Source organism: Pseudomonadota bacterium (assembly GCA_030859565.1).
Classification (GTDB): Bacteria; Pseudomonadota; Gammaproteobacteria; order JACCXJ01; family JACCXJ01; genus USCg-Taylor.
The window spans coordinates 1-56,453 of sequence record JALZJW010000005.1 but is presented as its reverse complement, the minus strand read 5'-3'; the positions used below and the strand labels follow the sequence as shown (position 1 = coordinate 56,453).

50 protein-coding genes and 3 pseudogenes are annotated in these 56,453 nt (G+C 60.8%); 34 read left to right on the top strand and 19 right to left on the bottom strand.

Annotated features, from left to right (window positions below; all coding sequences use genetic code 11):
* The first annotated feature begins 143 nt into the window (after window positions 1-143).
* The 13 genes and pseudogenes from M3436_01820 (at window position 144) to M3436_01760 (ending at window position 10,805) form a co-directional block, all read left to right on the top strand.
* A complete protein-coding gene (locus M3436_01820; GenBank protein MDQ3562912.1) occupies window positions 144-833 on the top strand; it encodes a hypothetical protein in 690 nt (229 codons plus the stop codon).
* A 128-nt stretch (window positions 834-961) separates the two neighbouring features.
* A complete protein-coding gene (locus tag M3436_01815; GenBank protein ID MDQ3562911.1) occupies window positions 962-1,363 on the top strand; it encodes a GFA family protein in 402 nt (133 codons plus the stop codon).
* 175 nt (window positions 1,364-1,538) lie between these two features.
* Window positions 1,539-2,463, top strand: a pseudogene (locus M3436_01810) (alpha/beta hydrolase).
* A 1,267-nt stretch (window positions 2,464-3,730) separates the two neighbouring features.
* A complete protein-coding gene (locus tag M3436_01805) occupies window positions 3,731-4,201 on the top strand; it encodes a VOC family protein (protein MDQ3562910.1) in 471 nt (156 codons plus the stop codon).
* A gap of 112 nt (window positions 4,202-4,313) precedes the next feature.
* Window positions 4,314-5,516: a glycosyl hydrolase gene (locus M3436_01800; GenBank protein MDQ3562909.1), complete on the top strand. Its 1,203-nt coding sequence runs from the start codon at window positions 4,314-4,316 to the stop codon at window positions 5,514-5,516.
* Window positions 5,516-5,776: a MoaD/ThiS family protein gene (locus M3436_01795; GenBank protein ID MDQ3562908.1), complete on the top strand. Its 261-nt coding sequence runs from the start codon at window positions 5,516-5,518 to the stop codon at window positions 5,774-5,776. The genes M3436_01800 and M3436_01795 overlap by 1 nt, the downstream gene beginning before the upstream one ends.
* 101 nt (window positions 5,777-5,877) lie before the next feature.
* The gene (locus M3436_01790; GenBank protein MDQ3562907.1) at window positions 5,878-6,444 is read left to right on the top strand and encodes a hypothetical protein; all 567 of its coding nucleotides are present in this window, start codon (window positions 5,878-5,880) and stop codon (window positions 6,442-6,444) included.
* 128 nt (window positions 6,445-6,572) lie between these two features.
* Window positions 6,573-6,956: a hypothetical protein gene (locus M3436_01785; protein MDQ3562906.1), complete on the top strand. Its 384-nt coding sequence runs from the start codon at window positions 6,573-6,575 to the stop codon at window positions 6,954-6,956.
* A 214-nt stretch (window positions 6,957-7,170) separates the two neighbouring features.
* The gene (locus tag M3436_01780) at window positions 7,171-7,995 is read left to right on the top strand and encodes a lysophospholipase (GenBank protein ID MDQ3562905.1); all 825 of its coding nucleotides are present in this window, start codon (window positions 7,171-7,173) and stop codon (window positions 7,993-7,995) included.
* Between the two features lie 303 nt (window positions 7,996-8,298).
* A pseudogene (locus M3436_01775) lies at window positions 8,299-8,544 on the top strand (hypothetical protein).
* A gap of 54 nt (window positions 8,545-8,598) precedes the next feature.
* Window positions 8,599-8,847 carry a hypothetical protein gene (locus tag M3436_01770; GenBank protein ID MDQ3562904.1) on the top strand — a complete coding sequence of 83 codons (249 nt, stop codon included), beginning with the start codon at window positions 8,599-8,601 and terminating at the stop codon, window positions 8,845-8,847.
* A gap of 117 nt (window positions 8,848-8,964) precedes the next feature.
* Window positions 8,965-9,789: a polyphosphate kinase 2 family protein gene (locus tag M3436_01765; GenBank protein ID MDQ3562903.1), complete on the top strand. Its 825-nt coding sequence runs from the start codon at window positions 8,965-8,967 to the stop codon at window positions 9,787-9,789.
* Window positions 9,790-10,052: 263 nt separating this feature from the next.
* The gene (locus M3436_01760) at window positions 10,053-10,805 is read left to right on the top strand and encodes an OmpA family protein (protein MDQ3562902.1); all 753 of its coding nucleotides are present in this window, start codon (window positions 10,053-10,055) and stop codon (window positions 10,803-10,805) included.
* On the opposite strand, the gene M3436_01755 is transcribed toward M3436_01760, so the two are convergent.
* Entirely contained in the window at window positions 10,797-10,970 is a 174-nt protein-coding gene (locus tag M3436_01755) for a hypothetical protein (GenBank protein ID MDQ3562901.1), read from the bottom strand. The genes M3436_01760 and M3436_01755 overlap by 9 nt on opposite strands.
* A gap of 326 nt (window positions 10,971-11,296) precedes the next feature.
* Here M3436_01755 and M3436_01750 point away from each other — a divergent pair, with 326 nt between their 5' ends.
* The 3 genes from M3436_01750 to M3436_01740 are packed head-to-tail and all read left to right on the top strand — an operon-like array spanning window position 11,297 to window position 19,087.
* A complete protein-coding gene (locus tag M3436_01750; protein MDQ3562900.1) occupies window positions 11,297-12,673 on the top strand; it encodes a YihY/virulence factor BrkB family protein in 1,377 nt (458 codons plus the stop codon).
* On the top strand, window positions 12,673-14,658 hold the full coding sequence (locus tag M3436_01745; protein ID MDQ3562899.1) for an autotransporter assembly complex protein TamA: 1,986 nt from the start codon (window positions 12,673-12,675) through the stop codon (window positions 14,656-14,658). Before M3436_01750 ends, M3436_01745 begins: the two co-directional genes overlap by 1 nt.
* Window positions 14,659-14,710: 52 nt before the next feature.
* Window positions 14,711-19,087, top strand: coding sequence for a translocation/assembly module TamB domain-containing protein (locus M3436_01740; protein ID MDQ3562898.1), 4,377 nt, complete (start codon window positions 14,711-14,713; stop codon window positions 19,085-19,087).
* Window positions 19,088-19,148: 61 nt separating this feature from the next.
* On the opposite strand, the gene M3436_01735 is transcribed toward M3436_01740, so the two are convergent.
* The 3 genes from M3436_01735 to M3436_01725 form a co-directional block, all read right to left on the bottom strand.
* Complete coding sequence (locus tag M3436_01735) at window positions 19,149-20,552, bottom strand: APC family permease (GenBank protein MDQ3562897.1); 1,404 nt, start codon at window positions 20,550-20,552, stop codon at window positions 19,149-19,151.
* Window positions 20,553-20,789: 237 nt separating this feature from the next.
* Window positions 20,790-21,173: a hypothetical protein gene (locus M3436_01730; protein MDQ3562896.1), complete on the bottom strand. Its 384-nt coding sequence runs from the start codon at window positions 21,171-21,173 to the stop codon at window positions 20,790-20,792.
* Window positions 21,174-21,244: 71 nt separating this feature from the next.
* Window positions 21,245-22,603: a hypothetical protein gene (locus M3436_01725; GenBank protein ID MDQ3562895.1), complete on the bottom strand. Its 1,359-nt coding sequence runs from the start codon at window positions 22,601-22,603 to the stop codon at window positions 21,245-21,247.
* Window positions 22,604-22,790: 187 nt separating this feature from the next.
* Between M3436_01725 and M3436_01720 the strand changes: the two genes are divergently transcribed.
* From M3436_01720 to M3436_01705, 4 genes are all read left to right on the top strand, one after another.
* Window positions 22,791-23,261, top strand: coding sequence for an isoprenylcysteine carboxylmethyltransferase family protein (locus M3436_01720; GenBank protein MDQ3562894.1), 471 nt, complete (start codon window positions 22,791-22,793; stop codon window positions 23,259-23,261).
* A 19-nt stretch (window positions 23,262-23,280) separates the two neighbouring features.
* Window positions 23,281-24,063: a ZIP family metal transporter gene (locus tag M3436_01715; GenBank protein MDQ3562893.1), complete on the top strand. Its 783-nt coding sequence runs from the start codon at window positions 23,281-23,283 to the stop codon at window positions 24,061-24,063.
* Window positions 24,064-24,284: 221 nt separating this feature from the next.
* A complete protein-coding gene (gene clpB, locus M3436_01710; protein MDQ3562892.1) occupies window positions 24,285-26,885 on the top strand; it encodes an ATP-dependent chaperone ClpB in 2,601 nt (866 codons plus the stop codon).
* An 89-nt stretch (window positions 26,886-26,974) separates the two neighbouring features.
* The gene (locus tag M3436_01705) at window positions 26,975-27,415 is read left to right on the top strand and encodes a DUF6524 family protein (protein MDQ3562891.1); all 441 of its coding nucleotides are present in this window, start codon (window positions 26,975-26,977) and stop codon (window positions 27,413-27,415) included.
* A gap of 41 nt (window positions 27,416-27,456) precedes the next feature.
* Here the strand turns inward: M3436_01705 and M3436_01700 are convergent, their stop codons facing one another.
* From M3436_01700 to M3436_01690, 3 genes are all read right to left on the bottom strand, one after another.
* Window positions 27,457-27,870 (bottom strand): DUF4124 domain-containing protein, encoded by a 414-nt coding sequence (locus M3436_01700; protein ID MDQ3562890.1) that lies wholly within the window; start codon window positions 27,868-27,870, stop codon window positions 27,457-27,459.
* A gap of 102 nt (window positions 27,871-27,972) precedes the next feature.
* Window positions 27,973-29,172, bottom strand: a complete 1,200-nt coding sequence (locus M3436_01695; GenBank protein ID MDQ3562889.1) for a fatty acid desaturase — start codon at window positions 29,170-29,172, stop codon at window positions 27,973-27,975.
* A 12-nt stretch (window positions 29,173-29,184) separates the two neighbouring features.
* Window positions 29,185-31,695 carry an acyl-CoA dehydrogenase gene (locus M3436_01690; GenBank protein MDQ3562888.1) on the bottom strand — a complete coding sequence of 837 codons (2,511 nt, stop codon included), beginning with the start codon at window positions 31,693-31,695 and terminating at the stop codon, window positions 29,185-29,187.
* A gap of 476 nt (window positions 31,696-32,171) precedes the next feature.
* Between M3436_01690 and M3436_01685 the strand changes: the two genes are divergently transcribed.
* From M3436_01685 to M3436_01650, 8 genes are all read left to right on the top strand, one after another.
* A complete protein-coding gene (locus M3436_01685; GenBank protein ID MDQ3562887.1) occupies window positions 32,172-32,663 on the top strand; it encodes a CreA family protein in 492 nt (163 codons plus the stop codon).
* Window positions 32,664-32,776: 113 nt separating this feature from the next.
* Entirely contained in the window at window positions 32,777-33,211 is a 435-nt protein-coding gene (locus M3436_01680) for a BON domain-containing protein (protein MDQ3562886.1), read from the top strand.
* Window positions 33,212-33,251: 40 nt separating this feature from the next.
* On the top strand, window positions 33,252-33,359 hold the full coding sequence (locus M3436_01675) for a zinc-ribbon domain-containing protein (protein MDQ3562885.1): 108 nt from the start codon (window positions 33,252-33,254) through the stop codon (window positions 33,357-33,359).
* A 96-nt stretch (window positions 33,360-33,455) separates the two neighbouring features.
* A complete protein-coding gene (locus M3436_01670) occupies window positions 33,456-34,367 on the top strand; it encodes a sphingosine kinase (protein ID MDQ3562884.1) in 912 nt (303 codons plus the stop codon).
* A gap of 68 nt (window positions 34,368-34,435) precedes the next feature.
* Entirely contained in the window at window positions 34,436-35,275 is an 840-nt protein-coding gene (locus M3436_01665) for a metallophosphoesterase (GenBank protein MDQ3562883.1), read from the top strand.
* Window positions 35,268-35,825, top strand: a complete 558-nt coding sequence (locus tag M3436_01660) for a phosphatase PAP2 family protein (protein ID MDQ3562882.1) — start codon at window positions 35,268-35,270, stop codon at window positions 35,823-35,825. Before M3436_01665 ends, M3436_01660 begins: the two co-directional genes overlap by 8 nt.
* A gap of 340 nt (window positions 35,826-36,165) precedes the next feature.
* Window positions 36,166-36,483, top strand: a complete 318-nt coding sequence (locus tag M3436_01655) for a type II toxin-antitoxin system RelE/ParE family toxin (GenBank protein MDQ3562881.1) — start codon at window positions 36,166-36,168, stop codon at window positions 36,481-36,483.
* A complete protein-coding gene (locus tag M3436_01650) occupies window positions 36,476-36,775 on the top strand; it encodes a helix-turn-helix domain-containing protein (protein ID MDQ3562880.1) in 300 nt (99 codons plus the stop codon). The genes M3436_01655 and M3436_01650 overlap by 8 nt, the downstream gene beginning before the upstream one ends.
* A gap of 258 nt (window positions 36,776-37,033) precedes the next feature.
* On the opposite strand, the gene dxs is transcribed toward M3436_01650, so the two are convergent.
* Entirely contained in the window at window positions 37,034-38,932 is a 1,899-nt protein-coding gene (gene dxs / locus M3436_01645; protein ID MDQ3562879.1) for a 1-deoxy-D-xylulose-5-phosphate synthase, read from the bottom strand.
* A gap of 180 nt (window positions 38,933-39,112) precedes the next feature.
* On the opposite strand from dxs, the gene hpnH reads away from it, so the two are divergent.
* The 4 genes from hpnH to M3436_01625 all read left to right on the top strand — a co-directional run bounded on the left by hpnH (window position 39,113) and on the right by M3436_01625 (window position 43,034).
* Window positions 39,113-40,240, top strand: a complete 1,128-nt coding sequence (gene hpnH / locus M3436_01640) for an adenosyl-hopene transferase HpnH (GenBank protein MDQ3562878.1) — start codon at window positions 39,113-39,115, stop codon at window positions 40,238-40,240.
* 30 nt (window positions 40,241-40,270) lie between these two features.
* Window positions 40,271-41,386 carry a glycosyltransferase gene (locus M3436_01635; protein ID MDQ3562877.1) on the top strand — a complete coding sequence of 372 codons (1,116 nt, stop codon included), beginning with the start codon at window positions 40,271-40,273 and terminating at the stop codon, window positions 41,384-41,386.
* Between the two features lie 26 nt (window positions 41,387-41,412).
* On the top strand, window positions 41,413-42,045 hold the full coding sequence (locus M3436_01630; protein MDQ3562876.1) for an ABC transporter substrate-binding protein: 633 nt from the start codon (window positions 41,413-41,415) through the stop codon (window positions 42,043-42,045).
* Between the two features lie 233 nt (window positions 42,046-42,278).
* A complete protein-coding gene (locus M3436_01625; protein ID MDQ3562875.1) occupies window positions 42,279-43,034 on the top strand; it encodes a VacJ family lipoprotein in 756 nt (251 codons plus the stop codon).
* A 38-nt stretch (window positions 43,035-43,072) separates the two neighbouring features.
* Here the strand turns inward: M3436_01625 and glcF are convergent, their stop codons facing one another.
* The 10 genes and pseudogenes from glcF to M3436_01575 all read right to left on the bottom strand — a co-directional run bounded on the left by glcF (window position 43,073) and on the right by M3436_01575 (window position 52,247).
* Window positions 43,073-44,302, bottom strand: coding sequence for a glycolate oxidase subunit GlcF (glcF, locus tag M3436_01620; GenBank protein ID MDQ3562874.1), 1,230 nt, complete (start codon window positions 44,300-44,302; stop codon window positions 43,073-43,075).
* A 12-nt stretch (window positions 44,303-44,314) separates the two neighbouring features.
* A complete protein-coding gene (gene glcE, locus M3436_01615; protein MDQ3562873.1) occupies window positions 44,315-45,373 on the bottom strand; it encodes a glycolate oxidase subunit GlcE in 1,059 nt (352 codons plus the stop codon).
* Window positions 45,373-48,411: an L-glutamate gamma-semialdehyde dehydrogenase gene (gene pruA / locus M3436_01610; GenBank protein MDQ3562872.1), complete on the bottom strand. Its 3,039-nt coding sequence runs from the start codon at window positions 48,409-48,411 to the stop codon at window positions 45,373-45,375. Before pruA ends, glcE begins: the two co-directional genes overlap by 1 nt.
* Before the next feature lie 418 nt (window positions 48,412-48,829).
* A pseudogene (locus M3436_01605) lies at window positions 48,830-49,321 on the bottom strand (DUF1579 domain-containing protein).
* A gap of 266 nt (window positions 49,322-49,587) precedes the next feature.
* A complete protein-coding gene (locus M3436_01600; protein ID MDQ3562871.1) occupies window positions 49,588-49,740 on the bottom strand; it encodes a hypothetical protein in 153 nt (50 codons plus the stop codon).
* A 30-nt stretch (window positions 49,741-49,770) separates the two neighbouring features.
* Complete coding sequence (locus M3436_01595) at window positions 49,771-50,124, bottom strand: DUF1428 domain-containing protein (protein ID MDQ3562870.1); 354 nt, start codon at window positions 50,122-50,124, stop codon at window positions 49,771-49,773.
* 300 nt (window positions 50,125-50,424) lie between these two features.
* Window positions 50,425-50,790: a type II toxin-antitoxin system RelE/ParE family toxin gene (locus M3436_01590; protein ID MDQ3562869.1), complete on the bottom strand. Its 366-nt coding sequence runs from the start codon at window positions 50,788-50,790 to the stop codon at window positions 50,425-50,427.
* On the bottom strand, window positions 50,787-51,089 hold the full coding sequence (locus tag M3436_01585) for a type II toxin-antitoxin system ParD family antitoxin (protein MDQ3562868.1): 303 nt from the start codon (window positions 51,087-51,089) through the stop codon (window positions 50,787-50,789). The genes M3436_01590 and M3436_01585 overlap by 4 nt, the downstream gene beginning before the upstream one ends.
* Window positions 51,090-51,471: 382 nt before the next feature.
* A complete protein-coding gene (locus M3436_01580) occupies window positions 51,472-51,969 on the bottom strand; it encodes a GNAT family N-acetyltransferase (GenBank protein MDQ3562867.1) in 498 nt (165 codons plus the stop codon).
* A complete protein-coding gene (locus M3436_01575) occupies window positions 51,966-52,247 on the bottom strand; it encodes a DUF1778 domain-containing protein (protein MDQ3562866.1) in 282 nt (93 codons plus the stop codon). The genes M3436_01580 and M3436_01575 overlap by 4 nt, the downstream gene beginning before the upstream one ends.
* A gap of 214 nt (window positions 52,248-52,461) precedes the next feature.
* Between M3436_01575 and M3436_01570 the strand changes: the two genes are divergently transcribed.
* On the top strand, window positions 52,462-53,934 hold the full coding sequence (locus M3436_01570; protein ID MDQ3562865.1) for a 50S ribosome-binding GTPase: 1,473 nt from the start codon (window positions 52,462-52,464) through the stop codon (window positions 53,932-53,934).
* Window positions 53,876-55,234: a GTP-binding protein gene (locus M3436_01565; protein ID MDQ3562864.1), complete on the top strand. Its 1,359-nt coding sequence runs from the start codon at window positions 53,876-53,878 to the stop codon at window positions 55,232-55,234. The genes M3436_01570 and M3436_01565 overlap by 59 nt, the downstream gene beginning before the upstream one ends.
* Before the next feature lie 81 nt (window positions 55,235-55,315).
* On the opposite strand, the gene M3436_01560 is transcribed toward M3436_01565, so the two are convergent.
* Window positions 55,316-56,335, bottom strand: a complete 1,020-nt coding sequence (locus M3436_01560; GenBank protein MDQ3562863.1) for a zinc-dependent alcohol dehydrogenase family protein — start codon at window positions 56,333-56,335, stop codon at window positions 55,316-55,318.
* Window positions 56,336-56,453: the final 118 nt, after the last annotated feature.

Sequence of the window (56,453 nt, the reverse complement as noted above, 5' to 3'; positions counted from 1 at the left end):
GCGCGATCGAGATCCCTTGGTGTTTAGAGCGAGTAGGCTACTATGCATGAGGTGGAATGGCAGGCCTACGCTCTTCGTAGCGACAACAACACCGTCTCATAAACGGGTTTTTCGACAAACTCGTTAGAGCGCGAGGCCTAGCTATGCCGCCCATCGTAGAGGGAACGATGAACGTAGTCGAGAAGCCTGACGTCTTGGTCGCGACAGGGCGCTCACGAACGAACCTATCGGTACTGCATTTTCTGTCAGCCGCTCGATTCTCGCGCCACGTCAAAGGACTTGAAGAGACGCACCGTGGCCAGGAATTCGGAGCTTTCTGGGAGGAGATCCTTGCCTACTCGACCGCCACCCTGCTCACAACCGTGGCGGCCTTGGAAGCCTTTGCAAACGAACTTTTCGTTGACTACCCAACAGTGTTCCCCGAACTACGTCCGGAGGTCATGGCGAAGCTGTGGGAGCTTTACGAACAGAAGCCGCCGCTTGAGAAGTTCGAGATCGCCCTGCTCCTTAAGCAAGGACAGACTTTTGATCGCGGAACTCGGCCTTATCAGGATGTATACGCCCTTGTTCGCCTGCGGAATGGACTTACCCACTTCAAACCAGAGTGGGACAATGAACAAGAGCATGGAAGGATATCGGCTCTCTTGAGCGGGCGTATTTCGGTTAGCCCATTCTTCTCCAGCCCCGAACCGTTGTTTCCGCGAGGTTGGGCGTCGTATAGTTGCACCGATTGGGCCATGGAGTCGGCGCTCAGGTTCTTGCTGGAGTTCGAGCGCCGTGCCAACCTCCATTCTCGGCTTGCACCGTTCGTGGACCGCATCCGGGCGCCGTGATAGATCGCGCTCTAACATGGCAATCAACCTGACCGTCCAACAGCGGCGCTGCGCTTGCTGTTGTACGGCAGGTTATTGCCGGCGTTGGGCCGCAAAAAGCGGAGTCTCTATTTCGCGAGGGTTAAATCATGCTGAGGACATATCACGGTAGCTGTCACTGCGGTGCCGTCACCTTTGAGGCAGACCTTGATCTGACCCAGACCACATATCGCTGCAACTGCTCCATATGCAGACGGAACCGCCAGTGGGCAGCCGTGGCAAAGCCAGAAGGCTTTCGCTTGCTGACGGGGGAAGCAGAACTAACGCAGTATTTATTCAACACCAAGAAAAACCATCACTACTTTTGCAAGCACTGTGGCGTGCGTGGCTTTGGCGTCGGGAACGAAACTCCCATCGGCAAAATGTATGGCATCAACCTCGGATGCCTCAACGATGTTTCAGACGAGGAGCTTTCAAAAGTTCCTATCACCTACGTTGATGGTCGCAACGATAAATGGCAAAGCGCACCTGAGTACTTTATCCACCTGTGAGGCGTGCGTGTCAGTAGTGTTGCGGCCCAACAAGGCGCTCCAGCCGACCGTTCCGCCTCCGCTTCGCTTCGGCTCCACGGCGGCTGAGCTTGGGCGTTGGGCGGCTATCCTTTAGCGAGTGTGACGATAGGAAACCCGCCAGCTAGAGCACTCATTGAAACATCAGAGATTTACCATGCCACAAGGAAAAAGCGAATCCACAGTAAAACCCGAACAGAACCCACCGTCGCAACTGACAGTCAAGCATCGCACGATTGAAATTGACGGCGTGGAAATCTTTTGCCGGGAGGCTGGGTCGCCGCACGCACCCGTTTTGTTGCTACCGCACGGCTACCCGTCTTCGTCGTTTCAGTTTCGCAATTTTATGGCCGCGCTGGCCGACCGTTGGCGCCTGGTCGCGCCCGACTATCCGGGCTTTGGCTACAGCGGCACGCCCGACCGGACGCGCTTCGCCTACACTTTCGACGGCTACGCCGACTTCCTCGAGCGGTTCACGGTGGCGATGAACCTGACGTGCTACGCGCTCTACCTGCACGACTATGGCTCCCAGATCGGGCTCCGCCTGGCCATGAAAGCGCCGGAGCGGGTCACCGCCCTTATCATCCAGAACGGCGATATCTACGAAGATGAACTCGGGCCCAAGTACAAGGCGCTCAAGGATTACTGGGCGAACCCGACGCCGGAAGGGCGCGAAAAACTCGGTGAGGCCGTGAGTGAGGAGGGCTTTCGCAGCGAATTCGTGGGCGAGATCTCCGAACACCTGATCGAGCGGATCAGCCCCGATCTCTGGAAACTGTCGTGGCCGCTGATGCGGCAGCCGCAACGTCGCGAAATTATGATCGGCTTGATGGAGGGCCTGCGGGAGAATCTCGATTGGTTTCCCAGATACCAAGCCTATCTGCGCGAGCACCGGCCGCCGACGCTGATCGTCTGGGGCCCTCAGGACGGGTACATGCCAGAGGGCGCGGCGCGAGCCTATCTCAGAGATCTGCCTCAGGCCGAATTTCACATTTTGCACGGCGGACATTTGATTATTGGAGACGCACGCGACAGAGGTCATCGCGCTTGTTCGACTTCCTGAGTCGCATTGGCACACGTGAAAACGCCTGAGGACAGAAAGTCGCCGCCCAACAACGGGTTGCAGCGGACGGTCCGCTGCGCGGCCCGCCGCTGAACCGGGGCGTTAGATCTTGGAATGCACACGCTCGGAGCGTTCGCAGTCATCTTTGACCGGGAAGGCCAAGTGCTGCTTTGCCATCGCACGGACCAATACCTGTGGAATCTTCCGGGAGGCCGGGTGGAGACCGGAGAATCGCCATGGCAGGCGGTAGTGCGAGAGGTGATAGAGGAAGTTGGGTTACAAATCCAAGTTGAACGTGTGCTCGGTATCTACTCAGTCCCGGAGCGAGGGGACCTCGTCTTTACCTTTCTTTGCGTACCCGTCGGCGGGGTCATTCTCACAAGTGAAGAGGCCGACGAAGTTCGCTGGTTTACTCGGAACACCATTCCGAGTAACACATCTCGGCGTCAGCTGGAGCGAATTGAAGATGCATATGCCAACTCAAATTCCATTTGCCTCACCAATGCCCAACAAGGCGCTCCAGCCGACCGTTCCGCCTCCGCTTCGCTTCGGCTCCACGGCGGCTGAGCTTGGGCGTTTGGGCGTCAAGCAGCCAAATGCTACACTATCTTCCATGTCGAGAGCGGATTGGCTCAAGGAAGAAATCGGTTGGCTCAAGGTTGCCTTCGGAATCGCTGTGGCACTTGACGCTTCGCTCGTCGCGTGGCTGCCCAGAACTATGCAACGGCGAGCCCTATCATAGTGGGAGCGGGCTTGATTGCTGTATTGGTCATCGCCGTCATGATCGTACTTATCAACCGCGGGCGTACAAACGCATTGAGGAACTGGAGAACGTGTAATGGAGTGGATAGTCGTTATCGCACTGGCCGCGCTCGTAGGAGCACTCTGCTTGGTTGTGCGGGAAATGTCTCTGCACGGTCACGAGTAACGCCCAACAAGGCACGCAAGCCGATGCCCGAGAGCGGTGCTTGCTCTTCCTAGCGTCCCGGCCGGGTGCAGCGGGAGCACGAGACCTCGGCGCTCTAGCATCTTCAATAGCGCAACCCGGAGGGTCCGTTGGAGGCGTTGATGCTTATCCCACGCCGACAAAGCCGCCGCGTTGGGGTTAAGCGCTCGTCCGCGATCACGGTTTCATTGACTGAAACAAGCGTATTGCTCACCCCGCAATGGAAGTGTTTCTAATGGTAAACGGCGTAGAAATCGAGGCGCCCGTAGGCCGAGCCCTTAGCCGTATAGTACATATATGAAAGCCTAGCTCTTGTCGGCATTTTGAAAGGAGAAAGCTCATGGCAGTAAAACCAATTCCAGATGGGTATCACAGCGTGACACCGTACCTAAGCATTAAGGGTGCGGCTGAAGCCATTGAATTTTATAAGCGGGCATTTAGCGCGACTGAGTTGTTTCGCCTGGTTGCGCCAAGTGGTGAAATTGGGCACGCCGAAATCAAAATCGGCGATTCATTCATCATGCTAGCCGACCCTTGTGAAACAGGTGCGTTCCGCAGTCCACAGTCACTGGGTGGTTCGTCGGTTGGCCTTCATGTGTACGTGGAGGATGTGGATGCTCAATTTGCCCAGGCCGTTGATGCGGGCGCGAAGATTACCAAGCCTGTGCAAGATCAATTTTACGGTGACCGCACAGGTACGCTGGAAGATCCTTTTGGGCATGTTTGGTTTCTAGCCACCCACAAGGAGGATCTCACACCCGAGGAAATCAACAGGCGTGCCGAGGCACTTTTCAAGCAAGGTGGCGGCTAACATTGAGGTCGCGAGGGACGCGGAGAAGTAGGGTCTAGGGCCGCTGCGAATGACAACCGCACGCAAGCTCTTCTAAGATGCGAGTTAGCAACTCTGACCGGAAGGAGCAGCCATGACCTCGACATCGCGCCGGCCTACCCGCCGTGCGGCTCTGCCGCGGGCGTCACTGCCTCAAGCTGCGCCGGCCACTGGCTCTCTGGCCCTGCTCGTCGGCACGCGCAAGGGCGCGTTCATCCTGCGTAGCAATGCGAAGCGCCGCGAATGGCGCCTCGCCGGTCCGCACTTCCTCGGGAGTACCGTCCATCACATCGTGCTCGACCCGCACGATCGACGCACAATGCTCTGCGCCGCGCGCGCCGGCCATCTTGGTCCCACCGTGTTTCGCTCCGTGGACATGGGACGAACCTGGAAGGAGGCGGCAAAGCCGCCGGCGTTTCCCAAAGCGAAGAAGGGAGAAAAAGGACTGGCGGTGGACCATGTGTTTTGGCTGACGCCGGGACATCCGAGCGAACCGGGTGTGTGGTTTGCCGGAACCTCACCGCAGGGATTGTTCCGCTCGGCGGACGGCGGCGTGAACTGGGAGGGCGTAGCCGGTTTCAACGCGCACCCGCTGCGCGCGGCCTGGTGCGGCGACGAACAGGCCAGCCCGCCCGACGGCGCCACCTTGCATTCCATCAACATCGACCCGCGCGATGCCAAGCATCTCTATATCGGCATGTCCTGCGGCGGCACCTTCGAAAGCTCCGATGGCGGCAGCAACTGGGCGCCGCTGAACAAGGGCAGCACCGCCGATTTTCTGCCCGATCCGAACCCGGAGTACGGTCAGGACGTGCATTGCTTGCGGATGCATCCGCTCGCCCCCGATCGGCTGTATCAACAGAACCACTGCGGCTTTTACCGCATGGATCGCGCCGAGGGCGAGTGGGTCCGCGCCGGCATGAAGATGCCCAAACGCATCGGCGACATCGGCTTCCCGCTCGCGCTGCATCCGCGCAAGCCCGATGCGCTGTGGGTGTTTCCGATGGACGGCTCGACGGTGTGGCCGCGCGTGAGTCCGGACGGAAAGCCGGCGGCGTACATGACGCGCAACGGTGGCAAGACCTGGCAGCGTCAGGCCAGCGGGCTACCCGAGCGGCAGGGTTGGTTCACCGTGAAGCGCCAGGCGATGTGCACCGATCGGCATGAACCGGTGGGCGTATACTTCGGCATCACCGGCGGCGAAATCTGGGGCAGTCTCAATGAGGGCGGCAAGTGGATGTGCCTGGTCCGTCATCTGCCCGAGATCTATTCGCTGGAAGCCGCGGAGCTCGGCTGATGCAAGTCGTCATCCCCCCGCAGTTGCGCAATTACACGCACGCCGAAGCCCACGTCGAGGCGCGCGGCACGACCGTTGCGGAGATCCTCGCCGATCTGGATCGACAGTTCCCAGGGATCCGCTTCCGCATCGTCGATGAGCAGGACCGCATCCGCCCGCACCTGCGCATCTTCGTGAACGAGGAGCAGACACGCATACTCGATGCCCACGTTGCAACCACCGACCGCATTCTCATCTTCGGCGCCCTGAGCGGCGGCTGACGGCGTCGGCTTTCTCATTCTCCTTGGACTGACCGGCAGCGCACTCGCCGCAAGTAATCTTGACCTGGTGAATCTTAGATGAACGGAAGGGGGGCTTGGCAATGATGCGAACTGCAAACAGACCCTGGGTGCTACTCGGTGCGGTCGGTTGTTTGAGCGGCTGTACGACCTTAGTGCCCCATACCTCGATCGAACCGTATATCAAGGATAAGAAAAAAAGAAACGCCATCGAATTGGTTGCCGAGAGCTACTGCAGGGAAAAGCGCCTGGCGCCAGGTAGCTCCCAGTCGGAACAGGTGCCCAATTATATCTTCACCACCGATGGGTGCTCGCGCTGGCCTGACGACTCATGGCTTATTTGCTGTGTCGTCCATGATATTTCCTATTGGTGCGGCGGCAGTGCAGAAGATCGCAAAGAGGCGGATGCACTGCTCATGCAATGCGCCAGCAGTAAAGTCAGATTGATGGGCGACATTCTTTACGCCGCTGTTCGATTGGGGGGCGTGCCTTGGTTGCCTACGCCGTGGCGGTGGGGGTATGGTTGGGATGATTGGCCTCGGGGATATGAACGGATAAACCATTCGCCTTCTGTGAGAAAATTACTGGAGAAGTTAAACATTCGAGGTATCGTAGAGGACCAGTTCAGGCAGAACAAAGCCATTCCTTAGGTCCATGAAAAGGGATGTTTCTGAATGTGGAATCGCCGGAAGCAAGCTATGTAAGCCAAATGTTGTTACGGCGAAGCCATGTACTTTCGAGAGTATTTAGGGCATGTTTCAAATGAAGGAGGATTAAGATGTCTTCCGAAATCAGTGATGCACCTGGGATGCGTATGTATTATGAAGGAAGCCTTTCGTATGGAATCTATGCATTCATATGGTTTGGCCTGATTGCCGTTGCGGTGACTTTGTGGAGGTTGTCCAGGGAAAGCACCAGCCGTTACGAAAAATATATCTTGCTGGTAGCCTGGGGCATTCTGCCTCCGATATGGTTTCTCGTGGAGTATTTTTTTATCTTTATGCCTTACGGCGCCAAGGATTCTTTCCAGTTCTTCGATTACGGCCAAAACGTGGCGGCCAAGGTTTGGGCCGCCGTATTCGCGCTCATCTCCATTTCCCTTTATAAAGACAGGGAGAAGGAAAATGAGGAAAACAAGGCTAAGAAACACGAAGCGGATTGAAGGGATCCGGCTTTCGGTTCGGGGTGATTTCCGGATCTCCAGTAGTGAGGAAATCAAAGTCATCGTGTTATTCCTGTACCCCACGAGGAAGTGACGGCAACGCTGACGTAGTTTTTGGCGCTTGGTAAGTCGTCCTTGCAGTCTCAATGTGGAGGAGCCAACTCTTTCTATTCAGCTTGCATGGGCTTTCTTATGTTCAGGGTGGAGTGCCGCAATGGGCTATTTTCTTGCGAGTGACGACATTTCGCTTTATTTCACGGGCGAACCGGATGTTGCATCGAAAGCCGCGATAGTCTTCCTTCACGGCCTTGGCGAACATATTGGCCGCTATGAGGCGGTCTTCGAAGATTTCTCCGGTCAGGGGTATGGCTGCTTTGGTTTCGATCAGCGTGGGTTCGGACAATCAGGAGGTGAGCGGGGGCATGTTGATTCCTTTTCACGGTATGTAGAGGATTTAACGACATTTATTAACTGGGTTTCCGCTGAAATGCCGGGGAAGCCGATATTGTTGTTCGGGCACAGCATGGGCAGTATTGTGGTTCTCTCCTACGCTCTGCAGCGTTCGCCCGTGATACGAGGACTGCTGGTGTTCTCCTGTCCATTGCTATTGGCGCAGGGGACTGGAAAAGTGTTCGGTTCCCTTGCGGGATCGTTGTCAGCGTTTTTTCCCCGACTGAAGATTCCCAATCTGATTGACGCCGATGAATTGTCGGACGATCCGGAGCTTATTAAGGCATTCAAGCGTGACCGGTATGTGGAGAAAAGCGTGTCACTGAGCTGGCTTCGTGAATTCAAAGGCGCTTGCGACAATCTCTGCCAGAATGCCAGCCAAATTGTTATCCCGGTTCTGATGGCTCACGGTAGTCAGGATCGTATTGCCGATATTGCGGGCGCGAAGTTATTGTTTGAGAAGCTCGGGTCAAAGGACAAAAAGCTGGATATTTATGAAGGATTAAAGCACGAGCTCTTGAACCACCGACCGAGCGGGCGCAAACAGGTGTTGGAGAAGACCTTCAATTGGCTCGGCCAACATTGCTAGGGTGTGAGGTTCCCCCTGGTTTCCGGATACCAACGATGCTTCTTAAGCCGCCTCTTTTTGCTGATTCAGCCAGTCCTGATGGTAGTCGGTGGCTTAAGGTTCGGCTAGAACTGCGGCGCGCGCCACCCTTAGGCACCACGCCATGGTGGTCTTTCCCGATCATATTCATGCGGTGTGGAGCTTACCCCCGATGCCGATTATTCTACCCGGTTGAGCTTGCTCAAACGCCACCTCTCCCAAGCGGTCCGGCATCTGCTGCCGACAAGCCAATCGGCATCCCGGCATAAGAGGCGGGAGCTTGCCCTGTGGCAACGGCGCTTTTGGGAGCATCAGATCCGAGATGACGCCGATTATGCCCGGCACGTGGATGATGTTCACAATCCCGTCAAGCATGGGCTCGTCGCCGAGGTCCGTGATTGGCCGTATTCGACGTTTCACCGTTACGTCCGGATCGGTCTGTATCTACAGGATTGGGCAGGTGCAGGCCGATCACCGTGGGCCGCTCGCCCGCCGCCCGCACCGGTCGTTGTAGCCAACGTGTGTTCATGATCGATCTCCTCGCTTTCACGTATCGGGTTTCTCCCGCCCTGGCCGGGCGATCTGATGGGGCAGTCTAGCGAGCGTGTGTATCAGGCCCATTTCACGGCGGGGGGATTCTCGTATCATTTGTTTCATCCGACCCGGACGTGGGACGTGAGGGGGGCAGACAGGAGCGAACGGGCGACCATCCTAATCGTCGATCACGAGGCGGAGCTGCGCGAGGTGCTCGAGGAGTATCTGAACGGGCAGGGCTACACGGCGCTCGGCGCATCCATGGCCCCTTTAACTGCTAGGGGATCGAAGGTAAAGTAAGCTGGAGTAGCCGGGCCATTCGCAAGTCCCTTTGCTCTTTGTAAAACGGCACTTAGACTATCCCATATCAAGCGGTTTTTTACTCGGACTCCGAACTTCAGATGGTAAGCAAGCATCGTGGTTGAGAACCGGCGCTTTGTTGGTCGTTACCAGGTGCGACCGGGCAGTGACGTCGATCTCAACTCTTGGGACCCCGATGACACCAGCGGCTGTGACGGTAATGAGGCACGCGCCCAGACGCGATTCTCGGCGCTGACTCGGGACCTCGGCCAGCTCCAAGATCGGCTCTACGCGAGCCACGAGCACAAGCTATTAATCGTCTTGCAGGCGATGGACACCGGGGGTAAGGACGGTACCATCCGAAAAGTGTTCCAGGACGCGGATCCGCAAGGACTTCGGGTCGTGAGTTTCAAGGTCCCCAACGCAGAGGAACGTGAATACGATTACCTCTGGCGGGTGCACAAACAGGTGCCGCGCCGCGGTGAAATGGTGATCTTCAATCGCAGCCATTATGAAGATGTGGTGGCCGCGTGCGTGCGCCGGCTGGTCCCGGCGCGGGTTTGGGGCAGGCGATTCGCCCAGATCAATCACTTTGAAAGGATGCTTCATGAGGAAGGGGTTATCGTCATCAAATTCTTCCTACACATCAGTAAGCGCGAACAAAAGTCGCGCTTGCAGGCGCGCCTGAACGATGCGGATAAACGCTGGAAATTCAACCCCGATGATCTCAAGGATCGCAAGCGCTGGCCCGCGTACATGCGGGCTTACGGGGATGCGATCGGCAAGACAGCCAGCGGCTGGGCGCCCTGGTATATCGTTCCGGCCGATCACAAGTGGTATCGCAATCTCGTGGTGGCCGCGATCATGGTAGACACCCTTCAAGGGTTGAACATGCGTTACCCGCAACCAACTTACGACGCGAGCGAGATCCGGATTGATTGAGGGTCAAGGGGTCAAGTCACCCATCTCTCACACCATCTCTTCGATCACACGACTAAGCGTAGCAGACGACACCCCTAAGACTGGAGATTGAGGGTTTAATGCGCCCTGCGATCGAACCATGATGGCACCGATACGATCCGTGCCGTGAAAAGGGTTAGGTTTTTGTTGCAGATATGTAACACTATGACGAGGAATCTATGTTGAACCAACGGAATAATTACGATAACCTTGTACTCGTACAACAACAGTAGAGGGAGGAAAGTATGTATAAGCTACGTACCCTGATCGCTCTCAGTGTCCCCGGTATCATGCTCTTCGGTTGCGCCGGTGAGCCGCTCGTAAAGATCCCCCAGCCCTGGTGCACGATCGGCGGCACGCTCCTAGGTGCCGGTATGGGGATCGGTATCAACGAAGTCGCTGCGGATGATGAGGAAGATACCCGTGCGGCAGCCGGGGCAGCGGGTGCCGCCTTCGGCGCGGCCACCAGCATTTTGCTTTGCGGTGGAGACTATCCGCCGGAGCCCCAACCGGTAGCCGCGCCAGAACCGGCGCCGGCGCCTGACCCCTGCGCCGCCGATGACGATGGCGACGGTGTCAACAACTGCGATGACCGCTGCGCTAGTACCCCCGCCGGGGTGGAGGTTGACGCCAGTGGTTGCCCCAAGGCGGGCGAGACCCTCTTGCGGCTTCAGGGTGTCAACTTCGCCTTCGATAGCGCCAAGCTCACGCCGGAATCCGAACAGGTGCTGGGTCAGGCCGTGCAGGAACTACGCGATGCGCCAAGTGTAAGCACCCGGGTCGAGGGACATACCGACAGCGTCGGATCGGATGCTTACAACCTGAACCTCTCGCAGCGGCGGGCCAAAGCGGTGGTGGACTATTTGATTAGCCAGGGCATTGAGGGGACCAGGCTCGATCCGGTGGGTATGGGGGAAGGCAACCCCATCGAGTCGAATGACACCGACGAAGGCCGGTATCAAAATCGCCGTGTCGACTTTATCGTTATCTCAAAGTAGTTTTTTGAGAGGACACAAAGTCAACCGATAAGTATCCCCTTCATCCTCGAAGGGGAAGGAATACAGATCGGGTTTGCCGGTGTAACGCCGGTCGCTCGGTTGAGGGTCGGCGCCGCGGCGCTGCGCTTGCGGCTTCGCCCCTATGACTCGGTCGGAAAGCTTCACGTTCCTCCCTCGTCAAGGGGCGCCGCTCAAGTCGCGCACCTTTAGGCGTCGTATCGTACCCGCGCATCATCTGGCGCCCTGGCCCCGGCTCAAGACGTGCCGTAGCGACCATGGCGGTGGTGAGCACCGGTAATTATTTAAGCGTCGTCCGGTAATTGTTACCGATATGAAAGCTTGGCCGCGGCCCGTTAAAAAGAGCAAGGCCTCGTGCAACTTCAAGAAATTCACCCTGGCACGGAGATCGCGCTGTAAGCTATCGAACCCCTCTTGTGTTTGCAGCGCCTGCGTATGCGAGCGCCCTGGAACCAGCAAGTCCCCCGGTAGCAATGATCGGCACTGACCAACTCGCAGCCACCTACCAGCGTCTCGTGTGGCAAACCGACACGGACGAGGTGGCGTGGTGGCAGGGCCTGCTAATCAAGGCGGCGAGACTGGTTCACGTGGTGATCAGGGACATGCTGGACGGTAGACTTACTTTGCACGCCATGAGCCTCGTGTTCACCACGCTGCTCTCAATCGTGCCGATGCTGGCGGTGAGCTTTTCCGTACTGAAGGCATTCGGCGTGCACAATCAGCTCGAGCCGCTACTCCTCAATTTTCTTCAACCGTTGGGGGCGCAGGGCCGGCCCATCACCGACCAGATCATTGGATTCGTGGACAATATCCAGGTCGGGGTTTTGGGGGCGCTGGGCATCGCCTTGCTGTTCTATACCACCATCTCGCTGATCCAAAAGGTTGAAAACGCCTTCAACTCCATCTGGCATGTCAAGCGCACGCGTACGCTGGCGCAACAGTTCAGCAGCTACTTCAGCGTCATCATGATCGTGCCCGTGCTGGTGTTCGCCGCTCTAGGCGTGACGGCCTCCCTGACCAGCACCGCCATCGTACGGGCGATCGTCGCCATCGAGCCGTTCGACAGCCTGTACGAATTCGCCACCAAGCTGCTGCCTTATTTCCTCATCATCGCCGCGTTCACGTTTGTCTATATTTTCATTCCGAACACCCGCGTGCGTCTGGGGGCAGCGCTCACCGGGGGTATCGTGGCGGGTGTCTTGTGGCAGACCACCGGTTGGATCTTCGCCACGTTCATCGCGAATTCGGCCAGTTACGCCGCCATCTATTCCGGATTCGCCATCCTGATTATTCTCATGATCTGGATCTACTGGAACTGGCTCATACTGCTGGGGGGGGCCAGCATCGCCTTTTATCAGCAACATGCCGAATATCTTGTGTCCGGAAAGAAAGAATATCGGCTTAGCAACCGCGCGCAGGAAGAACTGGCGTTGATGATCATGGAATTGGTTGGGCAGCGCTGGTATCGGCAGCAGCCGGGCTGGAGCGCGGATGAATTGGTCGACCAGCTGCATTTGCCTGTACACGCCATAGAGAACATGCTGCATGTGTTGGAGCGGGGCGGGTTTTTGTCCCGCACCAGCGATGCGCCGTCGGCGTGGCTGCCCGCGCGTCCTATGGAGATCACCGGCGTCAAGGAGATGCTTGACGTCGTGCGTAGCGCCTGCGAAGGCCCGCGCCTCATCGCGCGCCGTTCTCCGGAGATGCAGGGTGTGGAGACGGTGGTGGAAGATGTCGACCGCGCGGTCGACGAAGCGCTGCAGGGCCGCACGTTGAAGGATTTGGTCAAGGACGACGCTCGTCCACAGGTCCCTCGGGTTGGCCAGACCAGCAAAAGATTATCTGGGTAATGCCTACACGAAGACTGGTATTCTTACCTGTAATTCTTACCGAGCAGGCGAGCGGCGGGCACCGGCTGGCCGAGTCCTCCGACACGGCCACCGAGCGGATGGCGCGCCACGCGGGTGCGGCCGTTGTGCTGCTCCTCCTGCTGTCGGGCTGCGCCTATTTGCGGGGCGGGATCGGCGAGGAAGAGCTCGAGGCGGAGCCGCAGACCGGCATCCGCTACGGTGTGGAGATCCGCGGCGAGGGTGTCGACGACCAGATCAGGAGCACGCTCCTCAGCGCTTCGGACGCCAATCAGACGATCTCCCGGCCGCCCGCCAGCGAGTTCGTCCTGCGCCGCCGCGCGGAAGCAGATCTCCCCAACATCGAGAGCGGGCTCAGGAGCCTCGGCTATTACGAGGGTACCGCGAGCTATGACGTAAGGCACGTACGCGCCGACAACCAGACCGCCCAGTCTACTCTGGGCAGCCTCCGCGACCGTGTGGAGGACTTTATCAAGGGCGCGCCGACGATCCTCACCTATGAGGTCGGACTTGGGCCGCGCTATACATTGGGCTCAGCCAAAGTTGCGGTCACCGACCCTCAGAACGGCTTCCTAGCGCCGACGCCCGAAGCGCTCAAGCTCGAGCCGGGCCAGCCGGCGGGCGCGCAGCCCGTCCTTGATGCGCAGGGCGAACTCGTCTCGCAGGCGCAGCGGCTGGGCTATGCCTTCGCCAAGGCCGGCAAGCTCGACGCCGTCATCGACCAGGACACGAAGCTGATGGACGTGACCCTGCCCGTGACGACGGGTCCCATCGTTCATATGGGCGAGTTTACGATCGCCGGCGCCGACCAGGTCGACCAGCGCTTCCTGCGACGGCGGGTCCTGTTCCGCCCGGGTGACCGCTACCACCCCGATGTCATGGACAAGACCCGGCAGTCGCTGATCGACACCAACCTCTTCTCGACCGTCGCCGTTGACGAGCCAGGCAAATTGGATGCGACCGGCCGCATACCGATCACTTACACGGTGACGGAGCGAAAGCCGCGCTCGATCGGCGCCGGTGCCGGCTACGCGACCGACGAGGGCCCGATCGTCTCTTTTTTCTGGGAGCACCGCAACTTCCTGGGTGCCGGCGAGAAGTTCGAAAGCGATCTCTACTTCTCGCCCTTGCGCCAGGAACTCTCGGCCAATTTTATTAAACCCGATGTCGGCGCGCGCAATCATAACTTGCTCGCCGGCACCTCGCTCAAAGCCGAGGACACGGACGCCTATGAGAGCAAGAGTGTCGGCGCCGGCGTGGCGATCGAGCGGCCGCTCTGGTCGGACCGGGTGACGGGCTCGCTCGGCGTCGCCTACCGGCTCGCCACGATCAAGCCCAAGGACGAGGAGGAGGACTCCTTCGGCCTCCTGTCCCTGCCGGGCACGATCAAGATGGACTATTCGGACAACCTGCTCGACCCGACCAAGGGCTGGCGGCTCAACTTCCTGGCCGCCCCCTACACCGACACCCTCAATGCCGGCGCCAGCTTCCTTAAGACCCAGGCGACCGCGACCACCTATGTGCGGCTCACCGACAGCGCGAAATACATCCTCGCCCTGCGCGGCAACCTCGGGTCCATCGCCGGTACCAGTCGCGACGACATCCCGGCGGACGAGCGGTTCTACGCCGGCGGCGGCGGCTCGATCCGCGGCTATGGCTATCAGCTTGCGGGGCCGCTCAACGACGGCGACGACCCGGTAGGCGGCCGCTCGCTGATCGAGCTCAGCGGGGAGCTCCGCTACCGCATGACCGAAACGATCGGGCTCGTCTACTTCGTCGACGGTGGCACCGTCGCCGACAGCCCGCTGCCGAGCTTCGAGGAGGATCTCTTCATCGGCACAGGCGCCGGCCTGCGCTACATTACCCCGATCGGTCCCTTGCGGCTGGACGCCGGCGTCCCGCTCAACCGCCGCTCGGGTGTCGACGACATCATCCAGATCTATGTCAGTATCGGACAGGCGTTCTGACGCTGCCTTAACCGAGACGCGGCGACGTGGACCCGTTCGGGGGACCTTCCGCGTGCTCGGATGGACGCTGCTGGCGCTCGTCCTCCTGAACCTCGCCACCCTCGCCGGTGCTTTCGGCGTGCTGCAGACAGGGTGGGGCAAGCGTGAGATCGCCGCGCTCGCGAGCGGGGCGCTCTCGGGCGAGGGCAAGACCGCGGAGATCGCCGGCATCGAAGGCTTCCCGCCCTTCGACATGCGCGTCGACCGGGTGCGCCTGGGCGACCCGCAAGGCCATTGGCTGGAGGTCGATGGCGCCCGCTTCCACCTCGTGCCCTCGGCCCTCCTGCACCTGAAGGTGGAGATCGCCGCGGTGGGCGCGGAGCGCGTCGCCCTTAACCGCCTGCCGCCCTCGGCGCCGACGCCTGAGCCGCCAGAGCCATTCACGTTCCCGAGCCTGCCCGAGCTCCCGAAATCCCTGCCGGTGGCGGTCGACGTCGTGCGGATCTTCGTCGATCGACTCGAGCTGGGGCAGCCGGTGATCGGACAGGCCGCCGCCTTCAGGATCGATGGCCATGCACGGACCAACGAGGCCGCGAACCGGCTCACCGCGGATCTCCGCATCGACCGCGTCGATCAGGCGACGGCGGACGCCCGGCTAGGGCTCGATGCGGATCTCGCGGGCGGAGCGCTCGATCTAAGCCTGAAGGTGAACGAGACGGGTGGCCTGCTCGCGGCTGTCTCGGAGCGCCCGGAGGCCGGCGAGCTGCACCTCGATCTCGGCGGCAAGGGGCCGCTCGTCGACTGGCGCGGGCGGCTCGCACTCGAGGCGCAGCATCTCGCGAGCCTTGAGACCGACCTCGAGCTCGGGCTCGCCGATCTGCCGCGCATCGGGATCGACGGCCGCCTGGACGTGGCTCCGGGCGTGTTGCCGCCGGATGTGGAGCCCCTGATCGGGCGGACGATCGATCTTAGCGTGCGGCTGCAGCCGACCTCGCCAGAGCGGGTCGAGCTGCAGGCGCTCCGTCTGGGCGCCGCCGGCTTCGGATTGGAAGGGCAGGGCAATGGGGACCTCGCAGCCAACACCGTCGAGGGCAGGGTCACGCTTGATGTACCGGATCTGGCGGTGGCAAGCGGGCTCGCGAAGGCACCGCTCCAGGGCCGCGCGGCCTTGAGTCTGGCCGCGACCGGTGCCCTCGATCAGCCGGTCGTCGACCTCACGCTCGATGCCGGCGGGCTCGGCTACGACACCTACCGGATACGGCAGCTCGCGGTGGCGCTGCAGAGCAAGCTCCGGGCGCCATTCGAGACGACGTTTCCGGGCGCCACCTTGACGGGCAATGCGAGCGTAGCGGGCGTGAGCCAGGGCGGCAAGCCGCTGGCGCCGGAGGGGGCGCAAGGCACGCTCTTGACGCTCGACCTGGCGGCCATGGCACCGGCGCAAGGGCCGATCGACATCCAGAAGGCCCTCCTGCAGGCGCTGGGCGCGCAAGCCAGCCTCGGTGGCCAGTTCGACCCGCGGCGCCTGGCCGGCCGGCTGCGGCTCGACCTCGACGTGCCGGCGCTGCGTCCGCTGGTGGCGGCGGCGAGCCCCGGCCAAACCTCCCGACCGCCGATCGACGGCAAGGTTGACCTCGGATTAGACCTCACGATCGGCGAGAGAGCGGGCAAGGTCGACGCGGTCTTGGCGCTGCACACAGCGGCCTTGCAGGGTCTGCCGCCAGGCGTTACCGAACTCCTGGGCCGGGAGCCGCGCCTCGACGCGAGGGCGTCCTTAGAGACCGGGAAGTCCGTGCAGATCTCGAAGCTCGCCTTGCAGGGGGCGGCGATCGACCTTACCGGCAAGGGTAGCATGCAGCTCGCCGGCGAGCACGGGCTTGCAGCCGATCTCGACCTCGAGCTGCCGCGGCTGGCCGAGGCTTCCGGTCTGGCGGGACAGCCGCTCTCGGGCAGCCTCGCGGCGAACGTGAAGGCGTCCGGTAGCTTGAGCGAGCCGAACGTCGTGCTCGCGGCCCACATCGACCGGCTCAAAGCGGGACGTTTCGACTTCTCGGCGATCACGCTCGACGCCGATGCCGCCGGGCCGATCGACAGGCTCACGGGCCGCATCCGGCTCGATGCGCGCGAGGCACGCGGATCGATCGCGCTCTGGACCGACTACGCGCGCCACGGCCAGAAGCTCGACATACGCAACCTCTCGCTGACCGCCCCGGGGACGCGGCTCGGCGGCAAGGCCGATCTCGATCTGACGACGCAGATCGCCAATGGCCGCATGAACGGGCGGATCAGCGATCTCGGCGCCTTGGCGCCCTTCATCGGCCAGGAGCTCCAGGGTGCCATCGACCTTGCTCTCGCGCTCGATGCGGCGGATGGCAAGCAGAACGCCCGGGCGGAGGTGAGGGCGAACCGGATCGGCGGCTCCTTCGGCACGCTCGCGGCCGCTTCGGTGACCGGGCGGGCGACCGACCTGCGGGGAAGGCTGGGTCTCGACGCCAAGATCGCCGCCGATGATTTCGCGCAGCCGGGGCTCGCGATCAAGGACGCGGCCGTGATGGTTGTAGGAGATCTCGCGGCGTTGCGGCTGACGGCTAAGGTCGACGGCAGCCAGGGTGCCACGCCCTTCGATCTGGCGATCCGGCTGCAGACCGATGTTGCCGGCGAGACCAAGCAGGTGGCGCTGCAGTCCCTGGCCGGCAGCTTCGCCAAGCAGCCGATCAAGCTCCAGCGGACCGCGACCCTGCGGATGGCGGGCGCCTCCTACGGCCTACAGGACCTCGATTTGAGCTTTGGGCGGGCCAGGCTCCGTGCGGATGCGACCCTCGGTGGTGGTCGGGCAAGCGCCAAGGCGTCGCTCCATCCGACGCCGCTCGCGATGTTCCAGTCCTTCGGAGCCCCGGAGTTTGGCGGTACCGTCGCCTTGAATCTCGAGGTCTCGGGCAGCAGCGCCGCTCCAAAGATAGACCTCGTGGTCGACGCGAAGGGCGTGAAGCCGCGGGGAAAGGACCTGCAGACCGTGCCGCCGGCGAACCTCGCACTGCGCGCGGGCGTCGCCGGCGGACGCCTCGATGCGAGCGCCGAGCTTGCGGGGGTGATGGACGATCCCTTGCGCCTGCAGGCAGCCCTGCCGCTGCGGATCGGGCTCGAGCCTTTCGCCTTCGAGCTGCCGAGGGACCGTCCGATCCAGGGATCGCTGACCGGCCGAACCGATCTCGCGCGCATCGCCCAGATCCTCGTGCTCGACGGACAGCGGCTGCAGGGCCTCCTCACGATCGACACCCGGTTGGCCGGGACGCTCGACCGCCCGCTGGCCGACGGCAGCATCGAGATCGCCAACGGGCTGGTTGAGGACTCGATCTCGGGTGTGCTGTTGCGCGATCTCACGCTGCGCATCGTAGGCGATCAGAGCCGGATCAACCTTGCCACCCTGAGCGCGCGCGATCGCCGCGACGGCACCTTGAACGGGTCGGGCAGCCTCGATCTCGGCGGCACGTCCCGTACGGGCTTAAGGACCGGCCTAGAGCTCGCCAATCTGCAGGTCTACAACGCCGAGTTCGGCAAGGCCTGGCTCAGCGGCAAGGTCAATGTCAGCGGCCAGTTGCCGAACCTCGACGTCTCGAGCCAACTCAAGGTCGAGCGCGCGGATATCAGGCTACCGAACCCGCCTCCCGGCAAGCCGCCGACTCTGCCGGTGAGCGTCGAAGGCGCGCCACCTGCACCGCCGCCGCCGGCCTCAAGCGGTCCGCCGCTGCGGATCGGCCTCGACATCGAGGTCGACATGCCGGAGAAGTTCTATGTCCGCGGCCGCGGGCTCGAGAGCGAGTGGCACGGCAACCTCGAAGTCACCGGGACGGCGGGCGATCCCCTGGTCGTCGGCTCGATCGACTTCCGCCGCGGTTTCTTGATCCTGCTCGACCGCCGCTTCTCGATCGACCAGGGCACGATCACCTTCAGCGGCGCGAAGCCGCCGATCCCGGAGCTCGACATCAAGGCGAGTGCCGAGGCCTCGGGCGGCGTCACGGGCATCGTCCAGATCACCGGGCCGGCGACCAAGCCGAAGCTCGCGCTGTCGAGCGATCCTGAGGCGCCGCAGGACGAGGTGGTAGCGCGGATCATGTTTGACCGTTCGTCCAGCGGGATCTCGCCGTTCCAGGGCCTGCGCCTCGCGGCGGCGATCCAGGAGCTCCAGAGCGGCGGCGACGGGCTGATCGGCATCGGCCGTGAAGCCCTGGGCATCGACACATTCGACATTTCGGGCAGCGGCGGCGCCGACACGACGGCGAGTGCCGGCAAGTACATTTCCGACAACGTCTTCCTTGAAGTCCAGCAGGGTGTTACGCCCGGCAGCGGGAAGGCCACGCTCGAGATCGAGCTGACACCGAGCATCTCCGCCGAGACCCAGATCGGCCAGCAGGGCCAGACCGGCGCCAGCCTCAACTGGACTTACGACTATTGAGCGATATGGACAAAGTCCCCTGAAAGGATTCCTAAGCGGGAATAGCTATGCCCGTCCACGACTACCGGTTTCCAATGGCGGGTTCCGCCGGTTTCTGGCCGGTGGCGCGATTAGCCAGCACGGTGACGAGCCACAGCACAATGCCGATGCCGATCAAAATCCCGGCGATCTCGTATTCAACGGGATTTCGTCCGGTCCATGGGCCCGCAAGAAAGGCGCAAGACAATGCGCCCAGGATCGGCAGCAATGGCGGCGCGCGGAAATGCTCATGATCGACGCGATCACGCCGCAGAACGAGCACGGCGATGTTGACCACGGTGAAGACACACAGCAGCAACAAGGCAGTTGTGCCGCCGAGCGCCGGCACTCCGCCGACAAAAGTGATCAGGCCGAAGGCCAGCAGCGTGGTGAATCCGATCGCGACGTAAGGCGTTCGCCGCGTCGCATGAACCTTGCCGAGCACCGATGGGAGCACGCGCTCGCGACTCATGCCGTAGACAAGTCGGCTCGCCATCAGCATGTTGATGAGTGCGCTGTTGGCCACGGCGAACATCGTGATGAAGCCAAAGATCTCGAGCGGGAAATTCGGAGCGCCCGCCTGCACGACTTTCAATAGCGGCGTCTCGCCTTCGCCCAGTTGTTCGGGCGAGACAAGCGTGATCGAAGAAATCGACACCAGCACGTAGATCAACCCGGTGATGACCAGACCGGCTAGAAGCACCTTCGGGAAGTGGCGAATTGGATCCTTGCATTCCTCCGCCATGTTGACCGAGTCTTCGAACCCGACCATGGCGAAGAAGGCGAGCGTCACCGCGGCGATCACCGGCCACACCATGCTGCCATCCGCTGAAGTCTTGAACTGGGTGACGCGGGACACATCGCCTTCACCGGCCGCGATCGCCCACATACCGATGAAGATGATGAGCAAGAGACCGGACAGCTCGACGCAAGTCAGGACGACATTGGCCTTGACGCTCTCGCCAACGCCGCGGAAATTGACCGCCGCAACGACCACCATGAACGCCAGCCCCACGAGCGTAATTCCGATTCCGCCTGCGAGGTCGAGTGCGAAGGCATTCGACAGATTGGCGGCGAAGGCGCGAGAGGCCGTCGATGCGGAGGTGATTCCAGAACACATTACGGCGAAGGCGACGATGAACGTCACGAAGTGAACGCCAAACGCCTTGTGCGTGTAAAGGGCGGCGCCCGCTGCCCTTGGATACTTCGTCACCAGTTCCAGATAGCTGAAGGCGGTGATGACAGCGACGATGAAAGCCACCAGAAACGGCAGCCATACAACCCCACCGACCTGCTTGGCGACCTGGCCGGTAAGCGCGTAGATCCCGGTGCCGAGAATGTCCCCGACGATGAACAACAGCAGCAGCCATGGTCCCATCACCCGACGAAGGGCCGGTTCTGCTGCGGTGCTGGGCTGATCTTTGTCGCCAATGGAAACCTTGTCCATGGAATCTCCTTTCACGCGCGGCAGCGGGTTGTCCACGACATCGAGGTCGACATGCGGGTAAAGCGATGGTTGTGATCCTCAATGCGATAAAGTAATGAACACCCTACCGGCTAGAGGTCAAAGACTACCGGGGGCTCAAGGCCCCGCAACTCGTCGTCGAGCACGGACAGCCCCCCGACCGCCGGGAATCGATTACGCTCCCTTAATTCCACAAAGGATTTATCCAGCCCACGGGCGCTAGCTCGTCATTTCGACCTTGACCCAATCCGCTGTGACCGAAGTTCCGCGAGTGGGGGCCTCCTTGTATTTCACCTCCACCGTCCGGCCCGATTGAAGATCAGCTAGCGAGCCAACTTGGTTCTTACCTTGCCCTTTGCTCCGATCCAGCCAGATGGGGACCTCATTCGGGATTGTGACCGTATACGTGACCCCCGAGGAATCGCTCACGGTCAGGCTTCGGTTCTGTTCATTTACGGTGGCGATTTTCCCGATGATACTGTAGATGTTAGAAACTCCGTGCGAATCGCCAATGGGAATAAACATCTCCATAGCCTCTTGCGCGAACAAGGCCGGCGCGGGGAGGGCCAACAAGACGCCCAAGAAGAACAAGCGTGTCAACATGATATTTCTCCTCATCATCACTTCCAGTTGCCATACCAGTGTGTGTATATACGGGTTTCCCAGCCGACGTCCTAGCCCAGGATGAGGCTCTTCGCCTGATTGATGGCGTCCAAGGCTTGCTTAGCGAGCTTGATGCGGCTTGAGGGATTTGTAGCGGCTTTCACCGTGAGACCGCGGGCTTTTTGGAGTTGTTGCACCGCGTCCGGGTGCAACCCACCACCCTCGAGCACCATGATGGCATCGTCGATGTCGTGCACCGTCCGCTTGACGACATCCCCCGGGTGTTCTCCGGCGAGCAGCACGTTGGCTTGCACGGCCCCTAAAAGCTGGTTCAGCTCGCGGATATTATCCAAGGCGTTGACGACGCGGAGAAACGCCGCCACGGCCTTCACCTGGGTAGCATCCAGATCGATGGCTCGGCCTGTGCCACCGCTGAGGAATTGCCCTGATGGCGAGTTGTTGAAGGCATCGGTATTGTAGAAACCCACCGTGCCTTCGATGGTTTCCACCGAGTTGTTATGGAAGAAGGGACCCGTATCCGCCGCTTCCACCACTGACGGTGTGTTGAACGTACCATCGCCGGGTGTACCCAGACCGTCATCCACCTGGCTGAAATCGCCGGTCGGATCGGGCAGATTTTCCACCCCGGTGTTGAAGTTCAGATTGCCACTAGCAGGTCCTCCCGGTGGGACGTTGGCGCCGGCATTAGCGTGACAGCGAAAACACTTGCCTGCCGTGGCCGAGTTGAAAATCTCCTGACCTTGTACCGCTTCCGCGCTTTTCAAGGGCAGTGGTAGTTTCAGCTCTTCCTGCCGACCCAAGCTTAACTGGAAGGCTTCCAGGGCCTTCTCCTCATCGTCGGTGGGTAGGCGGAAATCGACGCCCACCTTGCGGTTTGTGGTCTTGGTGAAATGCTGAATCACCGCGCCTCGGGCAAAGGCCCGGAGATCTCTGGTTTGAGGCGCCCCGTCACCGGACCAGCCTGTTCGAGGGCAAAGGGTATCGCTGAAGCAATCGAATCGATTTCTGGGATTGCTGCTGATGGAAATCCGTTGGGAGAACACGTGAGGTACGCCACGCATAACGCCGGGCTTGTCGGTGCCGTCCAGATTTTCCAGGATCAAGCCGCGCTTGCGCATCAGCTTTGGATCCTCGAAATTGTTGGCGAGTGCTGGAATAAATTCGGCGACGAACAGAGGGTCATCCTTCGGGAGGCTGGCGATAAACGCCGGATCGATGGTCAGGTTATTCTCCGCCCGGTGACAGGTGCCGCAGGTTCGGCCATTACCATCGAAGGTTTCCTTGAAGAACAGCTCGCGCCCTTTAGCCACCAACGGATCACCTGCGGGTTTCGGCTCGGGCGGTCCACAAGCCGAAAGCGTGATAAGCCCTATGAGGGCCGCTGAGCGTTTTAGGTTTATTAGTTTCATCGCATACCTCCCCGCTAGGCCAGAACGGCCGGCGTTTGTCCCCCTACGGTCCGCATAAGGATAAGAGATTCAATGCGGGCTCGCAATCGCAAGGTTACGTTGCGGGCCCGCACCGGGCGGTTCCTTGTATAGAAAAGCAAGCACTCAATGCCAATGGCCACTCAGGCTTCTATGAGACAATCAATCCGTGGACAGAGAAATATCAGACAGACCCGGTGTCGCCGCACCACCGCCGCTTATCTACGCAGGCGGTTTCGCACTGGGCTATCTCGTAGAAAAATATTCGCCGACTGCGTTCTTCCCGGAGTCTATGAGCGCATTCGTTGGGTGGTCGTCGATCGCCTTGGGCGTACTGATCGCGGCGTCCGGGCTCTTGGCCTTCCGCCGCGCAAACACGCCGGTTAGCCCGTATGCGCAAACGACGGCCTTAGTGACCGGCGGACCATTTCGATTTTCCCGTAATCCGCTGTATCTTGCGCTGACAGTGATTTATCTCGGCGCGGCCGGGCTTTTGAATTCGCTTTGGCCCGTGTTGTTGCTGCCCGGTGTACTGTGGTTCATGCACCGGGGTGTGATAATTCGAGAAGAACGCTATCTAGAAGAAAAATTTGGTCCCGCCTACCAGGAGTACAAGGCGCGGGTAAAGCGATGGCTGTGATCCTCAATGCGATAAAGTAATGAACACCCTGGTCCCGATCATTACCTTCAGCTTGCTTGCCGGTCTCGTGAGCGTCCTGGCCGCCGCGGCGTTCTTGCTGGTACCCGACCGCGTGCGTGCGCAACTGTTGCCGCATCTGGTGAGCCTCGCGACCGGGGCTTTGCTCGGAGCGGCGTTTCTCGGGTTGCTCCCGGAAGCCCTGAAAGCGGTGGAGCGCGAAGACGCCCATTTGATTACCTTGTGCGTCTTGTTCGGGCTGGTATTGTTCTTCCTTCTCGAGAAGATGGTCATTTGGCGTCACTGCCACGAGGAGCAATGCGAGCGGCATAGCGACTCTCCGAATAACGGCCGCGGGCTTGCGGCCGGGACGCTGATTTTGCTCGGCGACGGAATCCACAATTTCGTCGACGGGATCCTGATCGCTACCGCGTTTCTCGCCGATTATAAGCTCGGTGTGTTGACGAGCCTGGCCGTCGCCGCACATGAGATCCCCCAAGAGGTTGGCGATTTCGCGATCCTTCTGCAAAGTGGTTATACGCGCCGCGAGGCCTTCGGGTATAACCTCGCGGTGAGCCTCGCGACCGTGGCCGGCGCCCTGGTTGCGTGGGTTAGTCTTGCCGGCATCACCACGGCCCTCCCCTATGTGTTGGCGGTCGCGGCCGCGAGTTTTATTTACGTCGCGGTGGCCGATCTGATACCCGGCCTGCATCAACGCACCGAGCTGCGCGAATCGATGCAGCAGGTTTTTCTCATGAGCGCCGGGATCGGTCTCGTTTATGGATTAAGCACGATGTTGCATTAGGGAAGCTCTGCAATAGTTACGCGTGCTCGCCCGTCGCTCGCCTATCTACCTGATATGTCTCGCAACTCGCTCCGCGGCTTCGCGCATCTGGGCTTGCTCGCGGCACTTTTGCAGAGCTTCCTCAGCGGAAAGCTTGCGCGGCGAAAGCTACTCATCGCCCTTGAATATCGACCCGTCGCCCTTATCTGAACAGCAACCATGATTTCAAGGAGCGTTGCACGATGCGTTCGGACAAGCTGACGACCAAATTCCAAACGGCCTTGGCGGATGCCCAAAGCCTCGCCGTCGGGCGCGATCATCAATTCATCGAGCCGCTGCATGTCATGGCCGCGCTGCTCCATCAGGAAGACGGAACGGTGCAGCATCTCCTCGGCCAAGCAGGGATCAATGTCAACGCCCTGCGCGCACGGCTGGATGATGCCCTGGAGAGCTTGCCTCGGGTCGAAGGCACGGGCGGCGATATCCACGTCTCGCGCGAGCTTGAGCGGCTCTTGAATCTCACCGACAAACTGGCGCAACAACGAAAGGATCAGTACATCGCCAGCGAGCTGTGGGTGCTGGCCGCGCTAGAGGGCCGCGGTCAGCTAGGTGATCTATTGCGGGCGGCAGGCGCGGACAAGCGGCGTCTGAGCGAAGCCATCGATCGCTTGCGCGGGGGGCAGAAAGTAGAGGATCCGGGCGCCGAGGAACAACGCCAGGCGCTCGAGCGCTACACCATCGACCTGAACGCGCGCGCAACGGACGGAAAACTGGATCCGGTCATCGGACGCGATGACGAGATCCGCAGAACGATTCAGGTATTACAGCGCCGCACCAAGAATAACCCCGTTTTGATCGGTGAGCCGGGCGTGGGCAAGACGGCGATAGTCGAAGGCCTGGCGCAGCGCATCGTGAACGGCGAGGTGCCGGAAGGACTCAAGGGCAAGCGGGTCTTGGCGCTCGATCTCGGCGCCCTCATCGCCGGCGCCAAATATCGCGGCGAGTTCGAGGAGCGGCTCAAGGCGGTGCTCAAGGATCTGGCCAAACAAGAAGGTCAGATCATTCTCTTTATCGACGAATTGCACACCATGGTCGGCGCCGGCAAAGCCGAGGGCGCCATGGATGCCGGCAACATGCTCAAGCCGGCGCTCGCGCGCGGCGAGCTTCACTGTGTCGGCGCGACGACCTTGGATGAGTATCGAAAGTACGTCGAGAAGGACGCGGCCTTGGAACGCCGCTTTCAGAAGATCCTGGTCGATGAGCCGAGCGCCGAAGACACCATCGCTATATTACGCGGACTCAAGGAGCGTTACGAAGTACACCATGGCGTGCAGATCACCGATCCCGCGATTGTCGCCGCGGCTACTCTGTCGCACCGGTATATCACCGATCGGCAGTTACCGGACAAGGCCATCGATCTCATCGACGAAGCCGCGAGCCGCATCAGTATCGAGATCGACTCGAAGCCCGAAGAAATGGACCGGCTCGAACGCAGGTTAATCCAATTAAAAATTGAACGCGAGGCCTTGAAAAAAGAGGCCGATGCGGCCTCGAAGAAGAGGTTCGATAACTTGGAGGCCGCAATAGCAAAGCTCGAGCGGGAGTACAGCGATCTCGAAGAGATTTGGAAAGCGGAAAAGGCGCGCTTGCAAGGCACGCATACGGTGAAGGAACGGCTCGAGCAGGCGCGGCTTGAGTTCGAGAACGCCCGGCGGGGGGGTGATCTCGCGCGCATGTCGGAACTGCAATACGGGCGTATCCCCGAGCTTACCAAGCAGCTCGAGCAGGCGGCGAACGCGCAGACGCAAGCAATGACACTGCTCCGCGACAAAGTCACCGAGGAGGAGATCGCCGAGGTGGTTTCCAAGTGGACCGGGGTCCCGGTGTCCAGGATGCTCGAGGAGGAACGCGAGAAGCTGATGCGCATGGAAGAAGCCCTGCACCGGCGGGTTGTCGGTCAGGACCAGGCCGTGACGGTGGTCGCCGACGCCATCCGCCGGGCGCGGGCGGGGATCGCCGATCCCAACCGCCCCTACGGTTCCTTCTTGTTCTTGGGGCCGACGGGAATAGGTAAGACGGAATTGTGCAAGGCCTTGGCCGAGTTCCTGTTCGATACCGAAGAGGCGATGGTGCGCATCGACATGTCCGAGTACATGGAGAAGCATACGGTGGCGCGCCTCATCGGGGCGCCGCCCGGTTATGTCGGCTACGAGGAAGGCGGTTATTTGACCGAAGCGGTCCGGCGAAAGCCGTATTCGGTCGTGTTGCTGGATGAGGTCGAGAAGGCCCATCCGGAAGTCTTCAATGTCTTACTCCAGATCCTCGATGACGGCCGACTGACGGACGGTCACGGCAGGACCGTGGACTTCCGTAATACCGTCATCGTGATGACCTCGAATCTCGGCTCGCAATTCATCCAGGAGATGGCCGGGGAGGAACATTACGAGAGCATGCGTATGGCGGTGATGGACAGCGTCGCGAACTTCTTCCGGCCGGAATTCATCAACCGTATCGACGAAATCGTCGTGTTTCACTCCTTGCAATCGGTGCATATCCGGGCCATCGCCGAGATCCAGGTGGAACGCTTGCGCAAACGGCTGCGCGATCAGAATATCGGGTTATCGGTTTCGGCCGAGGCGCTGGACAAGCTGGGGCAGGCAGGCTTCGATCCGGTCTACGGCGCTCGTCCATTGAAGCGCGCGCTTCAGGTGCGGGTGGAGACACCGCTGGCCCGCGAGCTTTTAGCCGGTCGCTTCGGACCGGGCGACACCGTTCGGGTCGAGGTGCGCGACGGCGAGTTCGCGTTCGTGCGCGAAGTAAGCACCGAGGACACCGGGGCATGAGGGTCATTGCGAAGGTCTTGAAACCCTCATAAGCTTCGCACACGGTGCTACGGAGGCCGCGTCGCAACGTAAACTATCGCGGAGGGCGCATGCAAACGGAACGATTCACGTGGTGGGGTTTGTTATTCCGGTTCTTGGGCGCGGCCGTGCTGGTGTACGCGACCTACAACCCCGAAGGCTATTCTTTCTATCACTGGGCGCTCTCTCCCGTCTTCGGGGGCTCCGAGATGCCAGGGGGTGGTCCGGCCCCGTTGAAGTTCCTTGCCGGTGTCGTTCTGCTCATCGGCTGGGTCGTATTTCTCCAGGCGACTCGGCGGTCGTTGGGGATCGTTGGCGTCGTGCTGGCCATCGCGTTTTCCGCGGGTTTTATCTGGTTAATGATCGAATGGGAATTATTTTCGGCCGGCAACCTGCGCACGATGACCCACTTAGTGCTGATTATCATCAGTGCGGTCCTGGCGGCGGGGATGTCCTGGTCGCACATCAACCGGCGGCTCTCCGGCCAGGTTGACACCGATGAGGTTGATTAGGCGGCGCAGCGAATCGCCGGCGCGAATCGAGAACCACCCGTTCAGGGCCCGCAGTGCTTCTCGACCTGTTTGCGGGCCTCGGCGATATCCGCTTGGCGCTCTTCCTCGGTAAGACGTTTGCTGCTTCCGTCTTCCGCGTATTGCAGGATCCTAGGTTTGCCCTCAAGCTTCGCTAAGCGTTCGCGGGCCGTATCGCAAGCCGCCTTGCGTTCACCCGCTTGTTCTTGCGTCTTCTGATCCGCCTCCGCTTGTTCTTGCCGCTTATCGCCGCGCAACTCGAAGTCCTGCAGTTGTTGCTTCAGTTTCTCGCGGGCGGCCTTGGAGTCGACCTTTGGAGGCGGTTTGATGGTCTCGGCCGGCCGGCCCGGAGGCGGCGACTGCGAGTATTGGACCTGTCCCTCATCATCGATCCACTTGTACATTTCGGCCAGGAGGCCGGGCGAAGCCAAAGCCATACCCAGCGTCACGCACAATAACGTTCCACGAGAAGTGTAAGAGTGAGTCAGCATCGCGCGTCCTTCCAACATCGTGATGCTGTGACTATAAACCTATTCGCATCAGGAAGTAAGCGGCCGGCGGGCGATCTGGGCTGTGCCCGATTGCAAGGAATAGCTGAGCAAAATCTCGGAAAATTGCTCGAGCGCCGCAATACCACTTGTTTTTACTTGTTGGTGCCACTCTTGGAGCTGCCGCTGTTGATCCAATGAGACGGGCGTTTCCTGAGCGATGGCTTGCAAGCGAGTTTGAAAGTGATGAACCTTTGCGAGTATCGCACTGTCCCGGAGTCCCTGCGCAAGGCGCTGCTCCGCAGCGGTATCCATCGGACGCTGCGAGCGAGTGAGCAACCGCTTAGGACGGTTCGTTGGATCCTCCGGTTCGCATTGTTCTCGGTATACTCGCTGGAAGGCGTGCTTGGCATAGTCGGAAAGCACTTGCAAACGACAGCTTGCGACCGCTCGCACGGTGTCCTCATCGATCAGCGATTTCCGAGGATCCCGATACAAGCGGGGCGCGATTTTTTTCACGCGTGCGAGGCCGAGAGCACGGAGTGCGCGGATATACCACCAACCGATGTCGAATTCCCAGGGTTGGGTGGAAAACCTAGCGGAACTGGCGAAGGCATGATGATTGTTATGCAATTCTTCTCCACCAATCAAGATACCCCAAGGGATAAGGTTGGTGGAAGCATCGGGGCAAGCATGATTGCGGTAGCCCCACCAATGACCCAACCCGTTGATGACCCCGGCGGCAAAAAAGGGGATCCACATCATATGTATCGCCCACATCGTGAGGCCGATGGGCCCAAACGCAAGGACATAAACTATTCCCAGCAGGACGGCCCCGAGCCAAGTGCTAAACGTGCGGCCGTAGAGGTACCTTTCCAACCAGTCGTTGGGGGTGCCGTGTCCATAGGTCGCGAGAACTTCGGGATGTCGCGTATACGCTTTCCCATACACTTCAGCGCCGCTCGAAAGCAGTTTTCTTATGCCCACATTGTGCGGGCTGTGAGGATCGTCCGGGGTTTCCACAAACGCATGGTGCTTGCGGTGCACCGCGACCCAGGTCTTCGTGTTGAGCCCGGTGGTCACAAAAAGCCAGAAGCGGAAGAAATGCGCGGCGGCAGGATGCAAGTCCAACGCTCGATGGGCTTGGTGGCGGTGCAAAAAAACTGTCACCGATACGATCGTTATATGCGTCATCGCCAGGGTGACCAGCACATAGCCCCACCAAGAAAACATTATATAACCAGTCAACATGCATGAGATCTCTTAGTTTTTATTTCCGCCGTCTTGCGGCGAGGGTATCCTACCCGATAGTGAGGAAAACCTTGACCACGGGCGCGTATCATCCGCGCTCGCCAATGGCGCCAACGCCTCGGGCGCGAAATCGTCGACATCGATCGCCGCGCGTAGCGCCCGATCCCAGGCTGCGAGCAATCGCATGTCTTCCGCCGAGACGATCCCCGCGTTCAAGGACTCGGTACGGGCCGAGTGCTCATCGGTCACTTTGATGGCGCCATCCTTGATCGCGGCCTTGATGCGCGCCTCGATGCTTTCCGCTTCCGGAACCAGCTCGAAGGCGTGTTCGATACGGCCGGTGATGTCGTCAGGCGCACGGCTTACAAAGATGCCGTCCGTCAGCCGATCTCGCGCGGGGGAGGCTTGCAGCAGCAGCGCGGCCGCTTGGTGCGTGAGCCGATCGTCGGCCGACCGGCTCCGCTGTCCCCAAGGGAACACGACGCGGCGTAACAGCCAACCCAGAGGGCGCGATGGGAAATTCCCAAGGATTTCCGCGAGCCGCTGTTCGATTATGGCGACGGCAGCGGCGCCGATATATTCGACCAAGGGCAGATCGCCGGCTTGCCGACCCTCGTCCTCGAAACGTTTGAGAACGCAGCTTAGAAAATACATCTCGGCGAGAATATCCGCGAAGCGTCCGGAAAGATGCTCGCGGCGTTTGAGCTCGCCCCCGAGTATCAGCAGCGCGATATCCGCGCTGAGCGCGAAGCTCGCGCTGAGACGGCCGATCTCCGCATACCAGCGGCCGGCCGGTCCTGCCTCCGGCGTGGTCACCGAGCGGGCGCGGGTGAGGTTATGCACGAACGCCTGAGCCAGATTCCGCAGCAAGAAACCGAGATGGCCCGCGAGCGCCTCGTCGAAGGCGGCGAGCCCAGCCTGCTCATCGGATCCCAAGGCGGCCTGGATCTCCTTATATAACCAGGGATGGCAGCGAATGGCGCCCTGACCGAACACGATGAGGCTGCGGGTGAGAATGTTCGCGCCCTCGACCGTGATGGAGACCGGCACGCCCTGATACATATTGGCCAGGTAGTTGCTCGGCCCCTCGCAAATGGCCCGGCCGGCGAGGATGTCCATGGCGTCGTTGACGACCCGCCGGTGGCGTTCGGTGGATTGGTATTTCAGGAGAGCTGAAATTACCGCGGGTTCCTGGCCTTGATCCAAAGCCACGGCCGTGATCCGGCGCGCCGACTCGACCGCATAGGCCTCGGCGGCGATATGCGCCAAGCGTTCCTCAATCCCCTCGAAGCGGCCGATCGGCAGCTTGAATTGCTTGCGCACCCGGGCGTAAGCCCCGGCGTAGCGAGCACAATATTTAACCGCGGCGGCGGCAAGCGCCGGCAGAGAGATGGAGCGTCCCACGGCCAAGCGTTGCATCAACATGCGCCAGCCTTGGCCGAGCCGTTCACGGCCGCCGATGACCATGTCCATCGGGATGAACACGTCCTCCCCTGAAGTCGGGCCGTTCTGGAACGCCAGCTTGAGTGGAAAGTGCCGGCGGCCGATGCGGACGCCGGGATGGTTCGTGGGTATCAGCGCCAGCGTGATGCCCACATTGTCCTTGGTTCCAACCAGGTGCTCCGGATCGTAGAGTTGAAACGCAAGACCCAAGACCGTCGCCACGGGCGCCAGCGTGATATAGCGTTTTTCCCAGGTGACGCGAATTCCGAGGACGCTTTGTCCTTGATATTCGCCCTGGCAGACCACACCGCGGTCGGGGATAGCCGAGGCGTCCGAGCCGGCGTAGGGATTGGTCAAGGCGAAGCACGGGATTTCCCGGCCCTCGGCGAGCCGGGGTAAGTAATAGCTTTTCTGGGCCTCGGTGCCGTAATGCATGAGCAGTTCCGCCGGTCCGAGCGAGTTCGGCACCATCACCGTGACTGCCGCGCTGCCGCTGCGCGATGCGACCTTGGCGACCACCGCGGAGTGGGCTTGCGCCGAGAACCCGAGCCCGCCGTAGTCCTTGGGGATGATCATGCCTAGGAAGCGGTGCGCTTTGATAAACTCCCATATCTCGGGCGGCAAATCGTGCAACTCATAGGTGATCCGCCAGTCATCGATCCTGCGGCAAAGCTCGTCGACCGGTCCATCGAGGAAAGCCTGTTCTTCAGGCGTCAAGGAGGGTTTCGGCAACTCTAGCAACCGCTGCCATTCGGGCCGGCCCGAGAACAGCTCGGCGTCCCACCAGACATTTCCGGCCTCGAGCGCCTCGCGCTCCGTCGTGGACATCGCCGGGAGCTTGTGGCGGTACAGGCGCAGCAACGGCGCGCTATAGAGATAACGCCGAACGAGGGGGATGTTCGCCACGGCGACGCATACCCATAACAGCCAGGCTACCGCGGCGAGGAACCCCGGCAGCTGCAAGGAAGCCAGCGCGGCGACCAGCGCCAATCCCGCCGTCCACGCCCACAAGGGCACGGCAAAATACGCGAGGGCGCCAAGACCCCCGATCACGCTTAGAAGGAATAGTAACGTGGTCATCTGCCCCCCAGTTTTTTTAGCCCGGCCCGAACCACCGTGCTAAGATAGCATCAAAATCGATTTGCGGCTCAGCCGATTCTCGTCTCGCGTTGATGCCCAACTGGACCACGTCACGCATAACCTCGCGACCGGCGGGGCCTCTCGGTCTGGGGTACCACGAGGCACAACTCGCCGCCGGACACTTGACTCATTTACATCACATTTCATGACGTAAGTACTCTATGGTATCGGTAATTTGTACCTATGTAGCGAGTCTAGGTAGGCCCCGCTAGCGCCAGCGATTGCACTATCGCATTGATAATCGATGACAATCGCGCCCCACGCCGGTGCTGGCACCGTTGTTGAAGTTATCCAGTTTGTCCAGGGTGATCGGGCGTGGCATCCGTAAGGAGAAAGCAGGCACAGGCAGATAGCTAGATTCAGAACACCTGGCTAGCCGGAAAATTTGTTAATACAGATACAATTGGGTAACGAATATGCGTTTTTCAACGCTTCTTTTAGGCTTGGCCCTCTTGGGCGCGTTTCCAGTGCACGCCGAAGAAATCGGCTGCATCTCGACCACGTTTCGGGTTCTTGGCGCTAACGACAAGGTGTGCGTGGAGGCCTTCGATGACCCGCAGATCCCTGGAGTCTCCTGCCACATCAGCCAGGCCCGTACGGGCGGCATCAAGGGGCCGCTGGGGCTCGCGGAAGACCCTTCGAGATTCGCCATCGCGTGCCGTCAAACCGGTCCCATCGTCCTGTCGGCGGAGTTCGAGGACGAAGATGAGGTGTTTAGCGCGGATACCTCGATCCTGTTCAAGGAAACCCAGGTGCATCGACTCTACGATCAGAAGCGCAATACCCTGGTGTATATAGCCATCAGCACCAAGATCGTCGAAGGTTCTCCGATGAGCTCGATTTCGACCGTGCCCATTATGCGCTGGAACAACGCGGGAGCGCCGCGCGTTTCGAGAACGAATCCATGAATCAACCTTGCTTTGGAGGTCACCATGTCAGTAACCGATTATCCACACCGGGAACTAACGTTTGTGCCTAGGAATTGGCGCACGAACACCAACCAGAACAATAGGACCACACTATGTCTATGACCTTACTACTGATCGGCATCGGCGCGGGGTTGATGTATTTCCTCGATCCGCACTCAGGCGCACCGCGCCGGCTGTGGCTGCGCGAAAAATGGGCGAGGACCACCAAGAAGGAACAGGCCTCCTTGGCTGGGGCGGAGGCGAGTAGTGATCGTGTCGCTGGAGCAGGGGCCGATGATATCTCATTCGCGGCTCCGAACGATGTAGCGACCGATGACGAGCTGGCAAGGCGGGTACGGTTAGCGCTGGAACGAGCCCTCCCCCAGCCGCCCGCGGTTGAGGTGATTGCCCATCACGGGCTGGTGATACTGAACGGGCAGGTGTCGGCGGAGGAGCAAGACACAGTGCTCGCGTGTGTCCGCGCGGTACCCGGGGTGAAAGAAGTGGAGAACCGCATCGAAGTGCGTACCGCCGCAGGTAACGCCTAAGCTCTTATCAATCGATAACACACTGCACGGGACACGGCCCTTGAAGATCTTCGACTGTCCGGTTTGCGATCAACTGACGTCCTTCGAAAACGTCCAGTGCGTGCGCTGCGGCCCTGCCCTCGGCTATCTCCCCGAGATAGGGTGCTGAGCGCTCTCGAGACGGTGGGTGATGGCGAGTGGCGGGCGCTCGCGCCCGAGGCCGGTAGCGGGAAATCCCGGAATGCCGGGGTTGCTTAGCTCTGCTATGGCTAGGCCCTTCGCGATCATCATCAATGACTCCGCGGGATCGGACACGACGGCCGAGGCGCGAGCGCGCATCGCGGAAGCGTTCCACAATCTAGGCGCCGAGGCGCATTTCTTGATTGCGAGCAGCGGGGAGGATATTGTGGATCTGGCACGCCGTGCGGCCGCCGAGGATGCCGGCGCAGTGGTCGCCGGAGGCGGGGATGGGACGATCAACGCCGTGGCGTCCGTCCTTATCGAGACCGATCGCACGCTCGGGGTGCTGCCGCTCGGGACGCTCAATCACTTCGCCAAGGATCTCAATATTCCGCTCGCCCTGGATGACTCCGTGCGCACGATCCTTGGGGGAACGGTGGCGCAAGTGGATGTCGGGGAGGTCAACGGCCGGTTCTTTCTCAACAATTCGGGTCTCGGACTCTATCCGATGGTAGTACGCCATCGCGAGAAGCTGCAACATCGCCTGGGGCACGGCAAGTGGCCGGCGTTCCTATGGGCGGCGCTCTCCGTGCTGCGCCGCTACCCCTTCCTCGCGGTGCGCGTGAACGCAGACGATCACGAATCGGTGCGGCGCACTCCGTTCATCTTCATCGGCAACAACGAATACGAGATCGCGGGTTTCGAGATCGGCACCCGCAAACGCCTCGATGCAGGACGGCTATGTCTCTACATGGCACGCCGTACCGGGCGCCTTGGGATCCTGCGCTTCGCCCTGCGCGCCTTCGCCGGCAAGTTGCAAAATGAGAAGGATTTCGATGCGCTCCGTACCGAAGAGGTCTACATCGAGACGAAGCGCACGCGCGTGCACGTCGCGATCGACGGTGAGGTCGCCGTGATGCCCACCCCACTCCATTACCGGGTTCGCCCCGGAGCGCTGCGGGTGCTCGTGCCCGCGGCGGAAACGGCGGAGCCGTGAACGCTGCTGGACGGATCGCGGTTACTTCCGATCGCAGCCTAGAGTAATTGTTTTCATTTCTTTGTCGCGTGCGCACCGTCGTCCATCTCTCCGATCTGCATTTCGGGAAAATCGATGAGGCGATCCTCGCCTCGCTAATCGCCTTTATCCACGGGATCAGGCCGAACCTTGTGGCCGTCTCGGGCGATTTGACCCAGCGCGCGCGCAGCTCGCAGTTCGAACAGGCGCGGGCATTTCTGGAAACGATCCGGGCGCCGCGGATTGTCGTGCCGGGTAACCACGACGTGCCGATGCGCAATCCCTTCGCGCGCTTTTTTCGCCCGCTCGCCAAGTATCGCCGCTACATCACGGAGGACCTCGCGCCGTTTTATCGTGACGAGGAGATCATGGTGCTCGGCATTAACACCGCGCGGTCACTGACGATCAAGGGCGGGCGCATCAACGAAACGCAGATCGCAAGTCTCCGCGAACGGCTAGGCGATGGGGGAGAGGATATGATCAGGATTTTGGTCACGCACCATCCTTTTCACGTGCCCGAAGGCGGAGACGAGGATGATCTGGTTCGCTGTCCGCCACAGGCGCTGGCCAAGCTCGGCCAATGCCGGCTCGACATCCTGCTGGCCGGCCATCTGCATCGCAGCCATACCGGGCCGCTCGCCGAGCGTTTTAGGATCGCCGGCTACAGCGCGCTGGCGGTCAGCGCGGGCACCGCGATCTCGACGCGCGTGCGCGGGGAGTCCAATTCCTTCAATGTGCTGCGCATCGAGCGCCCGCACATCGATATCAGCCGCCACTCCTGGGATCCCGATTGCACGGCGTTTGTCGCGGCGAGCTCTGAACGCTTCACGCGCACGCCGGCCGGCTGGGCGCGGGCACGCCGCGCAGCAGATTCACCGAGAGATGCATAGTGTCTTAAACTTGGATACCGCCATCCTGGCGTTCGCTGCGGCTCATCGCTCCGAGATCCTCGATCAGTTGTTTCGTGGAATGACCTGGCTCGGCTCACTCTACGTTCTCATCCCGGCTGCACTCGCGTTGGTCAGCCTGTTGGCCCATCGCCAGAATCGATTCGAGGCATGGCTTCTGGGGATGGGCCTCTGCGGTACCGCGCTCATGGCCTACACCATTAAGCGGATTCTAGCGCGGCCTCGGCCCGCGCTTTACCCGCTCTTGATCGAGCTACCCGTCTCGGATTCGTTCCCGAGCGCGCATGCCGCTCAGGCGACTGCGTTTTTCCTGTGCCTAGTGCTTATCGTGCGCCGCCAAGCCCCCGAGTGGGCAGGGTGGGTCGCCTGCGCGGCACTGGTTGTGGTGGCCTGCGTGGCCGCCTCTCGGATCTACCTGCAGGTGCACTTTCCATCGGATACGCTGGGCGGGATGGTTTTAGGGGTGTTGTGGGTGACTGTGCTTTATAAGCTCATGCTTCGGAGGGAGCGGCAAGCGTCTCTTCTTAGATAGACAAAGTTCGTTCTCCCCCTGACAAGCCCGATCTGTCCATCGCCTATTCCCAACTCTGCCAGGATCGTCAGAGACTCCTCATCCCTTCGGTATTGTCGACCAGCAATGTTCCCGCCAGCGAAGACTGTGAAAAATAGAGAGTTCTTCGGGATCCTAATGCCAACAAGGAAATCGAGTGTCTCCCTAAACACACCCCTCTTATCCAGGTTGGGTCGAGGTGCGCCGACTCCGAACGCGGCCATGTGGAACAGAGACAGATGTATTCCGTCTCTGACCGCTGAGATGTCGTTGTGACGAAGGCAAGTCTCCACTACTTGAAAGTGCTCTGGATGGTCAAGCCATGCTCTTTATCGAGCTGCCCGCATTCGCCCGGCAAGACCTGTTCGACGACGACGGTCTGCGTGCGGTGCAATCACGGCTGTTGGGAGACCCGGAGGCCGGCGATCTCATTCCCGGCGGACGCGGTCTGCGTAAGTTACGCGCAGCGCTGCCAGGGCGCGGTAAGCGGGGTGGGGCACGGGTGATTTACTACTGGCGAGCCTCGCACGACTGGTGTTACCTGGTCTTTGCCTACGCGAAGTCCGGGCGGGAAGACCTGACCCCGGCGCAGGTCCGCGCGCTGGCCGCACTCATGCGAGAGGTACTGAACGATGGATAAGAAGCTGTTTCAAGGTCTGCTTGAAGGCGTCCGTCAGATGGGCGCGCACATGCGCGGTGAGAATGTGCCGGGCGCACGGGTGACGGCGCTCGAGGATATCCAACCACGGCAGATCCGGGAGGCGGCGGGCCTGTCGCAAGCAGAGTTCGCGCGGCTGATCGGCGTGTCGGTGAAGACGCTCCAGAACTGGGAACAGAAACGCACCCGGCCCACCGGCCCGGCCCGAGCCCTGCTCAAGATCGTCGCCGCCGATCCGAAGGCCGCTATTCAGGCGCTGCATGCTTCTGGCTAGCGAACGTAGCGTGCTGTGCGCACGCGGAAGGGCCGGGGATGCTTCCGAGCGGCTGCACCGGATTGATGATCCGCGTGCGCACCGCAAACAGCGCGGTGCACACCCTACGACTGACTGCGATTGCTCGCCTCATCCTTGAGGCTCGCCCCTTCGGGGCTAATGCGCCGTTTCGCTCCCGGCGAAACGGTCCTGCGCGCCGTGCGCCTCGCGGGCGGACGCGCTCGCTACGATTTCTTCACAAGCCCAGCGCCTAAGCGCTTACAGGGCTATTAGGCTTGGGGCGCTGACCTTCACCAGCCCGCTGGCGTGCCGGCGGACAAATTCCAGGAGACCTTCCTTGGTCAGTCCCGCGTCCGCCAACATCTCCTCTCTCGTACCGTGCTGGATCAGCCGGTCGGGCAAGCCGTAATGCACGATGGGCGTATGCTGGCCATGGTTTGCAAGCACCTCGGCCACCCCGGCGCCGGCGCCCCCGGCGACCACGTTTTCTTCGACCGTCACCAGCAACTCGTGGGTTTCGGCCAGTTGCGACAGCAACTCCCCATCGAGGGGTTTTACGAAACGCATATTGACGACCGTGGCCTTGAGATCTTCGCCCACTTCGAGCGCCGGTGCGACCATCGTTCCGAACGCTAACAGCGCGATGCGCTTACCCGAACGCTTGATCTCGGCCTTGCCGACGGGTAACACCGTCATGGCCTCTTCGACACGCATCCCCGGTCCCTCCCCGCGCGGATAGCGGACAGCCGCCGGCCCATCGAGCAGGAATCCGGTATAGAGCATCTGCCGGCATTCATTCTCATCGGAAGGCGCCATAACCACCATCTCGGGCAAGCAGCGGAGGAAGGTCAGATCATAGCTGCCGTTATGGGTGGGGCCGTCCGCGCCCACGAGCCCCGCGCGGTCGATGGCAAAAAGCACCGCTAGCTTTTGATTGACGACATCATGGATGACTTGGTCATAGCCCCGCTGCAGAAAAGTCGAATAGATCGCAACGACCGGTTTCAAGCCCTCGCAGGCCATCCCGGCCGCCACGGTGACACTGTGTTGCTCGGCGATCCCGACGTCACAATACTGGTCCGGGAATTCCTTTTGGAATCGCACCAGGCCCGAGCCCTCGCGCATCGCCGGGGTGATGGCGACCAGCCGTGGGTCGCGCGCCGCCATGTCGCAGATCCAGTCGCCAAAGATCTTAGTATAGGTGGGTTTACTCGGGGCCTTCGAGGAGACAATACCCTGCACCGGATCGAAGGGCGTGACGCCGTGGTATTTGACGGGATCCGCCTCGGCCGGCGCATAACCCTTGCCTTTCTTCGTTATGACATGCAAGAGCTGGGGACCGTGCAATTGACGCAGGTTGCGAATCGTCGTCAGCAAGGCCGAGAGATCATGCCCATCGACCGGACCGATGTAATTAAACCCCAGCTCCTCGAACAGGGTGCCCGGTATGATCAATCCCTTGACGTGCTCCTCGGCGCGGCGCGCGAGTTCCCATACCGGCGGCATGTTCGACAGCACCTTCCTGCTCCCTTCCTTGACGGTGGCATAGAGGCGTCCCGACAAGACTTGAGCGATGCGGTTCGACAACGCCCCGACATTCGGAGAGATAGACATGTCATTGTCATTCAGCACCACCAGCAGATCGATACCGAGATCCCCCGCATGGTTCATAGCCTCGAACGCGAGCCCGCCGGTCATACCGCCGTCCCCGATGACGGCGACGGCTTTGCGGCCAGACTCTTGGCGTTTCGCGGCGATCGCCATTCCGAGCGCCGCACTGATGGAGGTGCTGGAATGGCCGACGCCGAAGGTGTCGTAGAGACTTTCGTCGCGCTTGGGAAACGGCGCGAGACCTCCCCAGTGCCGGATCGTGTTCATGCGCTCGCGCCGGCCGGTGAGGATCTTATGCGGATACGCTTGATGGCCGACATCCCACACGATGCGGTCTTCCGGGGTGTTGAATATGTAGTGCAGCGCGATCGTGAGCTCAACGGTACCAAGACCCGCCGCGAAATGTCCGCCGCTCTTGCTCACGGAGTCAAGAACAAACGCACGCAGCTCGGCGGCCAGCGGCGCGAGCTCGGACTCTGGTAGCCGGCGCAGGTCCATGGGCGTATCGATCGTGCGCAACAGCGCGTAGCGAGTAACCATCGTCAAGCCTCGATTTAGGGAATATCACATTATGGGATATAGCTATCCGCGCTGGCAAGAATTCGTTGTAATTTTGCTGTACATTGCGCGCCCCCTATAGTATGTTAATGGCATATATACAACAAAAGCGCAATTCAATTCATTGTTCGTTGAACGAAAAAGCCACAACGCACTGGGGGGTTACGAATGGGAGTCCCATTAATCCAGCAATTCCGTGTCGCGCGATATATTCTGGAACAGAAAATTCGTGGGCGCAAAAAGTATCCGTTGGTGCTCATGCTTGAACCTCTGTTTCGTTGCAACCTCGCCTGCGCGGGCTGCGGCAAGATCGATTATCCCGAGGAAATCCTGAACAAAAGGCTTAGCGTCGAGGAATGCCTGGGCGCCATCGACGAATGTGGCGCACCGATCGTATCGGTTGCCGGGGGCGAGCCGCTGATTCACAAAGAGATGCCCGAGATCGTGGCGGGACTCATCCAACGCAAGAAATTCGTGTATCTATGCACCAATGCGCTCCTGCTCGATCGGCGCATGGCGGATTACGCACCCTCGCCCTATCTGACCTTCTCGATTCACCTCGATGGTAACAAGGACCGGCATGATGCCTCGGTATGCCGCGACGGGGTATACGATAGGTGCGTGGAACTCATCCGCAAGGCGCGCGCGGAAGGATTCCGCGTGACCGTCAATTGCACGCTGTTCCAAGGAGAAACGGCGCCGGAAGTTGCGGAGTTCCTAGATGTTGCGACCGATCTGGGCGTGGAAGGCGTGACGATTTCGCCTGGCTACAGCTATGAGCGGGCGCCACGGCAGGATGTTTTCCTCAAGCGTAAGGAGGTCAAACAATTGTTCCGTGACGTATTCAAACGCGGTAAGAATCGGAAATGGCGCTTCAATCATTCGCCGATGTACCTTGACTTCCTGGCCGGAAACCAGAGCTATGAATGCACGCCGTGGGGCAATCCGACGCGCAACGTGTTCGGATGGCAAAAGCCCTGTTACCTCCTCGTAGGGGAAGGCTACGCGCCTACCTACCAGGCGTTAATAGAAGAAACCGAGTGGGAGCGCTACGGGACGGGACGTAATCCTAAATGTGACGATTGCATGGTTCACTGCGGTTACGAAGCCACGGCGGTCAACGATGCCTTTGCCCACCCGCTAAAAGCACTCCGGCTTATGCTGCACGGACCATCGACCACGGGACCCATGGCCCCGGAGCCGCCAATCCTCTACGAACAACATGCGCCACTAAAACCCCGCTTCGTCGCGACCGTGGAAATTACCGGCGCGCATAGACGAAAACGAGTGGCCTAGCGAGTCTATGTCCGGCGCGGCAATCGCTCAATGCGATGGGTTTTCTTCCTCGTCCCAAACTACCTTATCTGGATCGGGATCCTGTTGGCGCCGTGGCGTCCCTGGCGCACGGATGAATCGCTGGATGCCTCCGCGAGCGCCGGCGTCGACCTCGGCGATGTAACCGTTCTTATCCCGGCCCGCAATGAAGCCGCGGTAATTCAACAAACGCTAAACGCGTTGGCGCGGCAGGGACGGGGTTTCCGCGTTGTCCTGATTGACGATCAATCCACTGACGACACGGTCGCCAAGGCGCTAGCGGCCGACATCGAGGGCTTTAGAATCCTGCGCGGAGAGCCGCTTCCCCGCGGATGGTCGGGAAAGCTATGGGCGCTCGAGCAAGGGCGGGCTAGTGTGCGTTCGGCATTGACCTTACTATTGGACGCCGATGTCGCTCTGCGCAGAGGGATCCTGGCGGTGTTGCGCGCCAAATTGAAAAACGAAGGGAATCATCTCGTGTCCTTGATGGTGGAGCTACGGATGGAGGGGTGGTGGGAGAAACTGCTAATGCCGGCGTTCGTGTTTTTCTTCAAGCTGCTATACCCGTTTCAACTTTCTAACCTGCCCTCCATCCGGTATGTGGCCGCCGCCGCGGGCGGATGCATTTTGGTGGAAACGCGCGTGCTCGAGGCCATAGGAGGGTTTGCTGCGATTAAAGCGGAGCTTATCGACGATTGTGCTCTCGCGAAGGCGGTAAAGGCCAAAGGTTTTAAAACCTGGCTCGGCTTAACGCGCTCCGCGTCGAGCCTGCGGGCATATACGAGCTTAGCGAGCATTTGGAAGATGGTTGCCAGGACGGCCTATACCCAACTGCGTTATTCACTCATTCTATTAGTGCTATGCACGGGGATGATGTTGTTAGCGTTCTGCGTGCCCGTGGCGGGTCTTCTGGCCGCCAGCGGATGGGATAGGGTTTTTTCTCTCGTCCCCATCATTCTGGCCATGGCGAGTTACCAGCCCACGTTGAAATATTACCGGCAATCGAGGGCTTGGGCGCTGACTTTACCGATCATTGGGCTATTATATGTCGCGATGACATGGTCCTCGGCCATTCGCTATTGGTCGGGAGAACGGTCCCAATGGAAGGGGCGCTACTACAAAGCCTAGTCCGCGGATCTTAAGGATTCGATGACATGAAGGGGAATTTCACTACCATAGTTCAAAACGTCGTACGCGCCTTCGCCCTATATCTCGGATTGACGCTTAGCGTTGCCGCCGCACCGGTTCCCGGCGAGGCTGTCGCCGTCGTCGACAGACTGCACGCGGCGTTACTGGAAGTAATGCAGAATGCCGGAACGCTCGGCTATCCCGGGCGTTACCAGAAATTAGATCCTTTAGTTCGCGAGAGCTTCGACTTCGGGACCATCGCTCCGATCGTCGTTGGACGGTTCTGGAAGGAACTAAGCGACGCGCAACGGCAGTCGTTTATCGATACCTTTACGAAGTTGAGCACGGCGACTTATGCGGCCCGCTTCGATGGCTTCGATAACGAGCAGTTTCGGCATGTTGCGGGCGAAGAGCTCAAGAAAGGCCGGATCCTGGTCAAGACCGAAATCGTCAAGTCGGACGGGGAGGCGGTTCGTCTGGACTACGTATTACAAACCAAGAGTGATGAGTGGTTGATCGTAAATGTCATCGCCGATGGCGTCAGCGACCTATCGCTGAAGCGAGCGGATTATACGTCGGTGCTGAAAACCAAGGGGTTTGACGATCTGATTACAGATTTGAACGATAAAATCTCTAAGTATGGGGCTGGGGAGGAGTAATACCTCCTGCGTTCAGAGCTTGTGAAAAAATCGTCAGCGAGCGAAGGCAGGTCGCGTTGCATCCTCGGCGCGCCAAACAGGGCCATTCCCTGGCCCTGGCTTTCCGCCGGAGCGCAGGAACCGGAGTGTATTGAAATACATAAGGATTCCGAGCACCGCCGGAACGCGAGATGCCGAGATTTATTCACAAGCTCTCAGGGTCATAACCATTAGGCGAAGCGGTCGAGGTGAGTATGAATAACAAGAAATGCAAGCTGCTGGTATTGGCGCTGGGTGTTTTCACATCTGGTTGCGCAAGCACGCCGACACTTGATAACGGAAACAATGATCCCGGGGAAGGCGTGAATCGTGTCGTGTACGACATCAACGATGGCATAGATCGGTATTTAATTAAGCCGGTAGCCCAAAAATACGCCGATTACACCCCCGAGCCCGTCCGTGAAGGGATCACCAACTTCTTTGATAATTTGACCTACCTGAACGTCGTATTTAATTCGTTCTTACAAGGAAAGGTCAATCAAGGCGCCTCCGATTTCGGGCGTTTCGTTTTGAACAGCACCATGGGGTTCGGGGGTTTTTTCGATCCTGCCACCGCCTGGGGCGTCCCGAAGCACGACGAAGACTTCGGCCAAACCCTGGGGGTGTGGGGCATGGATGAAGTGGCTTATATCGTCCTGCCGCTGCTGGGTCCGAATTCGGTACGTGACACACCGGGCCTAGCGACTAGCACGCTGCTCAACCCGCTCTTCTATGTATCGAGCATCGTGATTGGACCGATCGGCGCACTGGGGATCATCAACACGCGCGCGAATCTTCTCGAAGCGACGCGCGTTCGAGACGAGGCCGCGCTTGATGCCTATACCTTCACGCGCGAGGCCTACCGCCAAAGGCGTATCAATGCTATCTATGATGGGGACCCTCCGGTCGAAAACCTGGACGAGTTTATCGAGAGTGAGGGCACCGAAGAAGGCGTTCTGATAATCGAATAACCGCCGTGGGGAGTTGCTGGGTGGGCCGCGCCATGCGGCTAAGCCGCCGGGGCCGCGCCGGGATCCAAAAGCTCAATCCAATGCTTTACCGGGACTCGCGCTTTTTGCTTGAGGTGCTGGTAACAGCCGATATTCGCGGTCGCGATTAGCGCCGGGCGCTGTGCTTCCAGGTGCTTCACTTTTTCCGCCAGAAGCCGGCGCGATAATGGCCCTTGCAGAATCGAATAGGCCCCCGCGGAGCCGCAGCACAGATGCGGGTCTTGCACCGGGACCAAGTTGAACCCAAGCGCCTGCAACAGTGTCTCCGTCACTCCGGCGAGCTTGAGCGCATGCTGCAAGGTGCAGGGCGAATGAAACGCGATTGGGTCTCGAACATCCGTTGCAGGCCGGATCGCTGCGCAATCCTCTTGCATCAGCACTTGGCACGGATCGCGGGCCAGCGCGGATACACGCGCGGCCTTGGCGGCATAGTGCGGATCACCCCGCAGCAAGTCACCGTAATCCCGAACCATCGCCCCGCATCCACTCGCGGTGATGACCAAGGCTTCCGCGCCACGTGCTACGACCGGCCACCAGCGATCGATATTACGGCGCATGAAACCGCTCGCCTCATCGACGGCCGAAAGGTGATAACTCAAGGCGCCGCAACAGCCGCGCGCGGGTACCAGCGTGATGCCCAAGCGATCGAATACGCGGGCTGCGGCGGTGTCGATCGCCGGCGCCAATACCGGTTGCACGCAGCCCTCCAACAGCAGCATCGTGCGCGGATGCCGCGGCTGCGGCCAGCCGTGCGCAACGGCAGGAGGCGCCAAAGGCAGATTGTCGCGGTAGTTCCGTGGCAACAGCGGGCGAATAATGCGCGCTAGCCGCGTGAGGTGCCGCACACGCCGGGGATAAGGCAGGGTCATCCGTAGCGCCCGCCGGACCCAGCGGTCGAGCAGAGGACGTGCGATGCGTTGTTCCAGTTCTTGCCGGCCGATCTCGAACAAACGGCTGTACTCGACGCCCGAAGGGCAGGCCGTCTCGCAGGCGCGGCAGAGCAAACAGCGATCGAGGTGTTCCCGGATCGTCGGCTGGGCCGCACCCGTTTCAAGCATCCCTTTAATGAGATAGATGCGGCCGCGGGGACTGTCACGCTCATCGCCGAGCAGCCGGTAGGTGGGACAACTCGCGGTGCACAATCCGCAGTGTACGCATTTTCGCAAGATCGCATCCGCCTCTTTACCTTGCGGTGTGATCCGGAACGACGGGGGCAGAGAGGTTTGCATCGGCGAGGTAAGTTATAGTTCCGGGAGTAATCGGCCTGGATTGAGAATGCCGTTCGGATCGAAGGCTTTCTTGACTCGCCGATAGACGTTTAATAAGGCCGGAGGCGGCCTGGGAAAGGGCTCCCCTTTCTGATCTCCGCCACGAAATAAAACCGCATGTCCCCCGCAACCGAGGGCGGCGTGTTTAATGATCTTTGGATCAGCCTCGCTCTTTAACCAGCGGTGCGCGCCGCCCCAATCGAGAAACCACTCCCCTGCAAGCGCCAAAGGAGCCGCCGCCGGAGGTGCCGATACGCGCCACACGGGCCGCTCATCGAGAAAGTACGGCAAGCGTTGCTCGCGCAGATCCTCCCAGAATCGGCTGTCGGCCTCGTGGCCCCCAATCTCCCCGCAGGCGCTGGCCACCGAGGCCGCGCTGCCCGTCAGGCGCGCATATACCGCCACACCGTCATAAGCCGCGGCGGAGAGCGGCAACGGCTTACGCGCCCACGCGTTCATCAGCTCGATGGCGCGTGCGGGCTCGACCTCCTGGCGTAAGGTGATCTCGGCCCGAGGCCGTGGTAGCACCTTGAGCGATGCCTCCACGACGATCCCGAGCGTCCCGAGCGCCCCGACCATCAGGCGCGAGAGATCGAAGCCCGCCACATTTTTCATCACCTGGCCGCCGAAGCGCAGGAGAGAGCCCGCGGCGGCGATACAACGGATCCCAAGGACACTGTCGCGCACGCCCCCCGCGTAAGGCCGGCGCGGTCCCGCCAACCCCGTCCCGATCATCCCGCCGATCGTGGCGTCGTCCCCAAGATGCGGAGGCTCACAAGCGAGCATCTGACCTTCGCTCGCGAGCAATGTTTCGAGATCACCGATTCTTGTGCCGGCGCGTACCGTCACCACCAGCTCGGTCGGTTCGTAGGCTATCACCCCGGAAAAGTTTCGCAATGACAAAGGCGCCCCCGCCACCCGGCGCCCGTAAAACGCTTTGGAATCACTGCCGAAGATGCGTAAGGGCTCGCGGCGCCGGTTGGCTGCCTTCACCGCGGCAGCGATCTCATCGAGGGTGTCGGGCGCCAACATCAATCTCCGGCGCGTCCCGCCGGCGCGAATCCGCGCCGCAGCGTGTTTTCGGTCACGGTTCGGGGGATCATGAACTGGAGCAAATAATCCGGGCCGCCGGCCTTGCTGCCCACCCCGCTCATCTTGAATCCGCCGAAGGGTTGGCGCTCCACCCACGCGCCCGTGATCTTGCGGTTGATATACAGGTTGCCGACTTGCAGCTCGCGGCTTGCTTGCAGGACATGAGATGGACTGCGTGAATAGATGCCTCCGGTTAACGCGTAGGGCGTCTGATTCGCCACGCGAATCGCCGTATCGAGATCGGCGACTCGCATCACCGCGAGGACCGGCCCGAAGATCTCCGTCTGCGCGAGGTAGGAATCAGGCGCAACGCCGGTGAAGATCGCGGGCCCCACGAAGTAGCCGCCGCCCAAATCCGGACACGGCATCGCCAAGGCGAGCTCTGCCCCGCCCGCCCGGCCCCGTTCGATCGCCTCGATCACTCGCGCCTTGGCGCCGGCATCGATGAGGGGGCCCATGAACACCGCGGGCGTCTCGGGCATCCCGATGCGCACACTGCGCGTCGCCGCCAGCAGCCGTTCGAGAAAGCGATCATAGGCCTGCCGGAGGACGATGACCCTGGAACAGGCGCTGCATTTCTGTCCTTGATACCCGAAGGCCGACTGCACCACCCCGGTCACGGCTTCATCGAGATCGGCGTCGTTGTCGATAATGATCGCGTTCTTGCCCCCCATTTCCGCGATGACCTGCTTGACATGAGACTGTCCCGGCCCGAAATCCGCGGCCAGCCGGAGGATGCGGCGGCCGACCTCCTCCGATCCCGTAAACGCAACGAAGGCGACCTGCGGGTGGCGCACTAGATATTCGCCGAGCGTGCCGCCCGCGCCCGGCAAGTATTGCACCACTGCTGGTGGTACGCCGGCTTCTTGCAGCAGCCGCACAAAACGCGCGGCGATCACCGGTGTCTGCGAGGAGGGCTTCAACACCACCGTGTTTCCGGCCGCGATCGCGGCCGACAACATGCCTGTAAGGATGGCCAGAGGAAAGTTCCAGGGAGAAATGATCGCGCCCACCCCGCGCGGAGCATACCGATAGACATTTTCTTCACCGGGGACGTCGTGACACCGTGGCTGCTCCCAGCGCAGCGCCTCGCGAGCGTAGTACTCGAGGTAATCGATCGCCTCGGCGACATTGGCATCGGCCTCGACCCAGGTCTTGCCGGCCTCCAAAATCTCGAGCGCCGCGAACTCATCTCGCTGCCGGCGCAGCGCTTTGGCCGCACATAGCAACAGATGCGCCCGCTCGCCCGCCGCTCGCCGCGACCAGTCAGCGAAGGCCCGCAAGGCCCCGGAAACAGCGCGATCCGCATGCCCCGTCCCGGCCCGGGCCACGCGTCCGATCACTTCATCGGGGCGCGCTGGATTCACCGACAGCAGTTGGTCTTTCGTCCCCACCGCTTTGCCATCGATTTGGAGCGGATAGTCGCCGCCGAGGGCGGTGCGCGCCGCTGATAAGGCGCCCTGAAACGCGCTCCGCTCGGAGGGATCGGTAAAACGATGCGGCGGCTCGTTGCGGAAACGCGGGAGCGTCCGCGCGCCCGCCGCCTCCGCGCCGCCTTGTCCAACACGGGCCCCGGCGGCCACCCGCGGCGCGGTTTCGGCTGCTGGATCATCGCCATGCGGAGAGGCGAGCAGTTGCCCCGCCGCCAGCGTGCGCGCTTGGTTCATGCGCTGAAACGATTGACTGGAGGAATTCTCGAGCAGCCGGCGCACGAGGTACGCCATGCCCGGCAGCAATTCGCCGAAGGGAACATACATCCGCAGCCTATAGCCCATCTCCGCGAGCACATCCTCGAGCCCGCTCGCCATGCCGTGGAGCATTTGGAATTCAAATTGATCTCGTGTGATCCCATGCTCTTCGGCGAGGACCATCGCGAAAGCTACGCTGCGCAGGTTATGGGTCGCAACCGCCGCCTCAATCCTGGGATGGTGTTCGAACAAGAGCCGCACACAACGCTCGTAACAAGCGTCGGTTTGCCATTTCTTGGTCCAGACCGGCAGCGGCCATCCGTGCTGCTCGGCGATGACCGTTTCATAATCCCAGTACGCGCCCCGGACCAAACGCACGGTGATCGGCGTGCCGCGGCGGGCTGCCCAGGCGCTAAGATCATTGATATCGGCCTCGGTCTCGCGAAGGTAGGCTTGTAATGCGATCCCGGCATCCGGCCACTCTCGGAGCTCCGGTTCCATCAGCAGTTGCTTGAAACAGGAGAGCACGGTTTCCTTGAGGTGAAACTGCTCCATGTCCACGCACACGAAGCTACCGCCGCGCCTGGCCGCGAGGAGAATCGGCTTCAAGCGCGCCGCGATCCGCGCCGCGCCGGCTTCGGGCGCCACCGCGGAGAGCTGAGGATCGAGTGACGATAATTTGATCGAGGCATTCAGCCGGGGCAGCCGCCGTCCCTGGCCCTGATCGAGCACCGGGTGCGGTGGCCACGCCGCGGCTTTTTGCGGGATGCGTGCGAAGAAATCCAAATACCGCCGTTGATAGTCCTCGGCCTCGGCGTCGCTGACCACCGCTTCGCCCACGAGATCAATACTGGAGCCGATGCCCCGCTTGCGCAGCGCTTCAGCCGTGCTTACGGCTTCCTCCACGCTAGCGCCCCCGAGAAAGCGCCGCGCGAGTCCGGACATAGCCTTGCGCACGGCGCCGCCGATGATCGCATTGGCGAAGTCCCCGCGCACATGGCGCACGCCGAAGCGCAGCAACCCGGTCAGCGGAAAATCGCCGTGCCCGAAGTATTCGTGCAGGTGTTCGGTCAGCTCGCGGTCATTGTCCAAGGCCGGCAGCACATCGACGAAGCGCAGGGCTTGCACGCGGAACGCCTCGCTGGTCATTACCTGGTTTAAGAACCGGTCCAACCACAGATCAACGGAGCGCGCCGCCTGCCGCCGCTGCTCGAAGGCCGCGATCAAGCGTCTGCCCGTTTCCTGGACTCGGTGCTCGAGATGGTCGTCTAGACTCGCTGGAATCGCCATGGGCGCCCTTTCCCGTCCCCGCTCGCCATCCTCTAGCACGGGCGGGTAAAAAGCAAGGCGCCTCTCGCCGCGGTAGTGTCTCAGTTTGAATTTCGGCTATGACCATAACCCGACCATCAAGCCCACCCAACTCCGGCTCGTCGGCGCAGGGCGAAGCGGTCGTTCCGGAACGACCGCAGGCCGATGGAAGCTCGTTCCGTGGCGCCAAAGACCTTCTTGTAAAAATCAATGGCAGCCGGAGCGCCTTTGACTCGCAGGTAGGGGAATACCTCGTGGATTCGGTTTTGATTTGACTCATTGCGGAAGCTCCTTTTGACTTCTAACTCAATAATGTATATCCAGTCACCCGAGTTGGGCAGCGCCCGCCGCACGCCTTTGACGTCCGTCGAGAATCAGGGTGCAATGCACGCCCTGCGGACTACCGCTTTCGCGTGTACGTGATCTCCATCATCTTCATTTCCTTGCCGCCGCGGTGAGCCCCATACATGTCAAACGTCTGGGTATTGCTGTCCACAATCTTCCAGACGGCGCGATGCGTCATGTGCCCTCCGCCTGGTTCAGCATGCTGCCCTTTCAGTGTGATGGTCTTGCCGTCCGCGCTCGCCGTGCCTTCCATCATGAAGATCCCTGTGCCCATGGTATCGATCCACGTCGAAACATATCGCTTGCGGAGGTTGTCGTAGGCGCTGATCCCAACCCCGGAGTAGGGTTGTCCCATCATGTCGCCGGTGAATTCCTACTGGAGAAAGCGCCCGTCCAGCAACATCTTCATTTCCGCGGAGCCGGTTGATTCCGTTGGAGGCTTGCCGGGTTCCATCCACTCCTTGGTTTTTGTCGTCCAGCTACCGGCCAGACTTGCAAACAACTTGTGCGGCTCGCCAGGCTGGGCCAGCTTCGCATAGACCTCCATCATCGCCTGCGGGTCCATCGGTTTCTCCGTCTTCTTGTCCTTGGCGATGGCAACGGATGCCATCAGCACAACACAGAAACCGGTGAGAGCGAGTTTTATGTGACGCATAGGTTCCTCCTTATAGGATGTGGTGAGTAAAACGTTCTCGAGTCATGGTTGAAACGTAATCGAATGATTTGCCTTCTTGGCAATGCGAAAGAAGACCCCAGTTTTTCGGAACGGGTATCACAAGCCCATCGACGTGGAGCGCATTCGAATCCTCCTTGTTATCGTTCAGCCAGGGCCTTCAGCTCGGCCGGACCCTGCTCGAATTTTCCGCCGATCGTCTTGTCCATGTTGCACACGAGTCCCACCAACTTTGAGGTATAAAAGGGCTCGGGCCGAAAATCGCCTGCGTGACCCGCGAGCGTGAACTCCACGGTGTAACGGGGTCTAGTGCGACACCGCTATCAAACATCCACGATCACTTCGAAACCTCCGTATATCATCCGTTTGCCATCAAAAGGCATCGGATTAGTATCAGGCTGCAGCCGCGGGTCGGCCATCACTTTTTTCATACCCGCATCTCTCACCTGACGAGAAGGCCAGACAATCCAGGAAAAGACGACGGTCTCATCATCCTTGCGCTTGACCGCCATCGGAAAAGACGTCAACTTGCCCTCGGGGACATCGTCTCCCCAACACTCGACCAGCTTCAGCGCGCCGTACTCCTTGAAAACAACGGCAGCGTCTTCAGCATGCTTCTTGTAAACGTCTCGGTTGGCCGTAGGCACGGCGGCCACAAATCCATCGATGTAGGTCATAAACAATCTCCTTTCACGTTATACCGATAGGGTTCGGCTCTGTAGATTAGGCTGGTTCATCAATTAGTCGTTCGGAGCATCTCTAAATCGACATTCGCCGATAACTAAACTCCACCGCGGGTGCTTCCGTCCTTAATCTAAGAAGCGCGGCTTCTTCCCGAGCTGTGGCGCGCGGCGCATGGCAGAGAAAGCCAGGCACAGGGGATCGTACGAGCGCCAGCCGAAGGCTGACCGGGCCCGAAGGGAAAATTCTTCCCGCTGGTCTCTCAGACTCGTTGTCGCGGAGACCCTCTGGGAGCTTCATTTGGTCTCGTCCATCGGGGGCAGATGGCGCGGCAGGTCCATGACGTCATGGAGCAGCCGCAGGACCTCGATCACCTCACGTCCCTGATCGTGGCCGATCCGGAACATCACGAAATGACGCCCTCTACGGCCATGGCGAGCGACATGCAGCGTGAACAGTCCTTTGGCGATGTCATTGCGGGTTTTGGCGCCGATGACCGTCGGGCCGGCGACCAGCGCCTCCAGTGCCGTAGACAGCGTCTCGGCATAGACGCGCGCTTGCGCCTCGCCGAACTGCTTCACCGTCCAGCGCAGGATGTCCTGGAAATCGGCCTCCGCGGCCGCCGTGAGGCGGACCGGCCAGGGGCGCGTCCCCGCCGTCACTTGGAGCGTGGTCCAGAGCCTTTCCCGGCGATTGTCTTGTCAACCATTGAGGCAAGATGACGGTTGAGCGCGGCTGGCGACTCGAAGCTGCGGAACCGTCCCGCGTCGATGTCGGCGATGCCGATGCGCGCGGCTTCGCGCAGCGCCTTGAGACGGACCTTCTCCTCTGCCTCCCGGCTCTCAAGTAGTCGCAGCCCTTCGCGCAGCACTTCGCTCGCGTTCTGGTAACGGCCGGAAGCAACGAGCCGTTCGACCAGGGCCGCCTGATAGTCCGTGAGGACGACATTGCGCGTCGGCATGAACAACACTCCATAGTGACTCGAATGGTCATTGGCATCTTATGCCATAAGACTTCCTTTCGACAAGCCCGGGCGGAGAGCGCGGTGTGCGCAGCGGGTTGAGGACGCTCCTGGGGTGGCAAGCCAATCTCCGAGGCAGGATGCCGTGACACAAGCGGCAAAGGCCAGTAGGAAAACAAGGGCTGCGGACTACAGCGCAAGCGACGTGGTGGACAAAATACCGCAGTTGACCCGGAGAGCTTCTAGCGATTCCGGGAGAGGCAATACAGCGCAAGTGGACGCGAACGGCAGCTTTGAGCGCCACGTCAAGCCGGCCCATATGTCCGGAATGGGTCTGAAGCGACCGCAAAAACGGTCACAGGAATGGCGGCGGACAGAGGGCTTACCGATTAAAGGTTGTGGCAGGCAAAAGCAAGCGATTCGGCTGCCCTGGAAAAGACATAAACCCAAAGTGTTGGTAGAAAGTTCTCGCCGAGTCATCTTTTGCATCGACGACAATCCCAGCGACCGCGAGTACCGCGCTCGCCTGCACCACCTTTTGGCAAGCGTCGGCTAAAAGGATCGAACCGAGGCCCTTTCCTTGAAATTTCTCATCTACGGCCAGGCGGCCGATCAACGCCACTGGCACAGGATAACGGGGCAGTTTACGTGCGAGCGCTGTAGGAAGGTCCGAACAACTCACGCCGCCAGCGCTAAGGGTAAAATAACCCGCTAGGTGGTGTACATTGTCTTCTGGCACAACGACAAAGACGCGCGCCAGATCGCGTCGTACATCCTGTGATGCGTATCGCCTGATATACTCATCAAGGGCGTGTTGTCCGCAGCAAAAGCCTGTCGTATCGACCGCTGCATCGAGCGGCCCGATACGAAAGGCCGTCACCGACGGACCTGTTTAGCGTGACGCTTGACAGCACGTTTTAGGGCCGCATTAGGCTCGACGGGCGTATCTAGGGCGGCGAGAAAAGCCTTAAAATTCATCGGATTTAAGGTAATTGACTCATGCGTCTGTATGACTTGTTCAGCCGAGGCCAAGGCGTGCGAGAGCACGAATTCGGACACGCTGACATGCGTATAGGCGGCGGCCTTGTCGAGCAACTGTCTTGCCCGATTATCGCAGCGGATGTTAAGGCGGCTTTCCTTGATCGTTGAGGCGCTCATATCAGACTCCAGAAATCGGACGCAGGATATTGTGCGCCATTTGTACTCACGTTGCAAGGCAATCCGGAACGATCTAGCGAAAGTCGGGTGAAGGTCAGCAAGAGGGCAGAAGCCGATCAAACTGAGACACTACCCTCGCGGCGCGAGTCACGCGGAATAGGGCGCGCTACTGGCAGGGACATGGCGTAACCACTACACTGACCGCGAGAAGCTGATGAACCTTCCTTTTCCGGTGCGATTGTTTCTCGCCGCGCTGGCGAGTCTGGCGCTCGCCTCCGCCTTGTGGGTGCTCTTGTACGCGACGGACCTGGCCTTCGCGGTCTGGGAAGGGCTGCGGTCGTTACCGCTCTTGGTTCAGCTTTCCTACGCGGCAGTGATCCTCGCGCTCGCGGGCGGATTCACCTGGCTGGTGTGGCGCTTGCTGCGGCCGCGTAAACCCTCCCCGGCTCGCCCGTTACCCGCGCCCCTTGATGACCGCGCGCTGGAAGCGCGGATCGCCGAGGCCGAGCGGCGCGGCGCCAACACAGGCGAGGCGCGGGCCGAGCTGGCCACGCTTTTCGAGCGGCGCACGGGAGCGCAGGTCTTTATCGCGCTCTTTGGCGAGAGCAGCAGCGGCAAATCCTCGCTCATCCGGGCCTTGCTCCCCGGCTGTGAGGCCGTGACCGATGCGCGCCGTGGAACGACTCAAACGCTGACACGCTATGCATGGAGCCGCCCTGACGGGACACCGATCCTGCTCACCGATCTACCGGGCCTGAACGTGACCGAGGGCGGCGACGAAAGCGCGTGGCGTGAGGAAGCCCTGCGGGCCCACGTCGTCATCTACCTCACCGACGGTGATCTCACCCGCGATCAGTATCTGGAGCTACAATACCTCGCCCGTTTTCAGAAACCCGTTATCCTGGCCTTGAACAAAATCGACCACTATATCCGGGATCAGCGTGAAGCCTTGCGCATGAGGTTGGCCACGCGCGTGGCGCCTCTGGGCGATATCGACATCGTCGCTATCTCGGCAGGGGGTATGCGTCCAGTCGTCAAGGTACGCGCCGATGGCCGCGAAGAGCTTGCTTCCGCCGCGGTTCTCATCGAGATCGACGCTCTCGTTCGGTCTCTCGACCGTATCCTCCGGCGCGGCACCACCGCGATCAGCGCATCGCGTGACTCGGCCGTGTGGCGCTTGGCGGCGCATAAGCTCGATCGGGCAATCGTGGTACGCCGGGAGGCCCACGCACAAGAGATCATCGACGACTACACGCGCAAGGCCGTGCTCGGAGCGGTGGTCGCGATCAGCCCCGGCACGGATTTGCTGATCCAAGGCTATCTCGGCATAGGCCTGGTGCGCGCGCTGTGCCAGGCCTATGACGTGAGTCCACGCGAGGTGGATGTGTCGCGCTTCCTCAAGCTCGCTTCCGACCAGGTGCGCAAGACCTTGCCGCTGGTGCTGACGGTCGCCGGAAACGTTTGCAAGGCCTTTCCCGGCGTGGGGACCTTGGCCGGGGGGCTTTTGCATGCGGTCGGTTACGGGATAATCTTCGAGAGTCTGGGCCGCGCCATCGCCGCTACCCTGACCGAACATGGGGCGCTCATCGTATCACCCGCTCTGCGGGCTTTTGAGGACAAAATAACCGATGATCTGGAAGCGCGTGCTCGCCGCCTTGCTGCCCTGGCGCAAGAACGCAAGTCCTGAAGCCGCCGCCGCCGGGCCTGCCGGCCACGTCGATCTCGCCCGCGAGAGCTTGCAGTCCTTACTTGCGGACCGCAACCTGCCGGCGCCGGTCCGGCGCGGACTCGCCGCCGAGCTTGCCGGGGTGCAGGCAATGCTCGACAAGCTCGAACACGGACACATCCACATCGCGGTGTTCGGGCGGGTCGGCGTGGGGAAGTCCGCGCTGCTCAACGCCCTGCTGCATGAGACGCGGTTCAGCACCAGCCCGCTGCATGGGGAAACACGAGAACCGCAATCCGCCGTCTGGCAAGAATCGAACGACGGGGGATTGTTTCTCATCGACACGCCCGGCATCAACGACATCGACGGCGAGGAACGCGAACGCCAAGCGTGCGCCGTGGCGGCACGCGCCGATCTCGTCCTGTTCGTGGTCGACGGCGATTTATCGGGAACGGAAATGCAAGCCTTGCGGGTCCTCATCGCGGCGCATCGGCCGGTGCTCTTGGTCTTCAATAAGATCGATCGCTACACGGATTCCGATCGGGCGCTGCTTTTGAATCATCTCAAGCTCCGCGGCGCGGGTCTCGTCCCGCCCGACCATATCGTATGCACCGCGGCGGAACCGGCCGAGCGCATCTACCTCGAGGCCGATGCCCATGGCCGTGAAATCGAAACGCGGCGTCCCGCGGCCGCCGATGTGGAAAGCTTACGGAGCGCGCTCTGGTCGATCTTAGAAGCCGAGGGAAAGACCCTGATGGCGCTCAATGCGACGCTCTTCGCCGGATCGGTGTCCGATGCCATCGGCCAGCGGATCGTGGCAATCAAGAAAGAGTTAGCCGACCGGCTCATTAGAAAATATTGTGTCGCCAAAGGCATGGTCGTGGGGCTCAACCCGGTGCCGATTTCGGACCTGGTGGCGGCCGGGCTCGCCGATGTCGGCCTGGTGTTCCATCTTGCACGCATCTATGGACTCCCGGTCACCACCGCCGAGGCGGGCGGATTGCTGCGGACCATCGCCGCGCAAATGGCGCTGGTGATGGGCACCGTCTGGGCCGTGCACTTCGTCGCTTCGGCCATGAAGGGCGGCACGGGGGGCCTGTCGACGTTGGTGACCGGGACGGCCCAAGGCGCGGTGGCTTATTACTCGGCCTACGTCGTCGGGCGCGCCGCGCAGAGATATTTCGCGCTCGGCCGTTCGTGGGGACCGAACGGCCCCAAGCGCGTTGTGCAGGAAATCCTCGAAAGCCTTGATCGCGAGTCGCTCCTCGGCGAGGCGCGCGAACAGATCGCTCAGCGCCTGCGGTATTCGGCGACGGATTAACCGGGTAGTGCGGTGCATTAGCGGGATCGCGGCGGTTGCTGACGTATACCCCGCTGCGGATCTCGCCTATCCGCGCCACCCCTAATCGTCCACCTGGTCCATCACCAACACCGCCGCCCCTTCGATGGCGCCCTCGCGCAGCCGCCGGAGCGCCTCGTTGGCTTCTTCCAGCGCGAACGCCTGCACGTAGGTCTTGATCGGGACCTGCGGGGCGATCGAAAGAAGCTCTTCGGCGTCTTGACGGGTCAGGTTGGCGACCGAGCGAATGACCCGCTCCTCCCAGAGCAAGCGGTAAGGGAACGCGGGGATATCGCTCATGTGGATGCCGCCGCAGACGATCACCCCGCCTTTGCAGGTCGCCCGCAAGGCATCGACGATGAGCGCGCCCGCGGGTGCGAAGATGAGCGCCGCATCGAGCGCCTCGGGCGGGCGCTCCCCGGACTCGCCGGCCCATACCGCGCCTAAACCCCGGGCGAACGCCTGCCCCTCGACATCACCTGGGCGCGTGAAGGCATAGATCCGCTTGCCTTGATGGACGGCGACCTGGGCGATGATATGGGCCGCGGCGCCGAAGCCATAGATCCCGATGTGCTCCGCCTTCGCTCCGGCCAAGCGATAGGAGCGATAACCGATGAGCCCGGCACAAAGAAGCGGTGCAAGCTCCGCATCAGCGTAGCCCTCCGGCAATCGAAAGCAGTAGTTTTCATGCGCTAGCGCGTACTCCGCGTAGCCTCCATCGACGGTATAGCCGGTGAAAAGCGCCTTATCGCAGAGGTTCTCCTGCCCTCTGCGGCAATACCGGCAACTGCCATCCGTCGATGCGAGCCAGGACACCCCCACTCTCTCGCCTGCGGCAAGGCGCCGTACCTCGGCGCCCGTCCCGACGATGACACCGACGATCTCGTGGCCCAGGATCACAGGCAGTTTCGGCTCGCTGAGATCGCCGTCCAGGACGTGCAGGTCCGTGCGGCACACGCCACAGGCACGCACCCGGATCAAGACCTGCTCCGGGCCGGGTTCGGGTACCGGCATCTGCATGGAGCGCAACGGCTGGCGGGCTGCTTCGAGCACCATGGCCCTCATCCGATCTGGAATGGTCATCCGCTAAGGAACCTCTGCAAAAGTCCACGATCTGATCGGTAGGTTGACCGCACAGAGCCGAGGACGACAATGAGCAAACAGATGACACTGGGCACGGGTTTCGAGAAGTACAGCAAGA

Coding starts and splice junctions, on each gene's coding strand:
- M3436_01670 (MDQ3562884.1), top strand. CDS start 33,456: ATGGCTAGGCCCTTCGCGATCATCATCAATGACTCCGCGGGATCGGAC.
- M3436_01745 (MDQ3562899.1), top strand. CDS start 12,673: ATGCCTACACGAAGACTGGTATTCTTACCTGTAATTCTTACCGAGCAG.
- M3436_01585 (MDQ3562868.1), bottom strand. CDS start 51,089: ATGCCGACGCGCAATGTCGTCCTCACGGACTATCAGGCGGCCCTGGTC.
- M3436_01560 (MDQ3562863.1), bottom strand. CDS start 56,335: ATGACCATTCCAGATCGGATGAGGGCCATGGTGCTCGAAGCAGCCCGC.
- M3436_01635 (MDQ3562877.1), top strand. CDS start 40,271: ATGCGATGGGTTTTCTTCCTCGTCCCAAACTACCTTATCTGGATCGGG.
- M3436_01760 (MDQ3562902.1), top strand. CDS start 10,053: ATGTATAAGCTACGTACCCTGATCGCTCTCAGTGTCCCCGGTATCATG.
- M3436_01795 (MDQ3562908.1), top strand. CDS start 5,516: ATGCAAGTCGTCATCCCCCCGCAGTTGCGCAATTACACGCACGCCGAA.
- M3436_01735 (MDQ3562897.1), bottom strand. CDS start 20,552: ATGGACAAGGTTTCCATTGGCGACAAAGATCAGCCCAGCACCGCAGCA.
- M3436_01650 (MDQ3562880.1), top strand. CDS start 36,476: ATGGATAAGAAGCTGTTTCAAGGTCTGCTTGAAGGCGTCCGTCAGATG.
- M3436_01690 (MDQ3562888.1), bottom strand. CDS start 31,695: ATGACCACGTTACTATTCCTTCTAAGCGTGATCGGGGGTCTTGGCGCC.
- M3436_01570 (MDQ3562865.1), top strand. CDS start 52,462: ATGAACCTTCCTTTTCCGGTGCGATTGTTTCTCGCCGCGCTGGCGAGT.
- M3436_01680 (MDQ3562886.1), top strand. CDS start 32,777: ATGTCTATGACCTTACTACTGATCGGCATCGGCGCGGGGTTGATGTAT.
- M3436_01790 (MDQ3562907.1), top strand. CDS start 5,878: ATGATGCGAACTGCAAACAGACCCTGGGTGCTACTCGGTGCGGTCGGT.
- glcF (MDQ3562874.1), bottom strand. CDS start 44,302: ATGCAAACCTCTCTGCCCCCGTCGTTCCGGATCACACCGCAAGGTAAA.
- M3436_01575 (MDQ3562866.1), bottom strand. CDS start 52,247: ATGAGCGCCTCAACGATCAAGGAAAGCCGCCTTAACATCCGCTGCGAT.
- M3436_01820 (MDQ3562912.1), top strand. CDS start 144: ATGCCGCCCATCGTAGAGGGAACGATGAACGTAGTCGAGAAGCCTGAC.
- M3436_01660 (MDQ3562882.1), top strand. CDS start 35,268: ATGCATAGTGTCTTAAACTTGGATACCGCCATCCTGGCGTTCGCTGCG.
- M3436_01800 (MDQ3562909.1), top strand. CDS start 4,314: ATGACCTCGACATCGCGCCGGCCTACCCGCCGTGCGGCTCTGCCGCGG.
- M3436_01750 (MDQ3562900.1), top strand. CDS start 11,297: ATGATCGGCACTGACCAACTCGCAGCCACCTACCAGCGTCTCGTGTGG.
- M3436_01770 (MDQ3562904.1), top strand. CDS start 8,599: ATGGGGCAGTCTAGCGAGCGTGTGTATCAGGCCCATTTCACGGCGGGG.
- glcE (MDQ3562873.1), bottom strand. CDS start 45,373: ATGTTGGCGCCCGACACCCTCGATGAGATCGCTGCCGCGGTGAAGGCA.
- M3436_01705 (MDQ3562891.1), top strand. CDS start 26,975: ATGCAAACGGAACGATTCACGTGGTGGGGTTTGTTATTCCGGTTCTTG.
- M3436_01625 (MDQ3562875.1), top strand. CDS start 42,279: ATGAATAACAAGAAATGCAAGCTGCTGGTATTGGCGCTGGGTGTTTTC.
- M3436_01630 (MDQ3562876.1), top strand. CDS start 41,413: ATGAAGGGGAATTTCACTACCATAGTTCAAAACGTCGTACGCGCCTTC.
- M3436_01780 (MDQ3562905.1), top strand. CDS start 7,171: ATGGGCTATTTTCTTGCGAGTGACGACATTTCGCTTTATTTCACGGGC.
- M3436_01700 (MDQ3562890.1), bottom strand. CDS start 27,870: ATGGCTTTGGCTTCGCCCGGCCTCCTGGCCGAAATGTACAAGTGGATC.
- M3436_01565 (MDQ3562864.1), top strand. CDS start 53,876: ATGATCTGGAAGCGCGTGCTCGCCGCCTTGCTGCCCTGGCGCAAGAAC.
- M3436_01805 (MDQ3562910.1), top strand. CDS start 3,731: ATGGCAGTAAAACCAATTCCAGATGGGTATCACAGCGTGACACCGTAC.
- M3436_01685 (MDQ3562887.1), top strand. CDS start 32,172: ATGCGTTTTTCAACGCTTCTTTTAGGCTTGGCCCTCTTGGGCGCGTTT.
- M3436_01725 (MDQ3562895.1), bottom strand. CDS start 22,603: ATGAAACTAATAAACCTAAAACGCTCAGCGGCCCTCATAGGGCTTATC.
- M3436_01715 (MDQ3562893.1), top strand. CDS start 23,281: ATGAACACCCTGGTCCCGATCATTACCTTCAGCTTGCTTGCCGGTCTC.
- pruA (MDQ3562872.1), bottom strand. CDS start 48,411: ATGGCGATTCCAGCGAGTCTAGACGACCATCTCGAGCACCGAGTCCAG.
- M3436_01785 (MDQ3562906.1), top strand. CDS start 6,573: ATGTCTTCCGAAATCAGTGATGCACCTGGGATGCGTATGTATTATGAA.
- M3436_01595 (MDQ3562870.1), bottom strand. CDS start 50,124: ATGACCTACATCGATGGATTTGTGGCCGCCGTGCCTACGGCCAACCGA.
- M3436_01655 (MDQ3562881.1), top strand. CDS start 36,166: ATGCTCTTTATCGAGCTGCCCGCATTCGCCCGGCAAGACCTGTTCGAC.
- clpB (MDQ3562892.1), top strand. CDS start 24,285: ATGCGTTCGGACAAGCTGACGACCAAATTCCAAACGGCCTTGGCGGAT.
- M3436_01815 (MDQ3562911.1), top strand. CDS start 962: ATGCTGAGGACATATCACGGTAGCTGTCACTGCGGTGCCGTCACCTTT.
- hpnH (MDQ3562878.1), top strand. CDS start 39,113: ATGGGAGTCCCATTAATCCAGCAATTCCGTGTCGCGCGATATATTCTG.
- M3436_01730 (MDQ3562896.1), bottom strand. CDS start 21,173: ATGTTGACACGCTTGTTCTTCTTGGGCGTCTTGTTGGCCCTCCCCGCG.
- M3436_01695 (MDQ3562889.1), bottom strand. CDS start 29,172: ATGTTGACTGGTTATATAATGTTTTCTTGGTGGGGCTATGTGCTGGTC.